This is a genomic window from Ruminococcus difficilis (assembly GCF_016680995.1).
This window is the reverse complement of record NZ_JAEQMG010000105.1, coordinates 1-54,667: the sequence shown is the minus strand read 5'-3', so window position 1 is coordinate 54,667 and position 54,667 is coordinate 1. Positions and strand designations below refer to the sequence as shown.

Here is a 54,667-nt window from a genome sequence, read left to right as displayed (position 1 = left end):
TCCTGCTTCTATGCGTTTCAGTTCATCCAAGACTAAGGCGAGCTGTGTTTTCAGCGCCTTATACACTCTCGGATTGCCCTGCACGATAATATCCCTGTTTAATACCCTGCTGATTAAAAAATCCTGTTTGGTGTGACCGGAAAGCTTAACAGCAAAATTGATTTGATCGTTTTCTTCGGGCGATACATTAAAACCTACCGTCTTGCAACGCCAGCGGTTTTTTCTGTCTCTGTTTTTAGCTGACATCCTCTATTCCCCTTTCCACATTCAGTTTTGCAGCCATTTCATTCTGCGCCGTAGGAAGCATATGAGCATAGCGGTAAGTGATGTCTATACTCTCGTGTCCTACACGGTTTGCGATAGCTACCACCGAAAAGCCCATTTCTATTAACAACGAAACGTGGCTGTGGCGCAAATCGTGTATGCGTATGCGTTTTACGCCAGCTTCTTGACTGCCGCGCTTCATCTCCCGATGCAAATAACTTTTTGTAATCAAAAAAATTCTGTCATCGGGCTGTACGCCGTAAATGGATTTGATGTAGTCCTGCATTTCTTCGGCGAGAAAATCAGGCATTGTTACTGTGCGAATACTCTTAGTCGTTTTCGGATCGGTGATAACGTCCTCGCCGTTTATACGCTGATAGGATTTGTTGATTCTTACCGTCCGCTTTTCAAAATCGAAATCAGCAGATGTTAGAGCTAACAATTCTCCTAATCGCAATCCGCACCAATAGAGCATTTCAAAGGCATAAAATGAAACGTTTTTATCCATCATTGCTTCGGCAAACCTGAGATATTCTGCCTTTGTCCAAAACAGCATTTCTCGGTTTTGTTTTTTGCCCATACTGCCCGCTTTCTTGCAAGGATTTTCTTTCAGATTATAAAACCTGACAGCGTGATTAAAGATAGCTGAAAGCTGATTTTGAATTGTTTTCAAATACACGGGCGAATAAGGCTTACCATTATCGTCCTTGTAGTTAATCAGTGTATTTTGCCAAGTGATAATCTGCTGTGGCGTAATATTACACATTTTCAGCTTTCCGAAATAAGGGAGCAGCTTTTTTTCAATAATATGCTCTTTGGTTGACCAAGTGTTTTCCTTGATCCTTGACTTCATATCCTCGGTGTAGTGTTCAACAAAGCTTTTAAACGTCATATCTAAGTCGCCGCCGAGCTTATTGAGCTGTTCACGCTCCCAAGCCTGCGCTTCTCGTTTGGTTTTAAAGCCCCGTTTTTGTGACTGTTTACGTTCTCCGTTCCAGTCGGTGTAGCGATATATTACTCGCCAAGTGTTTGTCTTTTCTTCTTTATATACTGACATATTTACCTCTCTTTCTTTGTCACACCGTAACAGGTGCGCTCAATAAAATACTGTTTATTTACTCGCCCCGAAATCGTTAAATAGCCTTCTGCCTTAAGTTCGGCGTTAAGCTGATGTACGATTTTATAGGCGTAGGATTTAGAAACCCCCAGTGTCTGAGCTACCTCATCAACACTCATAAAGCTTGTACCGTCCATTCAAATTCCCCCTTTCTGAAAAATAATATTATTGTTATTTAGTGTCGGATACTTTCTGACCGCATTCCGATTCGCCCGAGCGGATACGTCATTGCCGTGGCGTACAACGGTTAAACCAATAACTTAACGCTATTTGTTTAATATCATTATACTAAACATTTTTGTTTATGTCAAGTGCATTTGAAGAAAATATTTAACTTTTTTGTTTTGGTTGGCTTGACATATACTAAACATATATGTTATTATAGTTATATCAAAACAAAAAAGGGGCAATTAATGATGGCTATTGGTGAAAGAATTAGATTTTTCCGAAATCTGCGTGGAATGACACAAAAATATTTAGGCTGTTTAGTAGGGTTTCCTGAGAAAACCGCAGACATCCGTATGGCACAGTATGAATCAGGCACAAGATCGCCGAAAGCAGATTTAACAAATAAACTTGCGGAGGTATTCAGCATATCTCCCGACGCATTAAACGTACCTGACATTGATTCCTATATCGGTCTTATGCACACTCTATTTACCTTAGAGGATATTTACGGGCTGACGATTGAAAAAAGAGACGGCGAGATCATTATGCGTGTTGATCCATTCAACAGCAGAGAAGCAAGAAATCTTTTAGACGAGCTTCACGTTTGGTGCGCAGAGCGTGAAAAATACCGCAATGGCGAAATCAGCAAAGACGATTACGACAAGTGGCGTTATAACTATCCAAAGTATACCAATGTCAATTATGCGAAAGCTCCCTCACAGGAATTGAGCGAAGCTATGACAGCAGCGTTCCAAGACAAAATAAACAAAGACTAATAACGCAAAACAAAAAGAGCTATCAGACTTACAGAAAATCTGATAGCTCTCTATTTTTACAATAATTCAAATAATGTTGCCATTCTGTTGCCAACGAGGACAATCACACGTCAAAAACCGCTTGTTTATGCGCTTTTTGACGGTTTGGGGATTACTCCCACTCGCTTAATTCATTTTAATACTAAACATATTAGCTTAGTATTAGCGGTTTTTGATACATCTTTTACCGTTATTCTGCCCATTATTTTTGGCTTCAAATTATAACAGTATCAAAACAGTATCAACGTTACTGTAATCATTATAACAGATACAAACCGCAAAATCAACACCTTAAATCGATAAATTGATTGTAAATATATATTCTAATCTGTATCGAGATAGTGTAACGCTTTTAGGCTTTAAAAGGCACTGTTTATGTGCATTCTGGAGAGCAAAATCGATGTGGTAGGGTATTTTTATTACCTTGCAAGTTTGAGTGTTACGGGATTGTTTGGAAATATCTCAATTAGAATACTAGCAATCCGTTGTCATTAAACCGAAAATCAGGTCCCCAAGCCACTTCCCAATAATAGCCGTCCAAATCGGCAAAGTAGGCGTGATAACCTCCCCAAAACACATTTTGAGGTTCTTTTACAACCTTACCGCCTGCTAACTTAACCAATTCAATCACCTTATCGACATCCTCCTTGTGTTCAACATTGTACGCCAAAGTGATGCCGCCAAAGCCGTTTCCTTTTGGTGGGTTGTCCTCGCTGATATCTTTTGCCAATAAATCCAACGGATACAGTTCAAACTTTGTTCCGGGTGTGTTGAAAAAGCAGACGGGCGGGTTATCCTCCGTGCAATCCGTTTTGAAGCCTAAACCGTCACGGTAGAACTTGATCGCTTTCTCCATACTCCTAACGCCTAAACATATACAAGTTATTTTGTTCATACTTTTCCTCCTAAAATATTGATAAGAACATTTTAGCAAAGTGTGGAGCTTATGTATTGTAAAAATGCGACAAGCGTAAAACTTCATTACGTGCTTCTGTTAATGTCAATCCGTGATATTTCTTAAATTCTTTGAGCAAGTGCGATTGGTCGAAGAAACCATATTTTTCAACACTGTCAAGCACATTAAAATCACGCTTAACTGCATCCTGCCATAGAAGTTGATAACGAATCAAATTTACCATCTGTTTCAGCGATACGCCCGTTGTGCTCAGAAAATCCCTCTCCAATTTCCGATTACTGACGGCATTATCATCTGCCAAGTTCTTTACAGTTGCCTTTCCGCTATGCCTGATAGCGTAAACAACGGAATTCAGAACAGAAGGATTGATACTTCTGTTGCTGAGTTTTTTCAGCAGATAGTTTTCCGCAAGCCGTTTCTTCTCATAAAGACTTTCGGCGCATATGATTTCTTCTGCCGTTTGATTGGAGAAATCGCAGAAATACCTTTGAGCGCAATCACAAGCATTTAAAGTGTCAACCATTGTATCGTCTGTAAACAGCGCAACTGCCCAAGCGTAAAAGCGAATACCAAAAAGTTCAGTATCCGTGTTGACGGAGTAAAAAGGGCGATTGTTGATACCACAAAAGTCCGCGTGATATCCAACGTTCTCATATAAGATGATATCCATACACAAATCGGGAATCACAAGTGATTTGAATGCTATTGCGCTGTCATTTTTGTTGTACCAAAAGCAATGAATATATGGTCTAAGTGCTTCACAAGGAGCAAGTTCAAGATAATTTTTACGTTGAGACGGATTAGCAGTTATAGTTTTAAATTTTTTATCTATTCGGTAGAGCATATATCCTCCACGGATAAAAGTTATTTTCTATATTAAATTGTAGCACTATTTCGAAAATATATCAATAGAAAACGCCGTCAAGAAGGAGGTTACCCCACTTGACGGCTGTGCTTATCAGGTATAAATCAAATCTGCATTCACAATATCTGTTACACGGTTACGGATATTGTTCATTCTCTGCACCCACAACATTTGATTGTCTGCTTTAAGCTGTTCGGTCACGCCTTCCTTTTCGGCAAGTTGTTTTACTAACCGAAAGAACATATCCTCTGCCTGCTCGTCAATGTCAGCGAGATAGGCGGTCAGCTTGCAGCTCGTCAGCAGATTGGTATAACGGATTTTGTGGTGCTGCTCGATATACCGTAAATGCCGTTTGCCCCAAATGCCGATTTCTACCTTTGGCTGTTCGGGTAATCTTAAGTCGGGCAGCAGATAATCGCCCTGTTGTGTATAGCTAATTTCAAAATTGTGTTTCATTATAGAATCCTCCAAAAATATATTCGCACATATATCACAGCACCCCGATTGCCACATTTTGCTATAACCTATTATCAGTTTTTCTTTCCCTCAACTTTGCCCTTGCGAGCCTTCGAGAACGATATAATAAAATGTGAAATCCTATGTCCGCATAAGGTGAGCAAACTGCGATAAATCCACTGTTTATCAGGCTTTTGGAGGACTTTACTAACAACCTATGATATGCTATAATAGCCATAGATTATTTCAAATTCAAATCAGAATTTTTCTATTTTCTCTGCCTTGTTACGGATAGACAGATTCAACCATTAATAGAACAAATCCGTAAGCAAATCCCAATACATATGCAGGGTAATGGGTATCCAGATGTTTTTGCTTTTAATAAATGACCAACTGAAAATTATGCTCAATGCGGGCACACACAAGAAATTAAGACTTGTGAATTCATCAATAAATATTCCGCTTGCTATCCAAATTGGGAAATGGATCAGCAGAAACATTACCGCATTGATAATAATCGGCAGCCATTTTCTGTTTTCGGTGACGGTAATATTCAGCAGCCAGCCGCGGAAAACCATTTCCTCCGTAATACCTACAAAAAGAATGCCAATCAACTTGGCGTAGGTGAAGCTGTCGCTGATAACCAATCCGCCCTTAGTTATAATTACGGGGATGATCGAATAAGCGGTAAAGACCAGATATACAGGGATATATTTAAGGAGCTTCACTCGATTTGTAAACATATCCTTTAATCCGATATATACTTCATCTCTGAAATACCGCACTAAACAAACCGCAGGCAAAAACCAAACCGAAACTTTAATGATTCCTTCTGTTATAAATTCAAGCAGAAACTCGTTGGAAACGACACTGCCGACCGCACTTCTGCCGAAAAGCTCCCACAACGCCCAGAGTGCGTAAAAAACGAGAGAATAAATAATAATTATCGGTATCTTCGGTTTCTTTTCTGTTTTAAGTTTCAATATTCTGGTCTCCTAAATTCCGATTTATATTTCTATCATTATATCATTTCAGCCTGATTTTGTCTATCCGTCAAACAAAAAAAGACCTTGATGAAAACGAATCCATCAAGGTCAAATTCATTAAAATATGCGATTGATTACGCTCTGCACAACTTTCTGCATCGTTTGGCGTAAGTTTGGCGTAAATGGCGTAAATCCGAGACATTGCAACTCTCGAAACCCGCATAAACACTGGGGTTTTGGGGCGTTACTTATCTAAGGATTTCATTGTCGGGATTTAATGACACGTTTGCAGTAGTGAATAACCGTGTTCAGAAAAACGTTTGTTATTTTGCATAGGTTTATAGACAACCGCATTATTATTTGTTATTATTACGATAATAAATAGAAGGAGACGGTCTGTATGAAGTACAATTTAGACACTTACAGATTTTACGCAAATGAAAAGACTTTTTCCTTTATCATAAGGGCAAAGGTCAGGATGAAGGAAACAGTCGATCCGGACGCTTTGCGCCGCGCTGTGAATACCGCTATCAAGCGTTATCCATATTTTGCGGTGGAGGTCGTCTTAGGTGATGACGGAGGATACGATCTGATTCCGAACGGCAGAGACGTCGTTGTTTTGCCGACGTCTTCTAAGCTTCCGCAGCTTGGCAGTGAAGCGGCAAACCGTCACTTGTTGTTTGTCGACACAGAGGAAAGAGACATCTTTTTCAACATCAGTCATTCGTTATGCGGCGGAAGAGGCATTATGCCTTGGATCATGACTACCATATATCAATATGTGGTTGAAAAGCATCATGTAACGCCTGATGCGCCCGGTATCAGGAAGCCTAACAGCAGCCTGCTGCCCGGAGAGGGTGAAGCGCCGACTATAGACATGCTTTTGGATGAAGAGCCGATTTATCAATACAAAAGCAAAAATCCTGTCACTATGATTTTTGATTATTTGAACGGTATGTTTAATCCGTTTATGAGAAAGCCGATCTATTATCAGTTTACATTTAATCAAAAAGACGTCATGTTATTTGCGAAAGAAAATGACGCCAGCGTGGCCTCTTTTTTCATCGTCGCCGTGGCTAAGGCATTGGATAAGCTCCTGCCTGAAAAGCACAAGGTCATCGGAGCTGAAATTGCGCACAATCCGTCTAAGGATATCGGGATGCCGAATACACACTGCGATATATTAAGCCATGTCCATATTGATTATGAGAGAGAACTACTAAAAAAAGATATGGAAATGCTGGGAACCATAACGCGCTCGCAAATCATTCTCCAGATCGACCCATCTGTCAGCAACTATCAGCTGAGGCAGCGATTCTCTTTTTACGATGACCTTGACAGGGTTACGGGCTTAAAAAACAAAAGGGAATACTATGCAAAAAACGACCCCAGAGCGGGGAAGAAAGCGCAGCACGGAACCTTTATCGTAAACTATTCGGGAATGATGGACTGGGGCGAGGTCGCCGATTATGTGGAGTCGTATATATTGATTGTGGAGGGGCATATTCTGTTGGAGGTCACATCTATGGCTGATAAGATATTTGTCTCCTTTATGCAGCTCATAAAGAAGACGAAGTATGTGAAAGCGTTTGGCGAAGTCATGGATGAGCTGGGTATCCCATATAAGATAGAGGGACCTTATCCGAAAAACATGGTCAAGCACAAACTGCCGAAGCAATCATGAGCGGAAAAACAAATAACAGTATTTCTCAAATTAATTGTATTTTGACGGAGTTGAAACGATCATGGGTTTCATGTTTATGGATAAAGTTGCCGTTATCACCGGAGGAGCAAAGGGTATCGGCAGATGTATCGCGGAAATGTTCCATGCCGAAGGTGCAAAGGTTTGCATTATAGACCTTCTTCCGAACCAGCATACTTCCTATGATCTGTATTATCAGGGAGATATTGCGGACGAAACGATTCTCACTGCTTTTGCGAGTCAGGTCGTTTTTGAATACGGACATATTGATTATTTGATCAATAACGCTCTTCCTCTGTTCAAGGGAATAGATGAATGCACTTACGATGAATTCAATTATTCTCTACGGGTAGGAGTGTCCGCACCGTTTATGCTGACGAAGCTGTTTAAGGACCACTTTGCTCAGGGTGGAGCGATCGTTAATATCTCGTCGTCCCGTGACCGTATGAGCCAACCTCAGTCGGAGAGCTACACAGCCGCCAAAGGCGGTATTGCCGCTCTGACCCACGCTTTGTCTGTGAGCCTCGCCGGTAAGGTGAGGGTCAACAGCATATCGCCGGGATGGATCGAAACGAGCGGAACGGAATATGCCGGCGCCGATGCTGCTCAGCATCCGGCAGGACGAGTCGGAAAGCCTGAGGATATTGCCCACATGGTACTGTTCCTGTGTTCAGAAAAAGCAGGCTTTATCACCGGAGAGAATATCTGCATCGATGGCGGTATGACAAAACTGATGATCTATCATGATGATCACGGCTGGGAATACTATCCAGACAGCGAGTAATGTACAAGGAGAAACATAATGGAATTCACTAAGGTTATCAAAGAACGGTATTCCGTTCGTAAATACAAGCCCGATATGATTTGGGATGACGAATTAAACCGAATCCTTGAAGCAGGCATGGTTTCGCCTACAGGATGCAATTATCAGCCGCAGAGGATATATGTATTAAAGAGTGACGAGGCGATCGCGAAGATCCGATCATTGTCGCGCTGTGCGTTTGATGCGCCTGTCGTACTGCTGATCGCACTCGATGAGACCGCCGACTGGAAAAGTCCTCTTGAAGCAGACTGTCGAGCCGGAATCCAGGATGTCAGCATCGTTGCCGATCATATGATGCTTGCCGCGTGGGATATCGGTATCGGTTCATGCTGGGTGAATTATTTTAAGCCGAGTGAAGTAAAAGAGGCTTTCGATCTGCCTGAGAACGAGACTCCAATTTTGCTGATGACGCTGGGTTACCCTGCGGATGACGCGGAGCCCTTGAAGCTCCATTATGAGAGTAAGGATATGACGGAGATCGTCAAGGTGCTATAAATATGAAAATTGTACCGTTCAAAAAGCAAAGCAAAAAAGAACAGCGTAGATTCCATGCTCGGCTGAGAAGAGATTGGAACGGCTTGAAGCCGACGACCAGAGTAGTAAAGAGCAAAAAGGTTTACGACAGAAAGAAACTGCAGAAACCAAGTGCGAATGATGGTGAATGAGATGGACGATATCAAAACTTTGAGAGCAACTGAAACATGGCAACGCGCAGGAGCATACTCCGTCAGGATTCAGGGTATGAACCGCCAGTACCATATCTCTTTGCAAGAGGAATTCGATGAGCATGACGGCGATAAGAGCAAATACATCGTTCTGATAGACGACACCTATCCTGTTGCAACTTGCCGTTTCTATGAGCTGGATGAAAATACGGTTCTGGTCGGACGAGTCGTTGTTCTTCCCGAATATCGAGGAAAGCATCTTGGCAGCAGAGCGATCGCAGAAGCTGAAAAGTGGATTGCAGAACTCGGCTATACAGAAATAGTAATCGACGCCAGATTGGAAGCGACAGGCTTTTATGAAAGGCTCGGATACAAGCAAAGAGACGATGAAGTTTTCAAAAGTTGGAAATTTGATTGTACAAGAATGGTTAAAAGGATAAACGTATGATGAAAACCGAACGAGAAAAAATGACAAATGCCGAACCCTTTCTGACGAACGATCCTCAACTCATGGAGGACAAGAAAAACGCGCGGATCCTTTGTTCCCGTTTTAATGATTCGCCCGAGGATGAATCTGTCAGAAAGTCAATACTGAAAGAGTTGTTGGGAAGCTGCACAGAAAATATCGCCGTAAAACCTCCGTTTCACTGCGACTACGGATATAACATTTTTGTCGGCGATGATTTTTTCATGAACTTTGACTGTGTATTTCTGGACGCCGCTCCGATCAGAATAGGCACAAATTGTATGATAGGACCGAAAACGTGTATTTACGCAATCGGTCATCCTCTGGACGCGGAAGGACGAAGAAAAAAGATCGGTATTCCTAAGCCCGTCAATATTGGCGATAACGTCTGGATTGGAGGAGGGGTAACGATACTCCCCGGTGTCACGATCGGCAATAACACTGTTGTTGCCGCCGCTTCTGTTGTGACAAAATCGTTTCCCGAAGATGTAGTAGTTGCCGGAAATCCGGCGCGAATCATTAAACACCTGAAGGAAAGCAATAAATCAGACAACGCAATCAGAAATGAGGAAGCAAAAGTATCTGACGCTTGATAAGCACGATAATCAGGAAAGGAGAAGAAACATGAATAACTTTATCTATCACGCACCGACTGAGATGATCTTCGGGCGAGACGTTGAAGTTCAGATCGGACAAACAGCAAGCAAGTATGGTCACAAAGCGTTACTTGTATTCGGAAAAGGAAGCGTTGTCAAAAGCGGCCTGCTGTCACGTCTGGAACAGTCCCTGACAAAATCCCGTATTGCATATGAAGAGTTCGGCGGCGCACAGCCTAATCCCACATTAGAACACGCCGAAGATGGCGTGAAGAAAGCGCTTGGTTTTGGCGCCGATATGATCATTGGTGTAGGTGGAGGCAGTGCGATCGACACCGCTAAAGCGATCGCTCACGGCACGGCGAATTCTGATCAAGCCCTGTGGGATCTGTGGACTAAGAAAGTTCCTTTGAATCAGTCTCTGCCTGTGGGAGCTGTTTTGACGATCCCGGCGGCAGGAAGCGAGATGAGCGATTCCGCTGTTCTGACCAATACTGCGATCGGTAAAAAAGCAGGGATCAATACTCCCTTCAATCGCTGTAAATTTGCAATTATCAATCCCGAATGGGGAGCAACGCTCCCAGCTTATCAGGTAGCCGCCGGTGTGACGGATATCATGATGCACACGATGGAGAGATATTTCATTCCCGATACAAGATGCGACCTCACAGACGAGATCGCCGAGGGTTTGCTCCGCACGGTAATCAAGAACGGGACTGTTGCTGTTAAGAACCCTGCGGATTACAACGCTATGGCTGAAGTGTTCTGGGCTTCGAGCCTTTCACATAACAACCTGACTGAATGCGGCAGAGGAAAAGACTTCTCTGTTCACAAGCTCGGTCATGCCTTATCTGCGCGTTACGGCGTGACGCACGGCGCATCTCTGTCGGCAGTATGGGGTGCTTGGGCAAACGAACTGTATCTTGACTGTGTCCCTCGATTCGCTCAGTTTGCGAGAAGAGTCTGGAACGTGAGTGCCGAGGATGACAAGAGCGCTGCAAGAGAGGGGATAGACTGTACTGTCAGCTTTTTCCAATCTATCGGAATGCCTGTCTCACTTACGGAGCTGAACGTCGGCATCTGTGAGACTGATCTGAGAGAGTTATCTCTCGACGCTACGATGAATGACACGCTTCGACTTTCCAGAATCCGTCCCTTGGACGCGACGGCTGTTGAAGCGATTTACAAACGGGCGCTTGCTTAAACTGACAACAACTTAACCTTTGGATAATAAAATGTCATTCGATGAGGAGAGTATTATGAGCAGAAAACTTGTTGCGTATTTTTCAGCGAGCGGAACGACAGCGAAGGTTGCAAAAAGACTTGCTGATAGCATAGACGCTGATCTGTTTGAGATCAAACCAAAAGAACCTTATACCGACGCGGATTTGAGATGGACAAATCCTTTGGCACGTTGTAACAGAGAGAAAATCCGAAGAAAGGACGTACCGCTGGAAAAACACATAGAGAATTTAGCGCTCTACGATACGATTTTCTTGGGGTTTCCTATCTGGTACTATGCCGCGCCGAATATCATTCAAACATTCCTGAAAGAGCATGATTTTAGCGGTCTGAAGATCGCTTTATTTGCAACGTCGGGAGGAAGTGATATCAATAAATGTGCTGCAAAGCTCGAGCCATATCTTGCTTCTGAAACCGAGATCATCGGAGCAAAGTTGTTTAGCCCGAATGTATCGGCAAATGACTTGTACCTTTGGACTGAAACATTATGATAATCAAATAATTGAACCAAACACCGATTGCTGAAAAGCAGTCGGTGTTTTTTGTTAGGGGGGATTACTATAAGTGCAACGGTCGGTGCTGCTCTGAAAAAGATAGATCTTCTCCATTTCTTCCAACCTGAGATTTGTCGGAATTCTCTCCACTTCAAATACCCTTTGAAGGATTTCGACTAAAGTCGTTAATCGTGTAACGGAACTCTCGAGATCCAGTATTCTCTATTTGTTGACGGGTTTCTTTTTTGAAGAACTATTATTATGAGAGGCTTTCAGCCATCCGTAAATAGTACTTCGTGGGATACCGGTTGTTTCGGTTAACGAAGCAACGGATATTCCGTTGTTGAATTGGTTGATAATGATTTGCTTTGTTTCATTGCTGACTCTTTTCATCGAGTATATGCCTCCTTTCAAGAGCTACAATTATAACACGGATAACGGAAAAGAAAGGACTTTATTTCTAAGCAAACGACAATTCTTCTTTATTATAAACTATTATGTTTATTATAAAGTTTTTAATCAATCTGGTATAATACATACAGCAGAGGGTTTTGAATTCTTTAGAACGATGGGTTAACCGTTTTTATTCGTGGGTTCAAAACTGCGGCAGGTTTGGTGTACGAGGGTTCAAAACTGTACGGCTTTTATGCGAAAAAAATCTTTTTTGTACATCAAGCACATACTAAGTGAATAAAAAAGATATTCACCCCCAAAAGCCAGATTTTATCGGGCTTTTTGTCGTATAAAGAACGTGTTTTTCTGTTGCGTGAAACATAGATGTTTTTCGGGTGTTTTCCCTGTCTGTCGGGTTTCGAACCCTCGAATAGCTAGTTTTTCTACTTTATACTCTTCAAAATGAACCTGTTTTTCGTACCAAGATTATCGCAAATTGTTATATATTTGTTATATTACATTATGATTCGGTTAACAGCTACTCGGCAGTGATGGCGTCTAGATTTGCACCGTACTATCTTCCGTGAAAATTGAAGGAATCGCCCGAAAGGGCACATAATCCTCCATAGCTCAGTCGGTAGAGCGAGTATATAGAAATATACCCGACACTATTGCTGGTCTTTAGGGATAGCCCGAAAGGGCACATGATCCTCCATAGCTCAGTCGGTAGAGCACTCGGCTGTTAACCGAGTTGTCGTTGGTTCGAGTCCAACTGGGGGAGCCAAAAGATGTCACTATCAACAGTTGGTGTTGATGACGCAGGGGGCCCACCCCGCGTCCTCGCGGACTTCGCTCATTGAGAGCAGATCTTGTTATCCGCTCTCGTATCGCTTCGTCACTCGTCCTTTCTCCAAAAAGCGGGGCTTTTCGGAGACCACATTTCCCGAACACGGAAGTTAAGCCCTGTAGTGCCGAAGATAGTGCCCTGGCGACGGGGTGTGAAAATAGGAGATACGCGTATCACGATGCCAACATTCGATAGTGAGTATTTCTTATGTAAAACTGCTTTGCGGTTTTACGAACCATAAGCATGCGTGCTTCTATGTGTTTATGGTATTGAGGATTATAAAGGAAGAACTTGTTGCACGGCAAGTTCTTTTTTCGTTGTTGATAAATTATTTGCTTTGAAATAAAATACTTATAACAGATAAGAAGGACTTGTCCGGACAGACTATATGGCAGCTCAACTTGAGTTATATCCATATCGTCCCTCCTAAAAAATGGCATAAAAATAAGGCCGTTCATTTCTGAACGACCTTAGGAGTTATAGAACAGACAAGTATCATTAAAACACTTTAACATATATTGCGTTAAATTCCGCATTGCGGTGTTGTCGTCCTTGACATACGCCAGTATGCCTACGTCCTCCGCCTTGCTCTGCGAAATTTCTCGCTAACAAATTTGATAAAGCGTTTAATGGATACTTAGTATAAGTAGAATAACAGCGGTCAAAAGGCACCGAACTTGTTGGTCTATTGTGCTTTTGCCGAACGTTTTCGCTTTGCCCAGAGGTTTGCGATCCAACTCGACAGAATGATCAAGACTACTCCGATCAGATAGATGACCGGCCAGGGGAAAGAGATATCGAACAGATAGCAGAAGATCGAATCAACAAAGCCGAGGATGCACCAGTGGATGAAGTAGATCGGCGTAATGTTGCGGCTCATATCAAGAAATACACGGAGCTTTGAGGCAGGAACGCGTTTGAGCAGGAAATAGAACGCCGAGAGAAAACTCAGGTCGATGGACAGCAGTCCGGCTGCCTCCGGCAGACTCAGCATGTAATAATTGTGATCCCGACAGAGGAAATACACGCCGAAGATGAAAGTCAATGTGATATACACGACCATGACACAGCAGGAGACGATCAACAGCCGCTTGTAAAGGCGGTCGGTGTCCTCTGTTTTGCGAAGGATCGAGCCGAACACCATACCTATTGCAACAAAAATATACCAGTTGAAAAACACAAAAGTGCAGGCTTCCGGGTCTGTATAGACGAAGTGACCGAGGAGCCAGTTTCCCGCAAAATTCCCCGTGTCGATAGCCGGAATGACGGAGCCGATCACCGAAAGGACTCCGGCGATCGCCAGCATGTGGATCTCACGGAGCTTCAGCTTTTTCAGGATTCCGGTAAAGATCAGTGCAAGTCCCGCGAATTGCAGGATATCCATTCCGAACAGCGCCTCCAGCATGTCAGACCTAAACTCACCGGTGAAGATGGCTTCAGTCAGGTTGAATATTCCGTAGCGGAAGAAGTTCAGCACATATCCGAGCAGATAGATCTTCACTCCTCGAAGCATCAGCTCCTTCGGCGTGTTTTTTCGCGTGAAAACGATACCAAAGCCCATTGCGAACATGAACGCATGCGCAACGCAGAGATAATCGCCAAAGATATCCTGACCGAGGAAGAAGAGAAACTCTTTTTCGTATCCCGGATTGTGGATACCGAGTCGGATCACCGGATGGCATATGATCATACTGATGATCGCCAGCGCCTTCAACAGCTCCAGTTCGTATCGTCGTGAGGTTTCCTGCGTTTGCGGTTTCAAGTGATTACTGACCATACTAAGTCCTCCGGTATAGTTTGGTTATATCTCTTTCTTCTGCTTTTCCGCCGGGGTAAAATTATGACCGGGTTTTTGAATCCTACACAGGGTATTTCATCACAAACCCGGTCATCAAACTTCTGCAAATACCGCCGCGAAAGACGAATATTTTGTTTTATTATACCTGATATCCGGCGATTATTCAAGCAGAAAGAGCGCTTATTTATTCAGCGTAACAACCAAACATTCACAAACATTTGCAGCAAGTTACACAAAGCCGTAGTCCGTGGAGCCTCCTTCGCTCAAGACCGTTCATAAAACAAGGAAACCCAACGATCACTCACTATGCCGTGGCAGGGCTTTTGCCCGCGGCGATCCCACATCCTCTCGCAGTCATTGCGAGAAGCGCAAGCGAATTTTCGCTTTCTCGGAATGACATGGTAATTAATCAGCGGCTACCCGAGGGGAAGGCAAAAAGCACTAAGATTAACATCGTCTTTTGTCGAAGTGAGGGGATGAAAATAATTCTTGCTATTTTTCTGTTGTAATGTATAATGAATAGTAACATTTATCATCATGATATCTAAAGAGAAAACGGAGAAAAAGGAGAAGAATTATGGATTACAGAACAATGGTAAACCCGACGTATCTCACCGCAAAAAGCACCGTGTTTATGCTGGCGATCGCCGACAACGAGGACGCGAAGCGGATGATCGCGGGCTTAGGCTTGCAGGAAACACTCTCCAAGAGAGACCCGTCCGATACTCTCGTCTCAGAGGCTGACGCAAAAGCGCTGATGACAGGCGTTACGGTGGCAATCGAGGCGCGTTATGCCGCTCTTTCCGAAACGCTTAAAAAGGAGGGTTACAAGAATTTGTTGGATATTGCCTGCGGTTATACGCCCAGAGCGATCTTCTGTAAGAAAAACGGCATTTCCTACGCGGGCTTAGACGTCCCCGTCGTCGCGGAGGAGCTGCAAAGCTTTGCCGACAAGGAAGGACTCGGCAAGGTCTATTTCGGCGGAGACGCGACGAATGCCGCTTCGCTTAACGCCGCTGCCGACGGGCTTGAGGGTGAGGTGCTGATCTCCTGCGAGGGACTTTTAGGTTATCTTTCGCTTTCAGAGTTCGAACAATTTCTTGACGGCATACGTCAGATACTGGAGAAGCACTCAGGCGCGTTTGTGACCTCGGATCTGGGCGTGAAATATGAGCCGTTCGCAAAAGCAAACATGAGCGATCCCGACGCCTACGACGCTTCGCGCAAAAGGACGATGAAGCAGTCGGATATCTATAACGACGGCGTAGGACGCATGGATCGTGAAAAGGTGAAGGCGTTTATCGAAGCCCGCGGCTTTAAGGTGGAAACGCTGCCCTTCTATCACGCCGACGAGAATCTTTCGATGCTGCAGGCGATCCCCGAAAGTTGGCAGGAAAAGTATCTTGACCTTCTGAAGAACGCCTGCGTCTGGAAAATGACTCTTGATCCCAACTATACACAGAAGGCGCCTGTCAGCGGTGCTGAGAAGATCGAAAACCTCACAGTTGATTACAAAACAAACGGCGGCGCGCTTGAAATGACCGTCAGCGGTCGCATCGACACCATCAGCGCTCCCGCGATATTAAAGGTATTTGACGAGTGCGGCGACGGTATCTCCTCTGTCAAGGTGAAAGCGCAAGAGCTGGAATACATCTCCTCCGCCGGACTGCGCACCATGATGATCATGGTCAAGAAGCTCGGACAGGGCAACGTCACGGTCGAGGGCGCGTCGGATGACATCAAGGAGATATTTACTGTGACGGGCTTTGACGGGATCATCCCGCTGCTTTGATAACGATATGCTGAAAATGCAGTATCATGCTGCTATCACTAAAAGGCGGTGAGCTTATGAAAAAGACAGTTTCCCTTCTGTTGGCGTTTATGCTGTGCGTTTCGCTGATAGGATGTTCCGATCAGAATGTAGCGGAAGGCACGCCCGTACAGATCGACTGTGACGCGGCGACGGTAAGTTATCTCGGACCCGAAGGTACTTATACGCAGGAGGCGTGCGAGAAATTCTTTGACGGCAAAGGCAGTTATCTCCCCTATGAAACCGTTCCGAAAGCTGTGCAGGCGCTGACGGAAGGCGAGAGCAATTATGCCGTTATCCCGCAGGAAAACACGATCGGCGGCGCCGTGATCGATTATGTGGATACGCTGATTGCGAACGAGAATGTATCCGTTGTCGGTGAGGTCGAGTTGCCCATAAGCCAAAATCTGCTCGTGCTTCCGGGAACGGCGCTCGAGAATATCAAAACCGTGTATTCACACAAGCAAGGCATCGCTCAGGGAAAAGAGTGGCTTGCAAAGAATCTTCCCAACGCTGATGTGATCGAAGCGTCATCCACAGCCGAAGGCGCAAAAACGGTTGCGGACGGGAAGGATAAATCCTGCGCGGCGATAGCGTCGGCAGGTTGTGCGGATGTTTACGGCTTGGAAATCCTTGCAGCGGGGATCCAGAATAACGATAAAAACAAAACCCGTTTTTATGTGCTTTCAAAGGATGTGCCTGCGACGGCGGCGTCAGACCGCCTTGCATTTATCGCAAGCGGTTCCGCAAAGGATTTACCGAAGCTGACGGCTGAAATGGATAAGCTCGGAATCACGCTTGTCGCCCTGCACGACAGACCTGAGAAAACAGAACTCGGAAATTATCACTATCTGATAGAATGCAGCGCTTGCAGTTATGAGAATTATCAGAAGCTGACCCAAGACAGCAATTTCACCTTCCGCTATCTCGGCAGTTACTCAGTCAAATAAAGGGACTGTAAAAAGGCACGTCATGAAAAAAGAGAAGCCGTGAAAAAAAGCGACTTCTCTTTTTTCGCTATGAAATTAGTATAAACGCGCCTGATTTGTTGACTGATCGGAGACTATTGATTATAATAGAACGGTAATATGTTGAGAAGGAGGATGCCGCAATAATGATGAGAAATAATCATATAGCTTATAGAAGTATGATAGGAGGATTTATGATGAAAAAGAATCTGAAACGACTGATGATCGCTGTTCTTGCATTATGTCTTATTTTTCTTGCGGCATGCTAAAGCCCGTCTTCTTCAAACGGAACGAAAGATGACGCGAAAGCTAACGAGCCGGTGAAGATCGTCTGTGAAAACGGCGTCATGCTGGGTAAGACCGTGGATTGTGTCACGTCCTTCAAAGGCGTCCCGTTCGCTAAGCCTCCTGTGAACGAGCTTCGATGGAAAGCGCCTCAGGCACCTGATCCGAGTGATAAGGAGATTGAATGTTACGATTTCGGATATGTCGCGCTGCAGTATGAGTGGCCGTCCGAGCTGGCGTCTTATTCGCCTAAAAGCGAAGACTGTCTGACGCTGAACATCTGGGAGAACGAAGGGATCGTCGGTGGTGAAGACCGGAAACCCGTAATGGTGTTCTTCCATGGGGGAGCCTACGGATGGGGCGGAACGACGGATCCCATATATAACGGACAGAGTTTTGCGAAGGCTCACGACGATGTGATCATCGTAACCTGTAATTATCGTCTCGGGCTCATGTCGTTTGCGAATTTTTCAAAGGTCGAAGGCGGAGAAGAATACACGGATATCAACCTCGGGATCCGTGATCATATCGCCGCGTTGCAGTGGATACAAAAGAATATAAGCGGATTCGGAGGAGATCCCGATAATGTTACCATCTTCGGTGAATCGGCAGGCGCGTGGTCCACTACCGCTCTGACGATCTCGCCCAAGGCAAGAGGACTGTTCAAGAGAGCTATCGCTCAGAGCGGACAGGTTGCGCCCAAAAGCAGAGAAGACGCGCAGAAATATGCAGAGTTCATCATGCAATCAAGCGGCGCAAAAAACATGAAAGAGCTCTTGGCAATCTCCGGTGAAGAGTGGATGAAAATCGACGCCGAGAAGATGATCGCCGACGAATGCTGTTATGTGGTTACCGACGGGGATATCATTCCCGAAGACTTCGACAAGGCGATCGAGGATGCCGCAAAGAGTGGGATACAGCTGATCATTGGCACTAATACCGATGAATGGAATTACTTTCAAGAGGATTCCATAGGAAAAACCACACAGGAGAAATTCAATTCTTGGGTAGAAGGAATGGATGGTATGATCGCTGAAGCCCGCGATATGACGGATAAGGACGGAAAAGCAGCGGTCGAAGAGCTTATCCGATATGAAGAGAGCATCGTTCCCGAGGAATACGCAGGCGATGAAAAGGTCAAGTCTGCTCTTGCCAAGTCAGGGGTTATATCAGAACTGTGGAGATACGAGATACTTGATTTTGCCGATAGGTTCGCAGACGCCGGAGGAGAAACCTACGTATATCTTTGGAAAGTACCTTCAACCAGAGATGATATGTATAAGAGCGCGGTTCATGCTGTTGAACTGCCCTATATATTCAATAATATGGAGGCGGATCAATGCGCCGGACAGGTTGATCCCGGTGTAGCCGAAAAAGCGCAGGAAGCCTGGATCAGCTTTGCGAAAACGGAAGCTCCGACCGTCGAGGGCGCGGATTGGAAGAAATACAACACATCCGAAAGAAATACGATGGTGATAGAAAAGGATAAGTGGGAGTGTGTTTCCAATCCTTCAAAGACAGCGCGCGAGCTTCTTTGGAAGGCGTTTAAAGATCAGCCATATCATGTATGGTGACAAAACATAACGGAGGAAACAGATGAAAAGAATTCTCGTCTTCGGCGATTCCAATACATGGGGCTTTGACCCCGAAAGATTTGACAGATACCCGGAGGAGGTTCGCTGGACATCGTTACTGCAAAATGATCTCAGTAACGATGCGCTGATCCTTGAGGAAGGGTTAAACGGCAGAACAACGGCATTTGATGATCCTGGTTGTGCCGGAAGAAACGGTCTCGCCGCTTTGCCCGCGATATTGGAAGCGAATCAACCTCTTGACGCGGCTGTTATCATGCTGGGCACCAACGACTGCAAAAGCGTTTTTCACGCGACATCCGAGCAGATCACCGCGGGCATGGAGAAGTGCCTGACAAAGATCCTTGATTATGTCAGCGCCGAGAATATCCTTCTGATCTCTCCGTTTTATCTCGGAGAAGCCGCATTGAATTTCGGTAACGATGAGCGATCTCTCGCGGTAAGCAGAGAGCTGAAAGAAGCGTACAAAGCACTGTCCGACAAATACGGCACCGCTTTTCTTGCCGCTTCGGATGTCACTGAGGCAGGCAAAGTTGACGGTCAGCATTTGACGCCGGAAGGTCACCGTGCGTTATATGAAGCCGTTCTGAAAGTGATGAAAAAACGATTGTGATCGTCCCGACTTTTGAGGCACACACAAACGGTCATGACAGATGAGAATATTCACCGATATGCGTATCAGCAGAACGGTACAAAGAATCCTGTCGATGCTTTCGGCAGGATTTTTGTTATCGATGAATGAGTATTCCAAAGTGGAAATCTCTTTGAAAACATGGCATATTTATCTTGATTTTACATAATATGCATGTTATAATCTTGATATCTTATTGATATTATACAATAAAACGGAGGCGATCTAATGAAAAAGTCATTGATGAAGGCGATACTTCCCGTTGCCCTTGCGCTTGTTCTGATGTTCAGCTGTGTGATCACGGCAGGAGCGGAGAGCTATAAGCTCGGCGACTCCGATCTGAACGGTGCGGTGGAAATCGTCGACGCCACAACGATTCAGCGCTATTTGGTAAATGCGGCCGTTCTTTCCGACACCGCGAAAAAGGCTGCCGATGTGGATAAAGACTCCGAGATCACCGTATTGGACGCCACCTTTATCCAGCGCTATTTGAACAAATCCTATGCTCCTGACGGCATCAATGAAACGGTGTTTGATTATGGATACACCTATTCTCTGAACGCGGATTTGCTCAACGGAACACCCGGCGTCTATGAGGTCAAGGCTGTCGTGGGTGATAAGCTGGACGGTGATTCTCCCAAGACCATCGGTATCCCCAGTATCGCGAAGCAGAACCTCAAGGACGGTCCTACTACCGAGGCTCCCGCGATCATCATGGGCGCCGCAAACGGCTTTGAGACGAAGACCGGTCCTGTTGAATGGACAATGAATGAAGGGCTGTCAGAGGATGATATCACTGCTCCCTACAGCTATTTCAGACACAGAGTGATCGATGAGAAGGTCACCGACGCGGACGGCAATGTGTCCATCCATAAAAAGGCGTCCGGTTTTGACGGTTCCTACTATATCGTGCGCGTCGACGTCAGCGATCTGATCGACGGCAAAACAGGTTATCTGCATGTCAAGCAGGAGAGTAATAAAGCGATGATCGCCATGGCAGGTATGCAGGGCGGTATCAGCACCGGTATCAGCGGCTTGAACGCGGACGGCACACAGAAAACCAACCGACCTGTTATCGATGAAGCGACCGGACATTGGTTTGTGGATGGTACCGATACCGGCATCACCGCTGACGTCAACAACACCTCGCTGTCTTATGTCGATGTCGACGGTAACTGGTGCGTCTACGGCGCGGGCTTCGGCGACGGACTGGGCAGCAACACCAGATCCTTCTCCATCGCGGATAACGGCGCGGCGCTGAAGGATACCACCGGTAATTATCAGACCAAGCCCTATGTCGATATCATCATCAATTCCTCGGGCAAGCTCTCCGCGGGCGCCGACGCAGGCGCTGCTGACGCGCCGAGCGCTGACATCAAGCTGAGCATGTATGTCGACGAAACATGGGATTATGACCCCATTCTCGCGTATGATCCCACCTCTACCGATACCGAGCACGCGAATAAGGTCATGGCTAAATTCTTCAAGGCGGATGCGTTCACCGCGGAGAATAACGCGACAAGCTATCTTGTCAAGGGCTCCGATCTTGAGATCGACGTGACTGCGGATAACCATGAGATAGATCATGACGAGCCCGAATACTGGTCGCTGACCAGCGCGATCGCGTTCCCCGATTATGATTCTCATACGATCAAGCTGATCTGTGAAGTGCCGGTTCTCGAAGGATTACTGGTCGAGGGCGCCGAGGATAATCCTCGTAACGTTATTCTGGACGTCAACAGCTTTGATATCCAGGTCGCCAACCACACCGCTACCGGTACCGCTGGTCTGACCGTAAAGAATAACGCGACCCTGACCATCACCGATAAATCCAAAACCTCCGGCGCTGAACTGGCGATCGGCAACAACGCGAGCATGGAGGTCGATAACGGCGGTACGCTGATCATCGACGAATCCTGCCAGCTCGAGGTCGAATACGACGCCGCTACCCAGACACAGGGTGGGGGAGAGCAGACTCCTTCCGGCGATACCGCTACTCTGGACAACGGTGTGATCACCATTCATAACGGCGGTAAGATCATCAACAAAGGCGTTATCAATATCGAAGGTCTGGAGGTCAAGCCTCTGCAGCCCAGCTCACAGGAGCAGGAGCAGCAGCAGTCGACCGTAACCGATATGAAGGCGTCCAACATTCTGATCGAAGACGGCGGTATCCTCGATAACTACGGCTGTGTTTCCTTGAAGGGCAACATGTATGTGCTCGGTACGATCAACAACTACGGCAAGTATGACGACGTCATCACGGCACAGGATCCCGATAAGGGCACGATCGATTATCACAAGGGCATCCAGCTGACATGGAAGGATGACGTTACCGTGCTCGATGAAGCAACCCAGAAATATAATGTCAACCCGGACGTTGTGCCCGGCACACTGTTCATCGGTTCGGATGCTGAGGGTCATAAGAATGTGAACGCTCAGCTCAATAACTACGGCGATGTCGTTCTTGTTCCCGGTATTCTGAACATCTACGCGAAGTTCAACAATATCGGCGGCGATGTGCTCTATGTCGGTCATCTGTATGTATGTGAGGTCACCGAGGCGGTCGTTCCGATCACTCCCGATCCGAATGATCCGACCAAGACCGAGGAACGCAGAGAACTCAGTGAGCCTTATCCCAGCGTGATCAATAAAGACGCTGACGCTCAGATCACGAATAACGGCGTCGTCGCAGAGGCGAGCGTATCTGTACTGAGCAACGGTGTTCTCGGCGATCTGACTCCCGGCGAAAAGATCGAGATCTGATCAAATTGAAAAAATATTGAGATTTTTCAAATTCTTCGACAATTTGCAAAGAAGTTGCAAAGATCTGTGTGCTATACTTTAGTCACAGTCAAGGAAATCAAGTGAAGTTCATCGCTCGGTGCTTGGATCATTTTGAAACAGCACAAAGATGTGACCGATCGGATTTTCAAATTTTACTTAAAAAGGAGATTTTAAAATGAAAAAAATTATCGCGTTATCTTTAATTGCTATGACCATCCTGTCCGTCGGACTGTTTGCCGGTTGTTCCTCTCAGCAGAGCAAGCCTGCGGCAACGGAAGCTCCCGCACCCGCTGCAACCGCGGCTCCCGCAACTGCAGCGCCCGCAACACAGGCTCCCGCTCCTGCGGCAACTGAGGCTCCCGCCGCGCAGCAGAACAACGACAAAATCGACATCGAAACCGCTAAGACCACCGCTCTCATAGACGCAGGCTTAGACGCGTCTCAGGTTCAGTTTACCAAAGAAAAGCTTGATACCGATGACGGCGTTGAAAAATACGAGATCGAATTCACCTATAACGGTTATGAGTACGATTACGATATTAACGCAAAAACCGGTGCGATCATGGAAAAAGGCAAAGAGCCGGTCAACGACGATTGATATTCTTTCTTTTGATTAAACAGACAGGCATATAACCGAAAAAGCGGTTATATGCCTTGTTTGACTTTTTAAGAAAAATAGTCTATAATACATAACGATCCACGGATTTATAATCTTTATCAAATGAAGGAGAATGACAATGGCAGTAGTAAACTTACAGGCTTTTAAAGTTGATAAAATCGATTTTGCGAACACCTTGGAGAACGGTACCAAGATCTCTCTGGGCAACAAGTATTCCTATCAGGTGCAGTATGCGAACAACAAGAATGTCGCGAAGGGTACCTTTGATATCGAAGTCCACGACAAAGAGAATACCGAGGCGTTTAAGATCCGTGTGATCATCGTCGGTATTTTCGCGTATAAAGAAGGCGAGAAGAAGGAACTGATCCATACCGAGACCTTCAAGGCGCTGTTTCCGTACGCCAAGGCTCTGATCACCACCATTACCGCTAACTGCGGTATCCAGCCGGTCATCATCCCGAATATCGATATCGATAACCAGGAAATCTATCGTATCGATAATCCCGAGAAAAAATGATTTGTTCCGATCCGGGAATCATGTGCTGATTCATTGAATATTTTGTAATGAAACGGGTAGGGGAGGGTATGATCCCTCCCTTGCCTTTTCTGATTGACAAACGAAAATTGATATGATATACTATAATCAATAAATGCAGATGTAGTTTAGTGGTAGAACTTCAGCCTTCCAAGCTGACCGTGTGGGTTCGATTCCCATCATCTGCTCCATAAAAAGGAAGTATCAGCCGATACTTCCTTTTTATTTTACAAGCAAAGAGCAGATGAAGGGAATCGAAGGCGAGAGTGCGAAGATGTAAGCGTCAGCGCACATCGCACGCAAAAACGCCATAGTATGGCGTTTTTATCGAGAGCGTAGATATGACTTATGACATACGGTGTTGCTCCGAAGGCGAAATCGCACGATACAGAAATATGAAACTAACATCATCTGCTCCATAAAAAAGGAAAGAGCAGATGATGGGAATCGAAGGCGAATGTACTGTAGGCAAAACTATACAATAAAAGGAACTGGATATACTGTTTTCGAGGACTGTTTTCGATAGATTTGCGTCTGTATTTGGATGTAGCGTCAATTATTGATATGGTCTCCTGAGTATTTAACATAAGCGTCAGGATAATACTTTTGAACATCGTCCAAACTGTCAGCGGCTTCTTTCTCGCTACCATACTTCCCTGCGGTTACTACATACCATTTCTCGCTGTTCAGATTGCTCCAATCGGTGGTGGTAATAACGAAGCCTTTGAATCCTTTTGAAGAAACATCCTGTGCAAAGCTCGAAGCTTCATCATAGCTTTTTGAGGCATAGACCCAAATTCCGTAAAACGATGGGTAACCGCCGTCGGAAGATGCTGCATACTCTCCGGAATATTTTACATATGCGTCAGGATAGTCTTTCTTTACTTTGCTGAGCTGTTCATTCGCTTCACTCTCAGATACATACTTACCGGCGGTAACAACATACCATTCTTCGGAATTCAAGTTGCTCCAGTTTGTAGTGGTTTCCACAAACCCGTTAAAGCCCTTTGATGTGACGTCATCAGAGACTTTCACAGCATCGTCATGGCTTTTTGAAGCGCTTACCCAGATACCGTAAAACGGTGTATTATAATTAAAAGCAGGTGTATTTGCTGCAGGAGCGGATTGAGGTGTGCTGTCAACCGGAGCAGATGAAGCAGCGGGCTTGTCCTCAGTAGCTATGCTATCTGTTACGGATTCACTGTTCGCGGCAGATCCGGTTTGCTGATAATAATTGTTTACGGTAGTACATGAACTGAAAACAACAGCTGACAAAACGGCGATAATCAATGCAATGATCCTTTTCATTATCTTTCCTCCTTGGATATACAGTCATTATATTTGAATTTATGATACCATATCTCCGACCTATATGCAATCCAAAATTCATATGTCATATTTAGTTATCCTGCACAACGCAAGATCAACGGAGGTTTCATCAACAATAATAAAAAATACTAATATTCTATATAGGAATTAAAAAGTTACTACATACCATTATAATACTCTATGGCTTTAATTTATTAAATTGCTAAAGGAGCGTATATGAAATGAGTAATGAAAGATTAGTCGGTACCATTTCCCGCGGTATCCGTTGCCCGATCATCCGTACCGGTGACGATCTGGCTTCGATCGTGACTGACAGCGTTCTGGCTGCCGCAGACAGCGAGGGCTTTTCACTTCGTGATAAAGACGTTATCGCGGTCACTGAGTCGATCGTAGCACGCGCGCAGGGCAACTATGCTACGGTTCAGAATATCGCCGATGATGTAAAGGCGAAGCTCGGCGGCGATACTGTCGGCGTGATTTTTCCGATCCTGTCCCGCAACCGCTTTGCGATCTGCCTGCGCGGTATCGCGATGGGATGCAAAAAGATCGTCCTCATGCTGTCCTATCCGTCCGATGAGGTAGGTAATGAGCTGGTCTCCATCGATAAGATCGATGAGGCGGGCGTCAATCCTTACAGCGATGTGCTGACGCTTGAGCGTTACCGTGAACTGTTCGGCGTCAACAAGCATGAATTCACCGGCGTTGACTACGTCGATTATTACGCTAACCTGATCAAAGAGAGTGGGGCAGAGGTAGAGATCATCTTTGCTAACCGTCCCAAGACCATTCTCGACTATACCGATACCGTTCTCACCTGCGATATCCACACCCGCAAGCGCACCAAGCGCATCCTCAAAGAAGCGGGCGCTAAAATCGTTCTGGGTCTCGATGACATCATGAACGCGCCTGTAGATGGCTCCGGATATAACGAGAACTACGGTCTGTTAGGCTCCAACAAGTCTACCGAAGATACCGTCAAGCTGTTCCCGCAGAACGCTCAGCCGCTGGTAGAGGATATTCAGGCAAAGATCAAGTCCGCTACCGGTAAAAACGTTGAAGTCATGGTATACGGCGACGGCGCGTTCAAGGATCCTCAGGGTAAGATATGGGAGCTTGCCGATCCGGTCGTATCTCCGGCGCATACCTCCGGTCTGATTGGTACGCCCAACGAGCTCAAGCTCAAGTATCTCGCGGATAACGATTTCAAGCATCTCGACGGCGATGAGTTGAAAGCGGCGATCTCGGAGAGTATCAAGACCAAGGACGCGAACCTCGTCGGCAACATGGCTTCTCAGGGTACGACTCCCAGACAGCTGACCGACCTGATCGGCTCCCTGTGCGACCTTACCTCCGGTTCCGGCGATAAGGGTACGCCTGTCGTACTGGTTCAGGGCTATTTCGATAACTACACCAACGACTGATAATACAGAGAATAGGGGAGGAGCACGGTTCTGTATCGTGCTCCTTTTTTGATGTTGAATTTAGAGTTAAGAAGGCTCCTTTTGGTAAAAGGAGCTGTCGCCCATTGGCGACTGAGGAATTGTATTAATTGATTGAGCGTAAGCGAGATTCATTTTCTTAACTCAATGACATGTTTTAAGAGGTTTATTTTTATCTCGTTTTTATATCTGCTATTGACAGATATAACAAACTGTGTTACTGTAGTAATACAATAATACAGCAGGTGAATAATATGGATTGGCGATTAGATAAGAATCGGGCGATCTGTCCGCAGATTTGTGATACTATTTGTGTGATGATCGCATCCGGTGATATTACTCCCGGTGAGAGATTGACGTCGGTGCGTGAGGTTGCCGCTGAGGCTGATGTTACACCAAACACCGTACAGAAAGCCTATGTGCTGTTGGAACAACGAGGCGTTATCTATTCCAAGCGCGGTTCCGGCTGGTACGTCAGTGATCGTGTCGATATAGCGAAAGATATTCTTGATCAGATGATCCACACAAAAACGGCGGATTATCTGAATGAAATGCAGAGCTTCGGCTTGGATAAGAAAGAGATCATATCGATCATTAAAGGCTTTCGTTATTCGTGATTATATGATAACACCCCGCTGCATTGCTGCAACGGGGTGTGAGTGTATTATTATACGATATTCGGTTGTTTTGAAATCAGCAATCTATTTATTCCCTTTCGGTTTGACTTTTGATAGGGGGTTGCTCTTTGCGGCGGCTTCGATCTGGCGTGAATCAAGATGTGTGTAGATCTCGGTTGTGCTCAGGCTTTCGTGACCCAGTACATCCTTCAGTACGCGGATATCGACATTGCCGTGCTGATACATCAGCGTGGCGGCGGTGTGGCGCAGCTTGTGCACCGAATAACCCTGTGAGTCCAGACCGATCTTTTCGAGGTATTTGTAGACCATTTTTTGTACCATTTCTCGAGAGATACGGCGCTTTTGCGCGGAGAGGAACAGCGCGTATTTATCATCGGCACGCACACCGTCCACCGGACGCACTCTCATATACGCTTCATATGCCGCCATACAGGCGTCGTTGAGGTAGATGATGCGCTTTTTGCTGCCTTTACCGATGATCTGCGCCGTATGATCGGAGCGGATGTCCGTATAATCCATCGCGACCAGCTCCGCCAATCGCATACCGCAGTTCAAAAAGAAGGTCAAAATACAATAATCGCGCTCCTTGTTCTTGCCGTCAACGGCATTGAGCAGTTCGATGCTTTGTTCGAGCGTCAGATATTTGGGTAGGGGATTCTTTTCACGTGCGTTCGGGCGTTCCAGATCCTTGAGCGGATCCGCCTGCAGCAAATGCTTCTTGTTGGTCAGATAGTGATAAAACGATTTGATACTGGTGGTTTTGCGCGCGCGAGCCGCTTTATCGTTTTTTCGCACGCGGAGCAGATAATTCATGAATTCATACCCGTCCGTGAGCGTAACGGAAGAGATCAGCGGAATATCCACGTCATCCACCTTGATATCGTGAAAGGGAGTATCCTGGGGGACAAGACGCTTTTGTTTTTTGATAAAGCGGAAAAAGGTTCTCAGGTCATTGAAGTATTCATCCACCGTTGTCGGCGAACGACCTTTTACGGTTTGCAGATAATACAAAAAATCTTTCATCGGCTCAGAGGCTTCGATCACAAAATTACTTTTACTCATTCAAATCACCTCACAAGTTGACGGTAACTTAGTTTCAATTTACTCTCTGACAAGCATTTCAGTAAAAAGCGCCCGACTCGCTTTACTGTATTTATTATTATACAGTAAAAGAGAGGGGCGTAATTTCTTTATTAGAAGAATAAACAAAATTAATATTTTATGTAATTTAGGGGAGGGCATATTTTGAGATATAGCCGGAAAAGCGTGTTTTTAAGCGTTTTTCAGAGTAGTAACGATTATAGCGATTGCAGTGTATTTATTTGTTTATCGGTAATATATTGTATTGATTTTATATGTTCTGTTTTCTGATCGAAATGTTTCTCGGGTGTTTGCTTTTCATTTATCTCATCATTTATTTCATAACTTCTCTCATTTTTATCGTCTCAGTTTTTTCTGAATGATGTTCGGTTCATTTCAAAAAAACTGAATCAATAATTCTTTGCGTTTTGTTTAATATAATAATCATATTATGATAGATTTTCATCAATGATCCGTTAAATTAAGATGATCGACGAAGCCACGGTTAAAGCTTTGCCGATCATTGATTTGATCATTTGATTTATGAAAAATAGCCTTTTATTGTGAAAGGCAGGTTCCTCCGAACTATAGCGGATGAATTGTCTGTGTTGATTGACCGAAGGGAGATTATTTAATCGTACTGTTATCAAGCGTATTATCTCGCCTATTCAATGTTTTTTGCCTACTCCCCTACATTGTGAATTATTTAACAAAATGTGATCCCGCCTATATCGGTCAATTCATCTTCCGATAAGCTGATTACATTTGTATGATTTATTTCGCAAAAGCGCTTGATTCGCTCCGAATCGGGATGTCGATCGATATCGCCGCAGAAGTATACGGTATGCTTATCACGATCATATCCCGAAGCGCCGCCGAGAAAGCCGTATTCCGCTCCGTCGAGCCGTACACTCCCCTTCCCTATCGGGAACACATCGATTTCAGTATTCCGCAAGGCGCTTATGATACCGTTATCCTCTGTGATCACGGCGTTTTCCGCGATGTGAACGCAGGAGCATTTCGCGTACCCCTGATTAACATTAATTAATTCGATCTCGTGTTCATGGCAGTATGCTTTGACTTTTTCGTCCAATGACGCAACTCTTCCGATCAGTTTATCGCCGCAGTATTCGGCGTTCAGACAGGTGTTATCGGGATAACTGCCGTTGAATTTTTCGCCGCATGATATCACATGATAATCGCGGAAAAGCGCCTCAGAAAGGCGTGTACAGCACGACAGGACAAAAGCCGTATCGTCGAGTATGAGGCACTGTAGATCGGCGTGATCGCGCTCATACGGCATACTGCACGGTATGGTTTCACTTTGGATGATCTCATACCCGTATTCCCGCAATTTTGCGGCAAACTGTGGGCGCTTTGTTGATAGGATCGCTTTATTCACAGATCGCCTCAAACGCCTGACGTACATTCTTGACCGGCACGATCTCTACGCCGTTGATGCCGGTGATATCCTTCTTGTTATGCGACGGGATGATGATCTTGGTGAAGCCCAGACGCACCGCTTCGCTGACGCGCTGCTGTACATGACTGACGGAGCGGATCTCTCCGGCAAGTCCGATCTCGCCGAACGCGATCGCGTTCTCATTGACGGGTACATCCTTGAGCGAGGATATCAGCGCGATACCGACCGCCAGATCGACTGCGGTTTCATCCAATCGTAAGCCTCCGACAACATTGATGTAGGCATCGGTGTTGTTGAAATAGTAACCGGCGCGTTTTTCCAACACCGCGATGATCATGTTCATGCGGTTGTAATCAAAACCCGTGCACATCCTGCGCGGATTGCCGAATCCCGTAGACGCCGCCAAAGCCTGGATCTCCGCCAGGATCGGACGGGTACCCTCCATCGCGCACGCGATACAGGTGCCGCTGACGTTCTTCGGTCTGCCGGAAATCAGCATCAGAGAGGGGTTTTCGACCTCTTTGAGCCCTTCGTCCGTCATCTCAAATACACCGATCTCATTGGTGGAGCCGTAACGGTTCTTGACCGCTCTGAGGATGCGATAGCTCATCTGTCTGTCGCCCTCAAAGTGCAGTACCGCGTCCACGACGTGTTCGAGTACCTTCGGACCCGCGATGGAGCCTTCTTTGTTGACATGACCGACGATGATCATCGGGATATCCATGCTTTTTGCGGTACGCATGAAGAAGTTGGTGGACTCACGAACCTGCGTCACCGAGCCCGGCGAGGAATTCAGCTCCGACAGCGACATCGTCTGGATGGAGTCGATCATCACGATATCGGGCTTGTCCTGACGGATGGTCTCGCAAACCAGCTCTACATCGGTCTGCGTCAAGATGTACAGATTCTCGGAATTGACGCCGAGACGCTCGGCACGCAATTTTAGCTGACGTTTACTTTCCTCACCCGATACATAGAGGATCTTCAAGCTTCTGCCGAGGTATTCGCAGATTTGCAGCAGGATGGTCGATTTACCGATACCGGGATCGCCGCCTAAGAGAATCAGACTGCCCTTGACGATGCCGCCGCCCATCACGCGATCGAGCTCCTTGGAGCCGGTCTGATAGCGGATCTCGTCTGTGGTGTCGATCTCGCGGATATGTACCGGAGGCGCGTAGGCAGTCGCGTGAGAACGCGACGCGGATGCGGTTTTCGCGGTATCCTTGATCTCCTCGTTCATGGTGTTCCATTCGCCGCAGGACGGACATTTTCCGTACCATTTGGGGCTTTCGTAGCCACATTCCGAGCAGATATATACACTTTTGATCTTAGCCATAATTCATATTCCTTTTCTATATTATTATCAGGCTCCCTTTGGGAAAGGGAGCTGTCGGCAAAGCCGACTGAGGAATTGTATTAGATTGTTCGAGCTTCAGCGAGTATCATAAGCGTTGATATATTCCAACACACCCATCGCGACGGCGTATGCCATTTCATTCTGATAGTCGTCATCCATCAGCTTTGACCGTTCTTGTTGATTGGACAAGAATCCGCATTCGACGATCACGGCGGGGACTTCGGCGTGATCGAGCAAATAGATATCGGAGCCTGCGGGCTTGAGCTCGCGCGTATTATCCTTTTGCAGCAGTGATGTGATCGCGCCGCGGATACTTTCCGCCAGCACCCGACTGTCATCATGGTTGGATGAATAGAACAGCTGAGCACCGCTGTAGGCGCTGTTATCGAACTTGTTCTGATGGATACTGACCAGAATATTGTTGCCGCTTTCGTTGGCGATCTCCACACGCCGCTTGAGATCGGAGACCTTCTTCTCTCTGAGTGTTTGCGCGTCACTGTCGTAGACGGAAATATCCTCGTCACGGATCTCTGTCACGCGGCATCCGCAAAGGCGCAGGATCTCAGAGAGCTTTCCGGCGATACTCAGGTTGATATCCTTTTCCAGTACGCCGTCGACTTCGGCTCCGCCGTCCTCTCCGCCGTGACCCGCGTCGATCACGATCATCGGCTGTTGCTCCAATGAATCGGCAGCGGTACGCGCGGTGATATTGGAGAATGCCGAATACATTACAAGGCAAAAGGTTATCAATATAACCGCCAGTATCATCAGATATATGGTTTTGACTTTCATACGATCACCGAGATATGTATATGAAAGCACTGATTTCATTATACTTTAAATTCCGATATAGTCAAGATTTATCGCTCGTCATTAAGAATGTTACCCGGTGTGACAATCGATTGCAATCCCACATTAAAACAGTCATTGCGAGGGTTGACGTATTTGTCAACCTGTGGCAATCTCAACCTTATATCTTATCCCTGCTCATAACGGCTCCTCAGCTTTTCCAAAGCCTTTTTCTCGATTCGTGAGATATAGGAGCGCGAGATGTTCAGCTTTTTCGCCAACTCCCGCTGTGTCTGTATCTTCACACCGCCGATCCCGTACCGCTTGATGATGACTTCTTTTTCTCTGGGCGTTAATACCTCGTCGATATAGCGGCTCAATACCTCCAGATGGAGCTTGGTGTCCACATCCTCGGCTACATCCATATCGGACGCCATAATGTCCATCAGCGTCAGCGGATTACCGTCTTTGTCGGTATCGATCGTATCGTTCAGGGATACATCCTGCGCCGATTTGCGGTTGTTGCGGAAGAACATCAGGATCTCGTTCTCGATACAGCGAGAGGCGTAGCTTGACAGCTTGATGTTCTTGTCGATATTGAAGGTGTTGATCGCCTTGATCAGACCAATCGTACCGATGGATACCAAGTCATCCTGACCGCCGTAGTTTTGATAATACTTCTTGATGATGTGCGCGACCAAGCGCAGGTTATGCTCGACAAGGATATTCCGCGCGCCGATATCTCCCTTTGCGGCGAGCTCCAGATAATGCTGCTCCTCCGCCTTTTTCAACGGCTTCGGAAAGCTCTCACTGTGCGCGATATGCAGAATGAACAGAAAGATGTATTGGCTGATATACGATAAGAATCCAAACAAAAAACCACCTCATGAAATTGTATTCACAAGGTGGTTCTGTTTTGCCTGTCTATAAAAAAGTCATTGCGAGCTCATCAATGAGCTGTGGCAATCTCAACCGATTTAATATGTTGGTGCGAGTTCAGTTTTAATGGGGTGTGGCAATCTCACTAAACAAATCGTCATTGCGAACCCCTTTCTAAGGGGTGTGGCAATCTCAACCGCTTACTCCGCGTTACCGAAATCCTGCAAGGTCAAGCCCTTATTATGCTCCAGCGCCCAGTCGATACTCCACTCCGAGCGGAACAGCAGCAGCTTGTTATCGCGGAAATCCGCTACGACCTTGGTATCCGAAGCCAGATCCAATGCCTTATAATCGACCTCGGAGGTGATCCAGCGGATGAACTGATACGGTGTGTTCTCCATGATGATCTCAACGTTGTATTCATTCTCAAGGCGGTATTTCAAAACGTCGAACTGCAGTACGCCGACAACGCCGACGATGACTTCTTCCATACCGGATTCCGGCTCGTGGAAGATCTGGATCGCACCCTCCTGCGCGATCTGGTTCATGCCCTTGACGAACTGCTTACGCTTCATGGTATCCTTCTGGCGTACCAGCGCAAAGTGCTCCGGCGCGAAGGTCGGGATCCCCTTGAACGCGAATTTCTGACCGGGAGATACAATGGTGTCGCCGATCGAGAACATACCGGGGTCGAATACGCCGATGATATCGCCCGCATAGGCTTCCTCTACGACCTCACGCTCCTGCGCCATGATCTGCTGCGGCTGAGAGAGCTTCATCTTTCTGTCGCCCTGCACATGGTAGACCTCCATGTTCTTATCGAACTTTCCGGAGCAGATACGCATGAATGCCACACGGTCGCGATGCGCCTTATTCATGTTTGCCTGGATCTTAAAGACGAACGCGGAGAAGAAATCGGAATCGGGAGCGATCATCTCACCGCCCGCTTCACGCGCCAAGGGCGCTGTGGTGAGTTGTAAGAACTCCTGCAGAAATGGTTCTACACCGAAGTTGGTGAGTGCCGAGCCGAAGAATACCGGAGTCAGCTGTCCGCTACGCACCATATCGATATCGAATTCATTGCCCGCGCCGTCCAGCAGGTCGATGTCGTCAAAGAGCGTATCCTTCTGTCCGTAAAACAGCTTGCTGTCTAGATCGGGATCATCGAGCGGAATCTCCTCCTGCTCTACCTCTCGCTGTCCGTTGTTGGCGGTATAGGAAAGGATCTTGCCCTTCTTGCGGTCATAGACGCCCTTGAATTCCTTACCCGAGCCGATCGGCCAGTTCATGGGACAGGTGTTGATACCGAGGACATTCTCGATATCCTCCAACAGATCAAAGGGATTCTGCGCGTCACGATCCATCTTGTTGATGAAAGTGATGATCGGGATATGGCGCATGACGCAGACCTTGAAGAGCTTTTTTGTCTGGTTCTCAACACCCTTGGAGGCGTCGATCACCATCACGGCGCTGTCAGCCGCCATCAATGTACGATAGGTATCTTCGGAGAAGTCCTGATGTCCCGGTGTGTCCAGAATATTGATGCAGTAGCCGTCATATTTGAACTGTAATACCGATGATGTGACAGAGATACCTCTTTGTTTTTCAATCTCCATCCAGTCGGATACCGCGTGCTTAGCAGTTCTCTTTCCCTTTACGGAACCCGCTAAGTTGATCGCGCCGCCGTATAACAGCAGTTTTTCGGTCAACGTCGTTTTACCGGCGTCGGGATGGGAGATGATCGCGAATGTGCGTCGTTTCTCGATTTGTTCGGTCAAAGTGCTCAATTCATACCTCCGTGCATTCGTCAATATGACAGTTCCATAGTGCAATGTGCAATAGGAAACATATGTGTTTTTAGTGATACGATATAATTTTACTATTATTCTATAGTAAAAGTCAACAACTTTGGGGGTGTTTTTTCTACGTTAAATTGACCAAATGCACTTGACTTTTTTCTGATATTTTATTAAAATAGCAGTACAAACAAGAATTCATCTAAGTTTTTTCATATACCTTCCAAATTTGAGGCAGGAACGCGAGTTCCTGCCTCACCCCTTTGTATAGCATTTTTGTGATAAACAGTGGATTTTTCCACATGAAGGAGACGCTATGGATCCGATCGGACTTTATCTGCATATCCCGTTTTGTGATGGCAAATGCGCCTATTGCAATTTTTTTAGCCGTCGTCCGCGTAAGGACGATGCTGAACTAAACGAATATACAGAGCATTTACTTGACAGTATCGAAGCATGGTGCAAAAGAATCGACCGCCCGGTTGATACTGTCTATTTCGGCGGCGGTACCCCTTCCCTACTCGGTCATGAACGCCTGATTCATATTTTGGATTCTGTTTATCAGTCGTTTGATATCAGCGAAAACGCTGAGATCACGGTCGAGGTCAACCCTTCATCAACAAATGAGCTGGATTTCAAACTGATGAAGCAGGCGGGCTTCAATCGTCTTTCGATCGGCTTACAGAGCGCTAACGAAAACGAGCTGAAACTCCTCGGCCGCCGTCACACTGTCGATGACGCGCGCCGTACCGTAGAAAGCGCGCAAAATGCGGGATTTGACAATATCTCGCTGGATGTGATGCTTGCGATCCCGGAGCAAACGATCGATTCACTTGACGCAACACTGGATTTTTGTTCGTCCTGCTATGTACAGCATATCTCCGCCTATATCCTGAAAATCGAAGAAGGCACGCGGTTTGGCGCAATGAAAGATCAGTTGCCGTTATTCAATGACGATGAACAGGCCGGATTCTATGAGCATACGGTGGAGAAGCTGTCGTCGCTGGGCTATCGTCAATATGAGATTTCCAATTTCTCTGTAAAAGGGCGTGAGAGCCGCCATAATCTGCATTATTGGCACGATGATGAATATCTTGGACTCGGGCCCTCCGCTCACTCCTTTATCGACGGCAAGCGCTTTTATTATGACAGTGATTTTCAGCGCTTCTATGATGGATTTGTGTGTAAAGAATCCGACGGCGGTGACAGCGACGAGTATATCATGCTGGCGCTCCGCTTGACGGAAGGGTTGAATTATGAGAAATATCGGGAGCGATTCGGGCGTCCGGTCAGTGAAAGGATGATCGCCTGTGCAAAGAGATTGCAGCAGCAAGGCTTGTGTCATGTCACTGACACCGCGATCTCGCTTAGTGTAAAAGGTTTTCTCGTATCCAACGCTGTAATCGCTTATTTATTAGAAAACACTTGACATTATGAAAAAAACAAAGTAAAATAACTGTTGCACAAATGAATACGGAAGCGTATCGAAGTGGTCATAACGGGCCTGACTCGAAATCAGGTAGTCCTCACGGGCTCGTGGGTTCGAATCCCACCGCTTCCGCCATTAAGAGAATAACTCCATTGCTTTTTACGGCGATGGAGTTATTTCTTTTATTAAGTAGTTGATATGATTATGTAGTAGCCAAAACACTTACCGATCACAATCATTGTTAATTATTTATCTTATCTTGTGTTATATAATGCGCTGCTGTATAATCAATATAGACAGCAAATAATGTCGAATGATAAGGGGTGAGGTCGAATGAAACGGGTCCTTTGTCTGATCCTGTGTGTTGTACTGTTGACGTTAGCTTCCTTCCCGACATCTGCCCATACGCCTCAATCATCCCGCGTCTATCAAAGCGCAGATGATACCGGTATCTACTTCATCCGTTTCAACGGCTCCCATGCGGATATCACCCGCTACGCTTCTCATACGCTCAACGCGGGCGTAGATGTTCCCTCCCCTATTCGTTCGGTCTGTGCCTATCGGGGCAAGGCGGTGTTGTTGTGTGAGGACGTCAGAAGGAATCAACTCTCTGTATTTGTTTATTATACAGATACCGATTATTTAGAGGGTTTTGTGATCAATGACGCGTTACTGTATAACAATACGGATTTCGCCTGCGATAACGGCGCGATCTATATCGAGAACGTTCAGGACGATCATGAACTGATTGCTTTCTCATACAGCGGAGGTTATCTCGGCCGATATCGCTTTGACAGTGAGATCAATGCTGTTTTCGGCGGATATCGCGGCGGCATCTACGCCGTCGCCGGTGATACGCTGTATCAACTGTCATCGAATCGCTTCAACGCGTTGGCGGGAGATAAGGTCGATACGCCCCTCTTCCCTGCCGACAGCAGGATTCTTGTATCCGGACACGGTAAAGTATATGAGCTAAACGGTGATCGGGTATCCTATCTGTTTTCCGTTGACGCCGATAACAGAGCGGCGTCGGTTTGCGTCATCGGAAACACGCTTTATTATCCGAACGGCAGTACCATCAACGCGTATGATCTCGACTCGGGTGAAAAGATCGCCTATTATCATGCATCGGGACAGGTGATCTCGGTTTACGCGAACGGTAACAGCTTGATCGCTTCCGGTGGTTCCGTATCATTTACGGTCAGTCAAAGCGCCTTCACCTCGCTGAGAGTTAATGATGATCCCGGTGATGAGCAATCGGATGAAAACGGCGGAGATCAGTCGGCAAAGTCCTCCAATGGCGGTGATAACGCAGTGAATCATTCGGGTCAACAGCAAAGCGCGGGATCATCCTTGATCTCCTCCGATGTCTATCATGTGGATCCTACGCGCTACTATATCTCCGGTATTTCACCGCAAACGACGGTAGCGGCATTCAAAAAGAACATGAGCTACGATGGATATTCACTCACGATCTATCGTGGAAACACCGTGAAAAAGAGCGGCAATATCGGTACGGCGATGACCGCCGTGTTTGAATCCGACGAATTCATCTATACCTATGAATTGGCGATCAACGGCGATATCACGGGTGAAGGAAGCTGTAACTCGCGGGACTTGAACACGTTGATGGATTATCTGATCGGAGCGTCCGATTTCAACGGTGTGTATATGCTTGCCGCGGATGTGACGAAAGATAACAAAGTCGATGTTTGCGACGCGGCAAAATTGAAAAGTATCATATAGATAAACGAAACCCCGCCGGATCGGCGGGGTTGTTTCATGTTTGATTTATTCAGCTGCTTCTTTTGCTTCTGCTGCTTCTGTTACAGCTTCGGCTGCCTGTGTTTCTTGAGCCTGATTATTTGCCTGAGGGATCATATTCGCCTGATCGGAGGTAGCCTTTTCAGCGTCGCTGCCCTCACGAACGAACTGATAACCCATAAAGGTCAGGTAATCACCGTCTACGGCGTAATCGATCGGAACGACCGTTGAATCCGTCACATAGTAGGTGAAGTTGATGGTGGAACCGTCAATGGTATAAATACCGTTGTATTTCACGCCGTCCTGCAAGAATTCCAGAACCATGGAACCGTCTTTATTGAAGGTTACCTTATAGATATCGTAGTTCATGTACTTGAAGATCCATGAACCGACAAGGCTTTCGTCAGCAGTGAAATCCTCGGGAAGATCCAGCATCTTCTTGTCTCTCTTTGACTGCTTCAGGGTGAACTCGTATTCCTCGGAATAAGAGCAGGACATCTCCTGATTGCCGAACAGTCTGGAGCCCTTGATGGAATAAGTAGCGGGCGCTCCCTGATAGAAGCTGCCGAATGATTTGTCCAAGGTGATGGTCTTGCCGTTCTCGTCATTCGTCTTCTGGAAAGAACCGTTCATTTCGATGCTTCCCAAGTAGCCGGTGAAGGTACCGTCGGATTTGAACTCATAATAATAAGTCACATCGTTGACGTCGTTAGACCATGTAACGTTTTCGGGTTCTTTCAGGAAGAACGCCATATAACCGAGAAATCCGAGGATAGCGACCAGTACGATGCAGCACGCGATGATGATCGGCTTTTGCAGACCGGATTTCTTCTTCGACTGTTCTTCTTCGGTAGCTGCGATATCGGTGAGTTCTTCATTGACTGCGGTATCGGCAGCTGCTTCAACGGTTGCGGTATCGGCTGAAACAGTATTCTCTGTGTCATCGGGAACGATAGCTTCGTTGCTTTGTGCAACAACAGCTTCATCGTTATCGCTCAATACAGTAGTTTCTGTATCTTCGGACACAGAGGCTGCGATTTCTTCGGTGTTTAATTCGGGATTCGTTTTTTCACTCATAAATATGCCTCCTATTTTCAATCATTGTATATCATACTACAGATATAATCCAAAATCAAGACCTTGTTTTTGAATAAACTTCTTTTTGTGTCATTCGACAAATTTCTGCCTTAATACATCATAGAATTATCATTATTTGGTGATTATGATTATCATATATCCGTTTTTTTGTTTTATTTACATAAACTTAAGTTTAGATATTGTCAATAAGCGTGTTTTATGATATAGTTTAGGTGGTTTATTATACCAAATTTGAATCATAGGGTGATTTGATGGATTATATGAACATTTACAAGGAATGGCTTGAAAAAGCGACCGAAGACCCGCAGTTGGTGCAGGAGCTGAACGACGTCAAGGATGACAATGACGCGATCTATGACCGCTTTTATACTCCGCTGAAATTCGGCACTGCCGGACTGCGCGGTGTACTCGGCGCGGGCACTAACAGAATGAATATTTATGTTGTACGTCACGCGACACAGGGTCTTGCGAATTATATCAAGAAGAAATACGGTACAGGCGCCGTGGCGATCTCTCATGATTCCCGCATCAATTCCGATCTCTTCAAGATCGAGGCGGCGCGTGTACTGGCGGCGAACGGCATCAAAGCGTATATCACAGAGGAACTCGAGCCCACTCCGGTACTCAGCTATCTGGTTCGTCATTTGGGTTGCGTTGCCGGTATCATGGTCACCGCGAGCCACAATCCCGCGAAGTATAACGGCTATAAGGCATACGGCGAAGACGGCTGCCAGATGACAGACGTTGCCGCGGGTATGGTATTCGACGAGATCCAGGCGCTGGATATGTTTGACGACGTTAAGCTCTGCGATTTTGATGAAGCGCTCCGGAACAGTTCGATTGAATATGTCAAGGATGCTGTCTATGACAGCTATCTGGACGAGGTCAAGAAGAATCAGGTCAACGCCGGTATCTGCAAGGGTACCGATCTGAAGGTCGTCTATACGCCTCTCAACGGCGCGGGCAATAAGCTCGTCAGACGCGTTCTTTCCGACGTAGGCATGGAGAATGTCGTGATCGTCAAGGAACAGGAGATGCCCGACGGCAACTTTACCACCTGCCCCTTCCCCAACCCCGAGCTGGAAGAAGCGCTTGAAAAGGGTCTGGAATACTGCAAAGCGAACGACGCTGATCTGCTCCTGGCGACTGATCCCGACTCCGACCGTGTCAGCATCGCCGCAAAGCGTGCCGACGGCACCTATCGCTTGTACACCGGTAACGAGATCGGCGCGATGCTCACCGAGTATATCCTCAAGAGTCGCAAGGCGCTGGGCAACCTCCCCAAGGATCCCGTTGTCGTCAAGACGATCGTTACCACCAAGATCATTGAAGCGATCTGCAAAAAGTACGATTGCGAGCTGAGAAACTGCCTGACAGGCTTTAAGTATATCGGTGAGATCATCCTCGGTCTGGAACAGAAGGATGAAGAAGGCCGCTTTGTATTCGGCTTTGAAGAGAGCTGCGGCTATCTTGCCGGCACCTATGTCAGAGATAAGGACGCGGTCGTCGCTTCCATGCTGATCTGCGAGATGGCGGCATATTATAAGAAGCAGGGCAAGTCCCTTGTCGATATCATCGACGGCATCTATAACGAATACGGCTATTATCTGAACACCACGCTGAACTTCTACTTTGAAGGCGCTGAGGGTATGCAGAAGATGGCGGGCATCATGGACAGCCTGCGTGAGAACGCGCCCAAAACGATTGCCGGCTACAAGGTTGTATCCGTTGCCGACTATGATACCCATGTGGCAACCGATCTGGTGACAGGCGCTACCGAGAAGATCGACCTGCCTAAGTCCAATGTCCTTTCCTACACCACCGAGGGCGGTCACTGCGCGATCGTCAGACCCTCCGGCACCGAGCCGAAGATCAAGATATATATCACCGCGATCGGTACTACCGCTGATGAAGCGAAAGCGATCACCGACCAAATCGCCGAGGATATGAACGGTTATCTGAAATAAGCAATATTGATCAATATAAAAAGCCAAGTTCATTCATTTGAACTTGGCTTTGTTCTTTTCTAAAGTATTATTCAGCAGGGTTGGATGGATCCGATTGGCTCTCCCCCGCCTTTTCCTGCTGCTCACGGATCATTTTGAGGAGCGTGCTTTGCTTGACCATCTTGCCGTTATGGAAGATGTAATCATCGGTATCCTTCAGTGAGCTGATATCGATATCGGAAAAATCATCCTTGACAGGCTGAGCCGCTTGCGCCGCCTTCTTTTCCTCCTGCTCCTTGAGACCCTTTTCGATCTTCTCTGTCAGCTCGCCGCTGATATCCTCTTTGTTGCGCATGATGTTCGTCATTCCGTCATAGATGAAGAAAACGATCATGAATGTCACGGCTGCGGGAAGCAGCAGCGCCCATAATAATGAAACAACGATCGCCAGTACGGTCGCCGAGCGGATAAAGGCGACAGCGGTAAAGCAGATACCGAACACGACGCCTGCCGCGATAGTCGCAAAAATATTGTTCTTGAATTCACCGAACGACATCAGCAGGCTGTTTTTGTAGATGTATCTCAGCGGCAGATCATATGTCACGCTCATCAAGGGGATGTAATAGATCGTAAACAACAGCATCAGCGCGATGAGGATGCTGAAAAACAGCAGTACATAGAAGAACCATCCCGACGATAAAAAGCCGACATAGACAGATACCGCCAAGGTGCTGAACGTCACAATGATGTAGATGATGATGCCGTGCACCAGAAAATGCCCAAAGTTGCTTTTGATTGCCGAGAAATAGGTTTTGACTACCTTTACCTCGGTATCCCCTCTTGCGATATTCCGGCATACCATCACGACGCCGGAATAAAACGGATACAGCAGGATGATCGCCGTCAGAGAAAGCGGCAGGCTGATCGCGCCGTGAAACAGCACGTTATTCAGCGCGTACAGCGCGCCGAACACGATCGCCGACGGGATCGCGAACAGCAAATTGGTCAAGAGAATACGATGAAAATTTGAAAAAAAGCGTTCCAGCAATAATTCAAATCTCATCCTTTTTCTTTCGTTTGTCATATTTTCCTCATCAAAAATGAAATTTATTCGCGAACAGAATCCACAGAACCATATCGGTGACAGCGCATACGCCGACCGATAAGAGCGCGAACATCGTTTGCTTTAAAAACAGCTTCAAGCGTTTTCTCAGCTCAACTTCGGTATCGTGACCGAACACGGAAAGCCGCAGAAAACACAGTGACATTCTGAATCCGCGGGTCGCGTAGCGGATCAGCGCGAACAGGAACAGTACCGTTCCCGGCAATACGACCAGAATATAAAATCCGATCCCCGCCAGCTGATACTGCGAAAAGATAAACGCCGAGGACAATCCGACCGTAAAGCCCTTTAACGCGCTCAACAGCGGGACAGTCGTGATTCCCCAGACCGATAACGCCGAGAGAAACACGCAGAAGATAAACAGAAAGTAGGATACAAAGCAGGAAATGAAGATATCAAACACGCTCATGTCCATGCGCGCGTCGATGTTGGTAATGAACAGCAGATCCAGCTTTTCAAATACTTCCCGGCTGAAGCCTCGTCCGGTCGCGGCGCCGACGATCAAGCCGATCAAAAACGCCGCGGCAAACGCAGACTGTATCCCGAAACGCGCGACCAGCTGTTTGATATCATAGCCGCGGTGCTTGATATCGGGAAGGCGCAAAGCCTGATGATTGTTTCCGATTGTAAATACAAAGCCCTTCATAGTATCACCCGATACATCATATGAGGGCTTGTATCATTTTATGTGTGGAAGGACGGGTCGTAGGCGCATTTGAAGCTGATCGGGTATTTATAATCACCGTAATCCGCTTCATAATCGCCGTAGAAGAACATTTCGGTCTCATCGACACGGCGGTACAACAGACCGTAGATACAGCTGCCGCCCGCGTGATGATACTGACAGAACTTATCGATGAAATACTGTTTGTTGATATAGTTGAAATCGTATACGCCGTTATGGGAACAGCTGAGCAGCGCGTCGATCAACTCGTCGTCATAGAATAGCGGACCCGTACCGTTGTTATAGGTGAAGCACACCAGCGCGTCAAACTGCTGTTGATTGAATTCGACATCATTATCCATCAGGAAGTAGTTGACGTCAGAAGTATAACCCGCGTTGTTGACATTCTGCACCAGATACGCGTATGCCTGAGTCTTTGTCAGGTTATTATAGAACTTATCTCCGGTAAAGACCAGTACACCGTAGCCGAGCGTCGGATCATCGTGCGTGATCGGATCGATATATACTGTGGGCGAGAAGCCCTCAAAGGTCGCGATCAGATCGATCAGATCATCGGAGGCGCGTCGTCTTGCGTTGACAGTCGTGGTCATATTGTTGGAATTGGTGACATAGGCGGTTGTTTCGCCGTCCTTGCAGGAATACCAGCCGGGCTGGTTTTCGAACTCAGAATATGCCTTGACGTCATAGGTGCCGGCGCTGGAGAAGGAGGTCGTTCCCTTCCAGACGTAGGTATTGCCCTCTTTGACCTTGGAGGTCGCGTCGACATAGCGTGTGGTGGAGCCCATGTCAACGGCGAAGCGCACAGCGGTACGCATTGTATCGGTGACGCAGATGAGCGTTACGTTTTGATTCTTCGCGGCACAGTTCGGCGATGTATAGGCGAACTGAACGGGATAGGAGGATTCGACCGTCACCAGACAGGTAGCGGCGCCGGAGGACGTCTGGACGGTGATGACGGCGGTACCCGCCTTCACGCCGTAAACCAAGCCGTAGCCCTTTTCATTACCCACAGTCGCGACGGATGTGTCGGAGCTTGACCATGTGACGCCGGAGGTGGTGCTCTTGAGCATGATGGTCATAAATCGGTCTACCGAACAGGTCTTGTGGGAAAGATTGACGGACGATCCGTTTCTGACCGTGATCGTACAGGTGGCGGACTTGGTGGAGGTGCTCGCCGTGATGGTAGCCGTACCCGCTTTGACAGCGGTGACGATACCGGAGCTGTTGACGGTAGCCACAGAGGTATTGGAGCTTCTGAAGCTCACAGATACGTTCGAGGTGGCTTTCAGATGATAATAATTGCCTGTATATACCGTAGCGGAGCTTGCGCTCAGCGAGAGTGTTTCGGGCGCGGAGGTCGGCTTCGGAGCTGTTGTGGGAGCCTGTGTCGGCGGTTGTGTCGGAGCCGCGGTGGGTTTTTGTGTCGGTTTTTGCGTCGGAGCGGGCGGATCGGTAGGCTCATCGGTGGGCGCTACGGTCGGTTTTTCGGTGGGAGCGTATTCCTCACCGACATATACGGTACAAGAGAGATTCTCGCCCGATACGCTGTCATATACGCTGATCTTCGCGCTGCCGTTCTTCTTGGCGAACACATAGCCGGTGTTGTTGACCTGCGCAACGGTGCTGTCTGATGAGGTGAATTCCGCGCGCGCGTTGACGGTATGCGAGTAAGCGTCGGTCACATTCAGCAGGAAGCGCTCATTGATCTTGAGGTATACGGTGTTCTTGTTCAGATAGATGTGCCGCACACCCGCCTTGACATTGGTATCCGATACATTCGGTATGCCGTCGAGTGATATAGCGCGATGGGCGTAGCCGGTGTCGGCAAGCTCCTCTTCTACAGCCGCGCCGATATCAGCTTCATCGGATTCAGCGGCGGATGCCGTGGGATAGGCGCATAGAAACATCGAGATCAACACCGAAACCACTAACAGGATCGCCGTGATCAAATCGATTCGTCTTTTCATACTCTCACCGCCTTATAAAATAACATTTATATGATACTATTTTTCAGCCCTATTTGCAATGTCGGTTACAGCTTTGTATTTTTATTCAGCTTATTATGCCACTTGAACAGGTAAAGTGTTACAAGCTTTGTAATACATAGATCGTAAATCACGAAGGCGATATTGCCGATGATCAAAAAGACCCACGGCAGATAAACGCCGAATATCGTGAAGCTCTCTTTCGGAATCGACAGCAGCGTCATGCCGACAAAGAACGCCGCGATGATACAGACGTTGAACAGCGCGAGCTTGACGATATACTGCACGACCTTGGAGGGGATCCGTTCGATCACGCCCTTGAGGATCGGATAGAATCCTAAAAATGCCGTATAATACAAAGCGGCTTCTTTATCCGTCAACAATAAAAAGGATAAGACAGCCGTAACAAAATACACCGCGATCGCCCAGCGAAAACCGAGGTTGAATACAAGCAGGATCAGCAGTATCCCAGCAAAGCACGGAAATGCGTAAGTGCCGAAAGGGATCACCGACGTCAGAAGCATAAGGACAAGGCTGAGGGCGGCAACCACGCCGCCCAAAGATACTTTCATCGAAGTTTTCATTATCTGCAACCTGCCGAACAACAATTACACAGACAGTTGGCGCACAGCATACCGGTGCAGATATCGCATCCGGAACAGCCTGTCCCCGTACCCATGGTGTTATAACCGGGGTTATTATAGGAGCGGCGGGCGTTCATATTGTTGAACGCGGCGCTGAATTCGGGATTTGACGGATCCATCTGATACGCTCTTTGAAAATAGCTGAACGCCTGATCGTTCCATCCCTTGCGCGAAAAGACCATACCCATCAGGAAGTACCATTCCGCGTCACGATTCGTTTCGGGCGTACCGTTAAGCAGCTCCATCGCGTCGTCGAGTCTGCCGTTCATGATATACTGGCGCACATCGGGATAGGACGTCCTGCGATAGGAGTTCCCGGTGCCGTAGGAGCCGTTATACGAGGAGCTTTGGGAGCCGTTGCGGCGCATATCACAGATCTGATCGTACGCCTCGTTGACTTCCTTCATTTTTTCCTCCGCTACGTCGGCAAGCGGACTGTCGTTGTAGTTGTCGGGATGATATTTCTTCGCTAAATTGCGATATGCGGTTTTGATCTCTTCGTCGGTCGCGGTCTCGGGGACGCCGAGTACCTCATAAGGATTTTTCATTTAATCCTCCGTTTTCATTGGCAGCATTGTATTTGCTGATGATCTTCTTTTGTATATTCACACAGGATATGCACAGCACATTTTGGATGATGCTGTCATACCTGCCTTTGTCGAGCAGTCCGTAGGATAACAGCGCGTCGGACAGCGCGTGATTGAGATTTGCCTCCATATAGGCGGATAAATCATCCTTGCCATCCAAGAGAAAAGGATTGAAGTTGTGGTGCTTTTGATCCTTTTCATAGTCGTCACAGGCGTCGATCAGATAGATCCAGCGCCCGATCGCGTAGCCCATCGACTGCAGGATGCGCTTCGTGTTATCCTTTTGAAGCGGCTCGCGAAGAGGGATGTATTCTGTCAACAATCCACACATCTCTCGAAGCATCGTCGCGGTCGGGTCAGCCGCCTGATCGAGGATGCAGTTTTGATCTTTCTCTGCCTCGATCTGCCGATCCATCATCTTCGACACACTCTCGTCGATCTCGGGATATTTCTTTGCCGCTTTTTTGCGCCAGCTTGAGAAGAACGGCTGTACCAATCGGTACAAGATCCGTTTGTACCACGGCGAGTCCAGCAGATTATCCTTGAGCTTATAATAAGCGGAGATGACCGATAACGCCGCCGCTAATGAGAAAGCCAAGCTCTGTGTGTCGGCATAATGACACTTCTTGAAGGGGTTGAACCGACATCTGCCCTCTTGATAACAGGGCGGTTGTTCGTTGAGATCCAGCGCCATCATCGCGTAGAAGGTACAGTCATAACTGAGGATCAGCCGCGCGAAGATGGAATAATCCTTGCCGAGCTGTCTGCACAGCGTGCAATATATGCCGTTATAGGCTTCAAATTCTTTGCCGAGCAGATTTGCCTGATCAACCTTGATATAACCGAACAAGTCCTTCTCCCCCATATTATTTTCAATATTTTATCATATTTTGCCGCCGTATACATTAACAATATATGAATTTTCCTGTTGATACGGTTGTATTTTTCGCAAAACAGCGCTATAATAGAGCCGTTTCATGATTACACTGATTATTAACAAGGATAACAATTATGAATGTATATGATTTTGACGAGACCATCTATCATGGCGATTCCACGCGCCATTTCTTCTTTTGGTGCTTTCGGCATCATCCGAAAACCCTGTTGTATGTACCGTTGATCGGGTTTTCTACCCTGCGTTACTACGCCTTTCATATCGGTACCAAGACCGAATTCAAGGAACGGATGTATCGGTTTTTGAAGGTGATCAACGGCGAAGAGGATGTGAAACGATTCTGGCGGGAGAAGATCGGCGGGATCAAAGAATTCTATCGAAAGACCCATCGGGATGATGATGTGATCATCTCCGCGTCCCCCGAGTTTTTGCTCAAGCCGCTGGAAGATAAGCTGCATATCACGGTGATCGCGTCCAAGGTCGATATCCGTACCGGCAAATACGACGGGCTCAACTGCTATCATGCCGAAAAGGTCAAACGCTTCCGTGAGCTTTATCCCGACGGTCATATCGAGAGCTTTTATTCGGACAGCTATTCGGATGAACCGCTGGCGCTGTTGGCGGATAAAGCGTACATCGTCAAGGGCGAAGAGCTGAACGACTGGGATTTTAATCAACACAAAAAGAACCTGCGAACATAAAAATGACCCTCTTGCTTTGTCGGCAAGAGGGTTCTGTTATGTGATGGCTAATCGTTGCAGCCGCAGCCGCAACCGCCGCCGTTATCGGGATTATTCTCCACAACATTCGGCGGGAAGAATTCGTCTGTCGGGAAGTCGAGGCGCGAGAACATCTCGCAGGGGCTGTCGGTCGAGCTTTCACAGCGCTTTTCGGGAATACAGAAATCGTAGGACGGGATCAGCATCTGCACATTGCGCAGGAGCTGTACGATAGAGAATACGCCGAGGGTCGCGAGCACAACGCGCTCTCCCCTCTCGCTGATATTGCCGCCGATCTGCTGCAGCACCGCGGACGGGATCTTGTGGCACACCTTGTGACAGGGCTTTTTGCCTTTGACATTAACTGCCAACGCGATCGGCTTCGCGACCTGTACATTGGCGGTCGGCAGACTGCGGGCAGGCGTGTTCTGTGTATCATAATCATCCGCCGTCATATCCGACGAGAATACGCGGACATTGCCCTCCGAGCCGTACAGGATCACCTTTTTGTCCGAGATACACAAGCCCTCGACCTGCTGAGGCGCGGTGTTGGGAGAGGAATAGACGTCCAGTGTGACGGAAAAGAAGAAGGTGATGTCGATGGAATAGAAGCCGCGGTTAAAGGGTACCGGCTCGATATCCAACATCACGTTCAGTACATCCGCGTTACGGATACGGACGTTGACCGCGTTGTCGATCAGCGCCTGTGAAGCGTCGCTGAGATAGACAGGAAGGTCGGACAGACAGTCTTTGTCGCCGCAGCTGTCATATACGCGCCTGGCGTCAATGCAGACCGGTTCGCCCTGAGTACGCGCGGATGCCGTTTCATTTACATTATCAGGCATAAGTAAAACCTCCAAAAAATGTATTTGATGGATTACATCATTACATAATACGGAGGTTTTCTTGTTTTGTGAATAATAAATCGATATGGGGCTCCCTTTGGTAAAGGTGCTCCCCGTTGGGGAGACGTCGCGCAGCGACAGAGGGGGAGCCGCTTCCGGCGAGGAGGCTGTCGCCTGTTGGCGACTGAGGGATTGTATCAATCAACCGACTTCAGCAAATTCGGCGAGTGGCAATCTCAACATATATGTTAACTTATTTTATGATCTCCATCTTGGCAAAGTTCGCCATCAGCGTTTTGGTGCCGACCTTATCAAAGGCGATCTCCAGCATGGTATCGTTACCCATCGGCGTAGCGGTAAGTATCATTCCCGTGCCGAAAACCTTATGATAAACGGTATTGCCCACGCTGTACTTGTTGGTAGTGGGCTTTGTAACTGGCTTTTTCTTTGCGAAGGGATCGAACTTTTGCTGCGGCTGATACTCAAATTTGTGGTTGGCGTAAACATTTTCGTTACCCGTTCTCTCAACCAGCTCACCGGGAATCTCGCTGACAAAGCGCGATTCACGGTTATGGGTCGTGGAGCCGAACAGCATACGCTCACGCGTCTTGATCAAATAGAGCTTTTCCTTTGCGCGGGTGATGCCGACATACGCTAAGCGGCGTTCTTCGTTCAACTCGCCCGCCTCCATGATGGTTGCCATCGACGGAAATACGCCGTCCTCCATACCGGGGATGAAAACGACCGGGAATTCCAGACCTTTCGCGGAATGGAGCGTCATCATCACGACGCTGTCGGTCTCGGCGTCATAGTTGTCGATATCCGTCATCAGAGAGATCTCTTCGAGGAAAGCGCCGAGGGTCGCGTCATCACCGTAATCCTCCTGGAACTTGATGATGTTGGAGGACAACTCGTCGATATTCTCGATACGCTGTTCGTAGTCATCCTTCTCGGCGATCAGGTAATTCTTGTAGTCGGTATGCTCTAATATCAGGTTGTATAATTCTGCAATAGAATAATCACCCGATTCCGACGCTTCGATCAGACCGTCGATGAGCTTGGCGAAATTCTCGAGCTTCACAGCGGCACGGGATAAGGTGGGATAATCGGAGGCGTGCTTGATGACGGAATAGACGCTTTCTCCGATCCCGGCGCCGATCTCGGCAACCTTTGTCATGGTCGCTTCACCGATCGCGCGCTTGGGCTTGTTGATGATGCGGCGCAGACGGATATCGTCATGAGGATTGTTGATAACTTGTAAATAGGACGTCATGTCCTTGATCTCTTCACGGTCATAGAAGCGGTGACCGCCGATCACGCGGTGCGGGATTCCCGAACGGGATAATGCCTGCTCGACCGCGTTACTCTGGGCGTTCATGCGGTAAAGGATCGCGTAATCGGAGAAGCTGCGTCCCGCGGCGGCGCCGTCAAGGATGGTGCGCGCGATATACATCGCCTCTTCCCTCTCGTTCGGCGCGGTATGCACGGTGATGCGCTCACCCTGCGGATTCTCAGTCCATAAGGTTTTGCCCTTGCGCTCGACATTGTTCTTGATCACATGGTTCGCCGCGTCAAGGATGGTGCCGGTACTGCGGTAATTCTGCTCCAGACGAATGACGACAGCGCCCTTGAACTCGCTCTCAAAGCTGAGGATGTTTTCGATCGTCGCGCCGCGGAAACGATAAATACTCTGGTCGTCATCACCGACGACGCACAGATTGTTTCTCGCGCGGGAAAGCAGACTGATCAATTGATATTGACTCTTGTTGGTGTCCTGATACTCGTCCACCATGATGTATTTGAAACGGCGCTGATAGAATTCGAGCACATCCTGATTCTGCTCAAACAGCTTGATAGTGTTGCAGATCAGATCGTCGAAGTCCATCGCGTCAGAGGTCAGCAGGCGCTGTTGATACAGCTCATACGCCTGCGCGATATACTTCAACCGGCTGTCATAGGAAGCGTCGGTCTTGACGTCTGCCGGTTCCTTCATCTTATCTTTATACTTTGAGATCTCGTTGAGGACGGTTTTATGAGAAAGGAACTTCTCGTCGATGTTCAGCTGTTTCATGATCTCTTTCATCAAGCGGCGTGAATCATCGGTATCATAAATGGTGAAGTGGCTCGTAAAGCCGAGTCGGTCGCCCCAGCGTCTGAGAATACGCGCGCAGGTGCAATGGAAGGTCGCCGCCCATACTTCCTCGGCGCCCTCGCCGCCGACGGCTTCGATCCTTTCTTTCAGCTCACCCGCCGCCTTATTGGTGAAGGTGATCGCGAGAATCTGCCACGGCTCGGCAAGCCCCGCCTTGATGATATACGCGATACGGTTGACCAGTACGGTGGTCTTGCCCGAGCCCGCGCCGGCTAAGATCAGCACGGGGCCTTCCGTCTGGAAGATCGCCTTTTGCTGCATATTGTTCAGCGAAGAAAACTGTGCTTTGATTTCATCTATATTCGTCATATTATCCCTCTGTCACTAAATTCGAGACCCATTGTATCACATCAAAATCATTCTATAATTCTTGTTGATAATGATAATAATTTCAATGTTGTAACAAAAATAGAGCGGTTTGAAACGCTCTCCGGGATAGTTGTTGATCCCGAACTTATTGTTAAAAATATGTTTACAATTATCATTTTTTCTGATTATAACTGAATAATCGCGACATTGAGGGGATGAATTTTGCTTCGACGCTTTTTTATATGTCACACTTGATGTCACACTCACCGCTTTTGGGGGTATATAAGGTAAAATCCTCATTGATCATCAAATCTTTTCACATCTTTATACAAAAGGGATCTGTATTCCCATATTGATAGAAACAAAACTCTCATAGCAAATTCCAAGGAGGAGATTATGATGAAAAGATTTTTATCCGTTATGAAGCTGTTTCTCAGTATTATTCTGGTCACAGTTCTTTTGGTTTCCGTTTTCGCGGGATTCTTTGTACCGACAGCGACTGCCGCCAATGTGTCTGCACCCGGATTTACGGAGATCGAGGCGATCGACGGCGGGATCAGGTTTACATGGGACAGTAAGGGCAACGATGTTTTGTACCGCGTTTATTACAAAACCTCGAACGGTTGGAGTAAAATGACAACTACCGCTAATACGTCTTTTGTTGAACGCGATGTTCACGCCGGTAAGGGCTATACCTATACGATCCGATGTATCAATAAAGATGAAAAGACATTTGCTTCCGGTTTTAATTCATCAGGTTGGTATGTGAAATACTATGATATGCCTGTAGTAGGCAAAGTGACAAGCAAGCGTAATAATGACGATACCTATACCTACCGCTTTTCATGGACGAATACAGCGCCGAAGTATACAATTGAAATGCGTTATGCAGGAGAGAACACATGGAGAACGATCGCCACGGATTACACCGGTACGTCATTTGAGCATACGCCTACGTCACCTGAGCTTAGCGACGTCACACGCCTGCGCGCCTATCGTGTTTACGCGACCGACGGCAGATACAAGCTGAGCGATGCGGGTGTTACACCGTATCATATGCCAAAGGATTATTCCGATACGCTCGAGTATCGACCGATGATCACCGATGCCGCGGGCTGGTATTACGCGCTGATGTGGTCGATGGATATCTATGATTCCGATTTCTCGGAGTGTCCGGGTTATATCGGCGATGGGGCTTCCTCCGTGATGAAAACAGCCTATGACAATGGCTTTTATAACGCCGGAACGCGTGAACGTCTGGTTTCGTTAAGGAATACCGCGCCCACCAGACAGTTTATCGCGAACAGCCTCAAGCTCGCGTATCGATATCCGACAAAACCGATCAGCTCGATCCATAATGCTGCGAACAATACATCCATGCTGACCAGATCGGGCGATTATTATTATGCAAAGGATACAACCAATCGAAGTATCAATACAGCGGCGCATTACGGTTGGTTTTTACCGGATTATTACGGAAAGCTGTATCCGAATCGTTTGGTCACTGCCGATGAGATGGATCACTGTATCGAATGCTTGAAGCTGTATAAAAAGTGGCACGGCAAACAGCTGGTCACTTTCGGCGACAGTATTATACACGGTCGCGGTGATCCCATCAACAGCAATCAGGGTTATAAGGATACACTCCCGGATAATCAACGCAACAATTATCCGGAAAAACGGTATGCTCGTTACGATTATACACGTTATGAAGGGGTCTGTGATATGATCGGTACAAAGTACGGCATGAAATATATCGATTATTCTTATCCCGGCGCCACGATGGCAGTAGAGCTTTCTCCTAATACAAGCAGAGGATCTTCGGCAGAATGGCAATTTGCGTTTGACGCTCCTTATAAATCTCATATCCCCAATCAAGTGAGAACGGCTATCAGAGAAGGTCAGCAAGCGGATTTGATTATATTCAACGGCGGTACAAACGATACCGGTTTAGATAATATCAGATATTCTGTACAAAAGACCGGTCGTGTATATGATTATGATTACTGCCCTGCAAACGAGTATTCGGGTTGGTCTGAGAGAACGGAATACCATAATCTGTACGGTCACAGAAAAACGTTATTGCCGGCGTATTATGCAACTGAAAGCTCCTTTGAGTCGGGCTTTACAAAAGCAATAAAGCTCATGGCGGGCACTGACTCCGAGGCGAAAAACAGCAAAATGAAAAATGCTCCTATTATTTATGTACGTTCACATGAAATGGCTTGGGGTACGAAATATAATCAAAGAATCTATGGCACAGGAGCATGTGATTTGACGAAAAAATACGGCGGGAATAGATCCTATATAGCTGATTTATATCGTTCCGGATTGGACGGTGATTATCGCTATTGCTATCAGAATTATATTTTTGATGATGACGGCGTTAACAATCGCGGTATCCATCCGAACGGTCGCGGCTTGGCAAAGTTTTACATTCCTCAAATCGAAGAGCAAATGATGAATATGGGATAATGCACTGACGCTTATATTGCGGGCACGTTCGCCTTCAAATCCTGTCACCTCTCCGACTTTCGGAGATAATAGAAAAAAGGACACTCACATGAGTGTCCTTTTTTCTATGGTCGAGGTGACGACGTTGAATATGGAGATCACATTCATATCGCATGATGTACGCTGCTCCTGACTTGCCTTTACCTAACTCCACGGGCTAAAAACAGTCCGCCGGACTGTTTTCTTAACGCCCTTTCAAATCCTGTCACATTCCTATTTCGACCAAATAAAAAGGACTGCCGAAGCAGTCCTTTTTATTTGGTCGAGGTGACAGGATTTGAAATACCAGATACGCATTACATAATTTTTCATAAATCTTCAAAACCCCACATTTAATGCGCTTTCTGTGTAGTGTTGAAAACATATCTTTTCATTTCATTTCACTTGATTTCATAAAGATATTGACAAAAATATTGACAGAATTCTTGACAAATTATTATAGGAAGAAACATGGTTTCAGAACTTTCATCAAATTCAGTATTTCTTTATGAGATTATCTATGACACTATTATATCAGTTTTATTATCAAAAATCAAACTAATTCCACCCTTGTTCTAGGGTGGAACGACCAAACGCCCAATTTGCCCAGTATTCCAGTGGAGTCGTGAAAACGAGTTCACGACTCCACTGGAACCTGCATGCTAATTCTGGCGAATAACACGCATTACTGGATTGGGCGTTTGGTCTAAATGAAAGGAAATGGTCGTATGTCTAATTATGTAGCTCATAAAAAGGGAATGAATCTTACCGAATTTGATAACGAGGTTCTAAAGATTCTATATAAAGTTGAATTTGCAAATGTCAAACATATAGCGTTAATTACAGGTGAAAATATTGATTACTGCACTGGGAGATTGAAGAAGCTAGCGAGAGAAAATTATATCGTCAGACTTTCTTTGAAATCTAATGAATTGGCTATAAACTATATTACAAAAAAAGGTGTTACAACAGTAGGATTACCACCGCGAAACGTGCGACCACCTACTTTGGGTCGATATGAACATTCTCTTGGTTGCGCTGATATGTATGTCTATTTCTGTTTGCTCCGTAAGCTCAAAGATGGTAGTTTTGCACGTTTCGTTCGTTTCGGTGACATCATATCCGAACGAGATTTTAACGCCGTTCGCGAACTAAAGGAAATCGGCAAGAAAAAGAACGGACAATCCATTTTGAAATCACTTGACTTTGACATTCATCGCCCAGATGGTTACTTTGTCAAAAACGGCAAGTATTATGCCCTCGAATTTGAACGCACCCCCAAAAGCACTTATGATAAAGTTCGTGATAACGCACTGGATAACTGCAAAAGGTTTTCAAAGCAATTTTGGGTATATGATTCTAAATCGGTGTATAACTACTTGAAGAAAGCCCAAGCTGAAATTGGTGCTGACAAGCTACAAAT

At 46.8% G+C, this 54,667-nt stretch carries 49 protein-coding genes and 3 tRNA genes; 27 read left to right on the top strand and 25 right to left on the bottom strand.

The window, feature by feature from the left end; genetic code table 11:
- The 3 genes from JKK62_RS10415 to JKK62_RS10405 all read right to left on the bottom strand — a co-directional run.
- The coding region (locus JKK62_RS10415) for a plasmid mobilization protein (protein ID WP_201427834.1) at positions 1–246 on the bottom strand (246 nt) is incomplete at its 3' end.
- Positions 236–1,321 carry a site-specific integrase gene (locus tag JKK62_RS10410; protein WP_201427833.1) on the bottom strand — a complete coding sequence of 362 codons (1,086 nt, stop codon included), beginning with the start codon at positions 1,319–1,321 and terminating at the stop codon, positions 236–238. The genes JKK62_RS10415 and JKK62_RS10410, both read right to left, overlap by 11 nt.
- A 2-nt stretch (positions 1,322–1,323) precedes the next feature.
- Positions 1,324–1,518 (bottom strand): helix-turn-helix domain-containing protein, encoded by a 195-nt coding sequence (locus tag JKK62_RS10405; RefSeq protein ID WP_092977610.1) that lies wholly within the window; start codon positions 1,516–1,518, stop codon positions 1,324–1,326.
- A 279-nt stretch (positions 1,519–1,797) separates the two neighbouring features.
- Between JKK62_RS10405 and JKK62_RS10400 the strand changes: the two genes are divergently transcribed.
- A complete protein-coding gene (locus JKK62_RS10400) occupies positions 1,798–2,325 on the top strand; it encodes a helix-turn-helix domain-containing protein (RefSeq protein WP_201427832.1) in 528 nt (175 codons plus the stop codon).
- Positions 2,326–2,830: 505 nt separating this feature from the next.
- On the opposite strand, the gene JKK62_RS10395 is transcribed toward JKK62_RS10400, so the two are convergent.
- The 4 genes from JKK62_RS10395 to JKK62_RS10380 all read right to left on the bottom strand — a co-directional run bounded on the left by JKK62_RS10395 (position 2,831) and on the right by JKK62_RS10380 (position 5,584).
- On the bottom strand, positions 2,831–3,259 hold the full coding sequence (locus tag JKK62_RS10395) for a VOC family protein (RefSeq protein ID WP_201427831.1): 429 nt from the start codon (positions 3,257–3,259) through the stop codon (positions 2,831–2,833).
- A gap of 49 nt (positions 3,260–3,308) precedes the next feature.
- A complete protein-coding gene (locus tag JKK62_RS10390; RefSeq protein ID WP_201427830.1) occupies positions 3,309–4,124 on the bottom strand; it encodes a DUF6597 domain-containing transcriptional factor in 816 nt (271 codons plus the stop codon).
- Positions 4,125–4,238: 114 nt separating this feature from the next.
- Positions 4,239–4,601, bottom strand: coding sequence for a TnpV protein (locus JKK62_RS10385; protein WP_201427829.1), 363 nt, complete (start codon positions 4,599–4,601; stop codon positions 4,239–4,241).
- 308 nt (positions 4,602–4,909) lie between these two features.
- Positions 4,910–5,584, bottom strand: a complete 675-nt coding sequence (locus JKK62_RS10380; RefSeq protein WP_201427828.1) for a CPBP family intramembrane glutamic endopeptidase — start codon at positions 5,582–5,584, stop codon at positions 4,910–4,912.
- A 481-nt stretch (positions 5,585–6,065) separates the two neighbouring features.
- Here JKK62_RS10380 and JKK62_RS10375 point away from each other — a divergent pair, with 481 nt between their 5' ends.
- The 8 genes from JKK62_RS10375 (at position 6,066) to JKK62_RS10340 (ending at position 11,572) form a co-directional block, all read left to right on the top strand.
- Positions 6,066–7,271, top strand: coding sequence for an RNA-binding protein (locus tag JKK62_RS10375; protein ID WP_201427827.1), 1,206 nt, complete (start codon positions 6,066–6,068; stop codon positions 7,269–7,271).
- A gap of 70 nt (positions 7,272–7,341) precedes the next feature.
- Positions 7,342–8,073: an SDR family oxidoreductase gene (locus JKK62_RS10370; protein ID WP_201427837.1), complete on the top strand. Its 732-nt coding sequence runs from the start codon at positions 7,342–7,344 to the stop codon at positions 8,071–8,073.
- An 18-nt stretch (positions 8,074–8,091) separates the two neighbouring features.
- Positions 8,092–8,607 (top strand): nitroreductase family protein, encoded by a 516-nt coding sequence (locus JKK62_RS10365; protein WP_201427826.1) that lies wholly within the window; start codon positions 8,092–8,094, stop codon positions 8,605–8,607.
- Positions 8,608–8,609: 2 nt separating this feature from the next.
- Positions 8,610–8,777, top strand: coding sequence for a hypothetical protein (locus JKK62_RS10360; protein ID WP_201427825.1), 168 nt, complete (start codon positions 8,610–8,612; stop codon positions 8,775–8,777).
- A 1-nt stretch (position 8,778) separates the two neighbouring features.
- The gene (locus JKK62_RS10355) at positions 8,779–9,225 is read left to right on the top strand and encodes a GNAT family N-acetyltransferase (protein ID WP_207752173.1); all 447 of its coding nucleotides are present in this window, start codon (positions 8,779–8,781) and stop codon (positions 9,223–9,225) included.
- A complete protein-coding gene (locus tag JKK62_RS10350) occupies positions 9,222–9,836 on the top strand; it encodes a sugar O-acetyltransferase (RefSeq protein WP_279380627.1) in 615 nt (204 codons plus the stop codon). Before JKK62_RS10355 ends, JKK62_RS10350 begins: the two co-directional genes overlap by 4 nt.
- A gap of 31 nt (positions 9,837–9,867) precedes the next feature.
- Positions 9,868–11,043, top strand: a complete 1,176-nt coding sequence (locus JKK62_RS10345; RefSeq protein ID WP_201427823.1) for an iron-containing alcohol dehydrogenase — start codon at positions 9,868–9,870, stop codon at positions 11,041–11,043.
- Positions 11,044–11,098: 55 nt separating this feature from the next.
- Entirely contained in the window at positions 11,099–11,572 is a 474-nt protein-coding gene (locus tag JKK62_RS10340) for a flavodoxin (RefSeq protein ID WP_201427822.1), read from the top strand.
- A 225-nt stretch (positions 11,573–11,797) separates the two neighbouring features.
- Here the strand turns inward: JKK62_RS10340 and JKK62_RS10335 are convergent, their stop codons facing one another.
- Positions 11,798–11,968: a hypothetical protein gene (locus JKK62_RS10335; RefSeq protein ID WP_201427821.1), complete on the bottom strand. Its 171-nt coding sequence runs from the start codon at positions 11,966–11,968 to the stop codon at positions 11,798–11,800.
- A gap of 708 nt (positions 11,969–12,676) precedes the next feature.
- On the opposite strand from JKK62_RS10335, the gene JKK62_RS10330 reads away from it, so the two are divergent.
- Positions 12,677–12,752: transfer RNA gene (locus JKK62_RS10330), tRNA-Asn, on the top strand.
- A 748-nt stretch (positions 12,753–13,500) separates the two neighbouring features.
- On the opposite strand, the gene JKK62_RS10325 is transcribed toward JKK62_RS10330, so the two are convergent.
- A complete protein-coding gene (locus JKK62_RS10325) occupies positions 13,501–14,592 on the bottom strand; it encodes an acyltransferase family protein (RefSeq protein WP_201427820.1) in 1,092 nt (363 codons plus the stop codon).
- A gap of 598 nt (positions 14,593–15,190) precedes the next feature.
- On the opposite strand from JKK62_RS10325, the gene JKK62_RS10320 reads away from it, so the two are divergent.
- The 8 genes from JKK62_RS10320 (at position 15,191) to JKK62_RS10285 (ending at position 24,031) form a co-directional block, all read left to right on the top strand.
- Positions 15,191–16,405, top strand: a complete 1,215-nt coding sequence (locus JKK62_RS10320) for an STAS domain-containing protein (RefSeq protein ID WP_201427819.1) — start codon at positions 15,191–15,193, stop codon at positions 16,403–16,405.
- Between the two features lie 56 nt (positions 16,406–16,461).
- Positions 16,462–17,373, top strand: a complete 912-nt coding sequence (gene pheA, locus JKK62_RS10315; RefSeq protein WP_201427818.1) for a prephenate dehydratase — start codon at positions 16,462–16,464, stop codon at positions 17,371–17,373.
- A 338-nt stretch (positions 17,374–17,711) separates the two neighbouring features.
- On the top strand, positions 17,712–19,250 hold the full coding sequence (locus JKK62_RS10310) for a carboxylesterase/lipase family protein (protein ID WP_201427817.1): 1,539 nt from the start codon (positions 17,712–17,714) through the stop codon (positions 19,248–19,250).
- Between the two features lie 22 nt (positions 19,251–19,272).
- Positions 19,273–19,881: a GDSL-type esterase/lipase family protein gene (locus tag JKK62_RS10305; RefSeq protein WP_201427816.1), complete on the top strand. Its 609-nt coding sequence runs from the start codon at positions 19,273–19,275 to the stop codon at positions 19,879–19,881.
- Positions 19,882–20,127: 246 nt separating this feature from the next.
- The gene (locus tag JKK62_RS10300; protein ID WP_201427815.1) at positions 20,128–22,665 is read left to right on the top strand and encodes a dockerin type I repeat-containing protein; all 2,538 of its coding nucleotides are present in this window, start codon (positions 20,128–20,130) and stop codon (positions 22,663–22,665) included.
- Positions 22,666–22,861: 196 nt separating this feature from the next.
- Positions 22,862–23,284, top strand: a complete 423-nt coding sequence (locus JKK62_RS10295) for a PepSY domain-containing protein (RefSeq protein ID WP_201427814.1) — start codon at positions 22,862–22,864, stop codon at positions 23,282–23,284.
- Positions 23,285–23,423: 139 nt separating this feature from the next.
- On the top strand, positions 23,424–23,822 hold the full coding sequence (locus tag JKK62_RS10290) for a protein-export chaperone SecB (RefSeq protein ID WP_201427813.1): 399 nt from the start codon (positions 23,424–23,426) through the stop codon (positions 23,820–23,822).
- A gap of 135 nt (positions 23,823–23,957) precedes the next feature.
- Positions 23,958–24,031, top strand: a tRNA-Gly gene (locus tag JKK62_RS10285).
- A gap of 361 nt (positions 24,032–24,392) precedes the next feature.
- Here the strand turns inward: JKK62_RS10285 and JKK62_RS10280 are convergent.
- Positions 24,393–25,148, bottom strand: a complete 756-nt coding sequence (locus tag JKK62_RS10280) for an SPOR domain-containing protein (protein WP_201427812.1) — start codon at positions 25,146–25,148, stop codon at positions 24,393–24,395.
- Positions 25,149–25,390: 242 nt separating this feature from the next.
- Here JKK62_RS10280 and JKK62_RS10275 point away from each other — a divergent pair, with 242 nt between their 5' ends.
- The gene (locus JKK62_RS10275) at positions 25,391–26,590 is read left to right on the top strand and encodes a coenzyme F420-0:L-glutamate ligase (protein WP_201427811.1); all 1,200 of its coding nucleotides are present in this window, start codon (positions 25,391–25,393) and stop codon (positions 26,588–26,590) included.
- Positions 26,591–26,862: 272 nt separating this feature from the next.
- Positions 26,863–27,225 carry a GntR family transcriptional regulator gene (locus JKK62_RS10270; RefSeq protein WP_201427810.1) on the top strand — a complete coding sequence of 121 codons (363 nt, stop codon included), beginning with the start codon at positions 26,863–26,865 and terminating at the stop codon, positions 27,223–27,225.
- An 84-nt stretch (positions 27,226–27,309) separates the two neighbouring features.
- On the opposite strand, the gene JKK62_RS10265 is transcribed toward JKK62_RS10270, so the two are convergent.
- The 6 genes from JKK62_RS10265 to JKK62_RS10240 form a co-directional block, all read right to left on the bottom strand.
- On the bottom strand, positions 27,310–28,308 hold the full coding sequence (locus tag JKK62_RS10265) for a tyrosine-type recombinase/integrase (RefSeq protein WP_201427809.1): 999 nt from the start codon (positions 28,306–28,308) through the stop codon (positions 27,310–27,312).
- A gap of 724 nt (positions 28,309–29,032) precedes the next feature.
- Complete coding sequence (locus tag JKK62_RS10260) at positions 29,033–29,728, bottom strand: DUF6873 family GME fold protein (protein ID WP_201427808.1); 696 nt, start codon at positions 29,726–29,728, stop codon at positions 29,033–29,035.
- A complete protein-coding gene (gene radA / locus JKK62_RS10255) occupies positions 29,721–31,085 on the bottom strand; it encodes a DNA repair protein RadA (protein ID WP_201427807.1) in 1,365 nt (454 codons plus the stop codon). The genes JKK62_RS10260 and radA overlap by 8 nt, the downstream gene beginning before the upstream one ends.
- 96 nt (positions 31,086–31,181) lie before the next feature.
- A complete protein-coding gene (locus tag JKK62_RS10250) occupies positions 31,182–31,898 on the bottom strand; it encodes an N-acetylmuramoyl-L-alanine amidase (RefSeq protein WP_201427806.1) in 717 nt (238 codons plus the stop codon).
- A gap of 185 nt (positions 31,899–32,083) precedes the next feature.
- Positions 32,084–32,770 (bottom strand): RNA polymerase sporulation sigma factor SigK, encoded by a 687-nt coding sequence (sigK, locus tag JKK62_RS10245; RefSeq protein WP_201427805.1) that lies wholly within the window; start codon positions 32,768–32,770, stop codon positions 32,084–32,086.
- Positions 32,771–32,974: 204 nt separating this feature from the next.
- The gene (locus JKK62_RS10240; protein ID WP_201427804.1) at positions 32,975–34,561 is read right to left on the bottom strand and encodes a peptide chain release factor 3; all 1,587 of its coding nucleotides are present in this window, start codon (positions 34,559–34,561) and stop codon (positions 32,975–32,977) included.
- Positions 34,562–34,886: 325 nt separating this feature from the next.
- Between JKK62_RS10240 and hemW the strand changes: the two genes are divergently transcribed.
- From hemW to JKK62_RS10225, 3 genes are all read left to right on the top strand, one after another.
- Entirely contained in the window at positions 34,887–35,999 is a 1,113-nt protein-coding gene (hemW, locus tag JKK62_RS10235) for a radical SAM family heme chaperone HemW (RefSeq protein WP_201427803.1), read from the top strand.
- A 46-nt stretch (positions 36,000–36,045) separates the two neighbouring features.
- Positions 36,046–36,134, top strand: a tRNA-Ser gene (locus JKK62_RS10230).
- A gap of 198 nt (positions 36,135–36,332) precedes the next feature.
- Positions 36,333–37,745, top strand: coding sequence for a dockerin type I repeat-containing protein (locus JKK62_RS10225; protein WP_201427802.1), 1,413 nt, complete (start codon positions 36,333–36,335; stop codon positions 37,743–37,745).
- Positions 37,746–37,790: 45 nt separating this feature from the next.
- On the opposite strand, the gene JKK62_RS10220 is transcribed toward JKK62_RS10225, so the two are convergent.
- On the bottom strand, positions 37,791–38,840 hold the full coding sequence (locus tag JKK62_RS10220) for a DUF5640 domain-containing protein (protein WP_201427801.1): 1,050 nt from the start codon (positions 38,838–38,840) through the stop codon (positions 37,791–37,793).
- A gap of 272 nt (positions 38,841–39,112) precedes the next feature.
- On the opposite strand from JKK62_RS10220, the gene JKK62_RS10215 reads away from it, so the two are divergent.
- The gene (locus JKK62_RS10215) at positions 39,113–40,828 is read left to right on the top strand and encodes a phospho-sugar mutase (RefSeq protein WP_201427800.1); all 1,716 of its coding nucleotides are present in this window, start codon (positions 39,113–39,115) and stop codon (positions 40,826–40,828) included.
- A gap of 67 nt (positions 40,829–40,895) precedes the next feature.
- Here JKK62_RS10215 and JKK62_RS10210 read toward each other — a convergent pair whose 3' ends face one another.
- The 6 genes from JKK62_RS10210 to JKK62_RS10185 form a co-directional block, all read right to left on the bottom strand.
- The gene (locus JKK62_RS10210) at positions 40,896–41,870 is read right to left on the bottom strand and encodes a DUF624 domain-containing protein (RefSeq protein WP_201427799.1); all 975 of its coding nucleotides are present in this window, start codon (positions 41,868–41,870) and stop codon (positions 40,896–40,898) included.
- A gap of 31 nt (positions 41,871–41,901) precedes the next feature.
- Positions 41,902–42,576 carry a stage II sporulation protein M gene (locus tag JKK62_RS10205; protein ID WP_201427798.1) on the bottom strand — a complete coding sequence of 225 codons (675 nt, stop codon included), beginning with the start codon at positions 42,574–42,576 and terminating at the stop codon, positions 41,902–41,904.
- 38 nt (positions 42,577–42,614) lie between these two features.
- Positions 42,615–44,582, bottom strand: a complete 1,968-nt coding sequence (locus JKK62_RS10200) for an Ig-like domain-containing protein (RefSeq protein ID WP_201427797.1) — start codon at positions 44,580–44,582, stop codon at positions 42,615–42,617.
- 65 nt (positions 44,583–44,647) lie between these two features.
- Positions 44,648–45,172 (bottom strand): hypothetical protein, encoded by a 525-nt coding sequence (locus JKK62_RS10195; protein ID WP_243411820.1) that lies wholly within the window; start codon positions 45,170–45,172, stop codon positions 44,648–44,650.
- Between the two features lie 11 nt (positions 45,173–45,183).
- Complete coding sequence (locus tag JKK62_RS10190; RefSeq protein ID WP_201427795.1) at positions 45,184–45,792, bottom strand: J domain-containing protein; 609 nt, start codon at positions 45,790–45,792, stop codon at positions 45,184–45,186.
- Positions 45,776–46,696 carry a DUF5685 family protein gene (locus JKK62_RS10185; protein ID WP_201427794.1) on the bottom strand — a complete coding sequence of 307 codons (921 nt, stop codon included), beginning with the start codon at positions 46,694–46,696 and terminating at the stop codon, positions 45,776–45,778. Before JKK62_RS10185 ends, JKK62_RS10190 begins: the two co-directional genes overlap by 17 nt.
- A 146-nt stretch (positions 46,697–46,842) precedes the next feature.
- On the opposite strand from JKK62_RS10185, the gene JKK62_RS10180 reads away from it, so the two are divergent.
- The gene (locus tag JKK62_RS10180; RefSeq protein ID WP_201427793.1) at positions 46,843–47,427 is read left to right on the top strand and encodes an HAD-IB family phosphatase; all 585 of its coding nucleotides are present in this window, start codon (positions 46,843–46,845) and stop codon (positions 47,425–47,427) included.
- Positions 47,428–47,474: 47 nt separating this feature from the next.
- Here the strand turns inward: JKK62_RS10180 and JKK62_RS10175 are convergent, their stop codons facing one another.
- Complete coding sequence (locus JKK62_RS10175; protein WP_243411819.1) at positions 47,475–48,290, bottom strand: hypothetical protein; 816 nt, start codon at positions 48,288–48,290, stop codon at positions 47,475–47,477.
- Positions 48,291–48,543: 253 nt separating this feature from the next.
- A complete protein-coding gene (locus JKK62_RS10170) occupies positions 48,544–50,751 on the bottom strand; it encodes an ATP-dependent helicase (RefSeq protein WP_201427792.1) in 2,208 nt (735 codons plus the stop codon).
- Positions 50,752–51,147: 396 nt separating this feature from the next.
- Between JKK62_RS10170 and JKK62_RS10165 the strand changes: the two genes are divergently transcribed.
- On the top strand, positions 51,148–53,226 hold the full coding sequence (locus JKK62_RS10165) for a hypothetical protein (protein WP_207752172.1): 2,079 nt from the start codon (positions 51,148–51,150) through the stop codon (positions 53,224–53,226).
- 746 nt (positions 53,227–53,972) lie between these two features.
- Positions 53,973–54,667 (top strand): hypothetical protein (locus tag JKK62_RS10160; protein WP_201427790.1); only part of this gene is annotated, 695 nt, incomplete at its 3' end.

Excerpts from the sequence above, each read along its gene's own strand:
- JKK62_RS10410 (WP_201427833.1), bottom strand. The coding sequence starts at position 1,321 with ATGTCAGTATATAAAGAAGAAAAGACAAACACTTGGCGAGTAATATAT.
- JKK62_RS10405 (WP_092977610.1), bottom strand. The coding sequence starts at position 1,518 with ATGGACGGTACAAGCTTTATGAGTGTTGATGAGGTAGCTCAGACACTG.
- JKK62_RS10400 (WP_201427832.1), top strand. The coding sequence starts at position 1,798 with ATGGCTATTGGTGAAAGAATTAGATTTTTCCGAAATCTGCGTGGAATG.
- JKK62_RS10395 (WP_201427831.1), bottom strand. The coding sequence starts at position 3,259 with ATGAACAAAATAACTTGTATATGTTTAGGCGTTAGGAGTATGGAGAAA.
- JKK62_RS10390 (WP_201427830.1), bottom strand. The coding sequence starts at position 4,124 with ATGCTCTACCGAATAGATAAAAAATTTAAAACTATAACTGCTAATCCG.
- JKK62_RS10385 (WP_201427829.1), bottom strand. The coding sequence starts at position 4,601 with ATGAAACACAATTTTGAAATTAGCTATACACAACAGGGCGATTATCTG.
- JKK62_RS10375 (WP_201427827.1), top strand. The coding sequence starts at position 6,066 with ATGAAGGAAACAGTCGATCCGGACGCTTTGCGCCGCGCTGTGAATACC.
- JKK62_RS10370 (WP_201427837.1), top strand. The coding sequence starts at position 7,342 with ATGTTTATGGATAAAGTTGCCGTTATCACCGGAGGAGCAAAGGGTATC.
- JKK62_RS10365 (WP_201427826.1), top strand. The coding sequence starts at position 8,092 with ATGGAATTCACTAAGGTTATCAAAGAACGGTATTCCGTTCGTAAATAC.
- JKK62_RS10360 (WP_201427825.1), top strand. The coding sequence starts at position 8,610 with ATGAAAATTGTACCGTTCAAAAAGCAAAGCAAAAAAGAACAGCGTAGA.
- JKK62_RS10355 (WP_207752173.1), top strand. The coding sequence starts at position 8,779 with ATGGACGATATCAAAACTTTGAGAGCAACTGAAACATGGCAACGCGCA.
- JKK62_RS10350 (WP_279380627.1), top strand. The coding sequence starts at position 9,222 with ATGATGAAAACCGAACGAGAAAAAATGACAAATGCCGAACCCTTTCTG.
- JKK62_RS10345 (WP_201427823.1), top strand. The coding sequence starts at position 9,868 with ATGAATAACTTTATCTATCACGCACCGACTGAGATGATCTTCGGGCGA.
- JKK62_RS10340 (WP_201427822.1), top strand. The coding sequence starts at position 11,099 with ATGAGCAGAAAACTTGTTGCGTATTTTTCAGCGAGCGGAACGACAGCG.
- JKK62_RS10335 (WP_201427821.1), bottom strand. The coding sequence starts at position 11,968 with ATGAAAAGAGTCAGCAATGAAACAAAGCAAATCATTATCAACCAATTC.
- JKK62_RS10325 (WP_201427820.1), bottom strand. The coding sequence starts at position 14,592 with ATGGTCAGTAATCACTTGAAACCGCAAACGCAGGAAACCTCACGACGA.
- JKK62_RS10320 (WP_201427819.1), top strand. The coding sequence starts at position 15,191 with ATGGATTACAGAACAATGGTAAACCCGACGTATCTCACCGCAAAAAGC.
- pheA (WP_201427818.1), top strand. The coding sequence starts at position 16,462 with ATGAAAAAGACAGTTTCCCTTCTGTTGGCGTTTATGCTGTGCGTTTCG.
- JKK62_RS10305 (WP_201427816.1), top strand. The coding sequence starts at position 19,273 with ATGAAAAGAATTCTCGTCTTCGGCGATTCCAATACATGGGGCTTTGAC.
- JKK62_RS10300 (WP_201427815.1), top strand. The coding sequence starts at position 20,128 with ATGAAAAAGTCATTGATGAAGGCGATACTTCCCGTTGCCCTTGCGCTT.
- JKK62_RS10295 (WP_201427814.1), top strand. The coding sequence starts at position 22,862 with ATGAAAAAAATTATCGCGTTATCTTTAATTGCTATGACCATCCTGTCC.
- JKK62_RS10290 (WP_201427813.1), top strand. The coding sequence starts at position 23,424 with ATGGCAGTAGTAAACTTACAGGCTTTTAAAGTTGATAAAATCGATTTT.
- JKK62_RS10280 (WP_201427812.1), bottom strand. The coding sequence starts at position 25,148 with ATGAAAAGGATCATTGCATTGATTATCGCCGTTTTGTCAGCTGTTGTT.
- JKK62_RS10275 (WP_201427811.1), top strand. The coding sequence starts at position 25,391 with ATGAGTAATGAAAGATTAGTCGGTACCATTTCCCGCGGTATCCGTTGC.
- JKK62_RS10270 (WP_201427810.1), top strand. The coding sequence starts at position 26,863 with ATGGATTGGCGATTAGATAAGAATCGGGCGATCTGTCCGCAGATTTGT.
- JKK62_RS10265 (WP_201427809.1), bottom strand. The coding sequence starts at position 28,308 with ATGAGTAAAAGTAATTTTGTGATCGAAGCCTCTGAGCCGATGAAAGAT.
- radA (WP_201427807.1), bottom strand. The coding sequence starts at position 31,085 with ATGGCTAAGATCAAAAGTGTATATATCTGCTCGGAATGTGGCTACGAA.
- JKK62_RS10250 (WP_201427806.1), bottom strand. The coding sequence starts at position 31,898 with ATGAAAGTCAAAACCATATATCTGATGATACTGGCGGTTATATTGATA.
- hemW (WP_201427803.1), top strand. The coding sequence starts at position 34,887 with ATGGATCCGATCGGACTTTATCTGCATATCCCGTTTTGTGATGGCAAA.
- JKK62_RS10225 (WP_201427802.1), top strand. The coding sequence starts at position 36,333 with ATGAAACGGGTCCTTTGTCTGATCCTGTGTGTTGTACTGTTGACGTTA.
- JKK62_RS10220 (WP_201427801.1), bottom strand. The coding sequence starts at position 38,840 with ATGAGTGAAAAAACGAATCCCGAATTAAACACCGAAGAAATCGCAGCC.
- JKK62_RS10215 (WP_201427800.1), top strand. The coding sequence starts at position 39,113 with ATGGATTATATGAACATTTACAAGGAATGGCTTGAAAAAGCGACCGAA.
- JKK62_RS10210 (WP_201427799.1), bottom strand. The coding sequence starts at position 41,870 with ATGAGATTTGAATTATTGCTGGAACGCTTTTTTTCAAATTTTCATCGT.
- JKK62_RS10205 (WP_201427798.1), bottom strand. The coding sequence starts at position 42,576 with ATGAAGGGCTTTGTATTTACAATCGGAAACAATCATCAGGCTTTGCGC.
- JKK62_RS10200 (WP_201427797.1), bottom strand. The coding sequence starts at position 44,582 with ATGAAAAGACGAATCGATTTGATCACGGCGATCCTGTTAGTGGTTTCG.
- JKK62_RS10195 (WP_243411820.1), bottom strand. The coding sequence starts at position 45,172 with ATGAAAGTATCTTTGGGCGGCGTGGTTGCCGCCCTCAGCCTTGTCCTT.
- JKK62_RS10190 (WP_201427795.1), bottom strand. The coding sequence starts at position 45,792 with ATGAAAAATCCTTATGAGGTACTCGGCGTCCCCGAGACCGCGACCGAC.
- JKK62_RS10185 (WP_201427794.1), bottom strand. The coding sequence starts at position 46,696 with ATGGGGGAGAAGGACTTGTTCGGTTATATCAAGGTTGATCAGGCAAAT.
- JKK62_RS10180 (WP_201427793.1), top strand. The coding sequence starts at position 46,843 with ATGAATGTATATGATTTTGACGAGACCATCTATCATGGCGATTCCACG.
- JKK62_RS10175 (WP_243411819.1), bottom strand. The coding sequence starts at position 48,290 with ATGCCTGATAATGTAAATGAAACGGCATCCGCGCGTACTCAGGGCGAA.
- JKK62_RS10170 (WP_201427792.1), bottom strand. The coding sequence starts at position 50,751 with ATGACGAATATAGATGAAATCAAAGCACAGTTTTCTTCGCTGAACAAT.
- JKK62_RS10165 (WP_207752172.1), top strand. The coding sequence starts at position 51,148 with ATGATGAAAAGATTTTTATCCGTTATGAAGCTGTTTCTCAGTATTATT.